Consider the following 56,119-nt stretch of genomic DNA (forward strand, 5'->3'; position numbering starts at 1 on the left):
CCTGGTCAAGCCAGCGCTGGCCGGCCGCGGTGATGCGCAAGGTGAGGTCGGGTTGATGGTTGAGGTCGGCGCGCAATTGGGGTTCGCGCCGGGCGAAGGCCTGCTGCGAGTCGACACCCTGCAACGTGTTGCGCAGCGTCACCAGCCGGCTGTTCAATTGCTGCTGGTCCAGCTCGATAAAGTGCGCCTCGCTGGCGTGGTTGAACAACACGCCGGCGAGCAGCGAAACCACCGCGGTGCACGCGGCAAACAGCAGTGCCAGGCGGCTGGCGAGGGACAGGCGCTGGATCACGTGAAGCGCTCCTCCAGTACATAGCCCATGCCGCGCACCGTGTGGATCAGCTTGTTGGGAAAGGCATCGTCGACTTTCAGGCGCAGGCGGCGGATCGCCACTTCGATGATGTTGGTGTCACTGTCGAAATTCATGTCCCACACCTGCGAGGCGATCAGCGACTTGGGCAGCACTTCGCCCTGGCGGCGCAGCAGCAGTTCCAGCAGGGAAAACTCCTTGGCGGTGAGGTCGATACGCTGGCCGCTGCGTTCGACGCGGCGGCGGATCAGGTCCAGGCGCAGGTCGGCCAGTTGCAGGTGGGTGTCCTGCGGCGTGCTGCCGCCACGCCGTAACAGGCTGCGCACGCGGGCGAGCAGCTCGGAGAAGGCGAAGGGCTTGACCAGGTAATCGTCGGCGCCCAGCTCCAGGCCGTGCACGCGATCCTCCACCGCGTCGCGTGCGGTAAGAAACAACACCGGCATCTCCAGGCCGGCGCTGCGCACCGCTTGCAGGATTTGCCAGCCATCACGACCGGGCAGCATCACGTCGAGGATCAGCAAGTCATAGTCGCCGGTCAGCGCCAGGTGCTGGCCGCTGGTGCCGTCGGCCACCAACTCGGTGGTAAACCCGGCTTCGGCCAGGCCCTGGCGCAGATAGTGGCCGGTTTTTGGTTGGTCTTCGACAATCAGCAGTTTCATGGGCGGCTCGTGGCAACGGTGGGCGCCGGGCTTTATACCTTGGGCTCAAGGGTAAGGGGGCAACCTGACAAAGTTGTAATCTAGCAGTCAGTTGGCTGGCAGCGTGGCCATCTTAAAGTGCTCCCTCAGCGAGTCACCCATTGTGGAGAGTGAAAGATGGCGTTGCGTACACCTTTATTTGTGGCGGGCTGCCTGTTGGCGCTGAGCGTCGATGCCATGGCCGATGCGGCCCACACCTATGCGTTCGGCCAGCCCGCTGCGGCTGACAAAGCCACACGCACAGTCGAAGTGACCTTGCAGGACATGGCTTTTTCACCCAAGTCCCTCGACGTCAAGGCCGGTGAGACGGTCCGTTTTGTGTTGGTCAATAAAGGCCGGTTGCTGCATGAGTTCAACCTTGGCGACGCGGCCATGCACGCCGAACATCAGAAGGAAATGTTGCAGATGCAGGCCAGCGGCATGCTCACGGCGACCGGTATGGGGGCCATGGACCACAGTAAAATGGAGCATGGCGCGATGAAGCACGATGACCCCAACAGTGTGCTGGTCGAGCCCGGCAAAACCGCCGAGCTGACCTGGACCTTTACCAGGGCCACAGGGCTTGAGTTCGCCTGCAATCTTCCCGGTCATTACCAGGCGGGCATGGTCGGCACGCTGACCGTTGAGTAAGGCGTTCCTTAAGGGCGGGAGCAAAGGCTGGTAGACTGGCGCGGTTTATTTAGCCAGGTTTCCGCCATGCATCCCGCAGCCGAACATTCGCCGCTGGGCAAGTCCAGTGAATACATCTCCACGTACACCCCTTCGTTGCTGTTCCCGATCCCTCGCGCGGCCAAGTGGGCCGAACTGGGCCTGAGCGCCGAGACCCTGCCCTACACGGGTGTGGATTTCTGGAACTGCTTCGAACTGTCCTGGTTGCTGCCGTCCGGTAAGCCGGTGGTGGCCATCGGTGAGTTCAGCATCCCGGCCGACTCGCCGAACATCATCGAGTCCAAGTCCTTCAAGCTGTACCTCAATTCGTTGAACCAGACCGCGTTCGCCGACACCCATGCTCTGGAAGAAACCCTGCGCAACGACCTCAGCGCCGCCGCCGGCAAGCCGGTCAGCGTGCGCATCCGCAGCCTGGCCGAGATCGAGGCGCAAGGCGTGATGGCGTTGCCGGGCGTATGCATCGATGATCTGGATATCAACGTCAGCAGCTACGAACATCCGCGCCCGGAACTGTTGCGCTGTGATGACTCGCGTGTGGTGGAAGAGAGCGTGCACAGCCACTTGCTCAAATCCAACTGCCCGGTCACCAGCCAGCCCGATTGGGGCAGTGTGGTGGTGGAGTACCGCGGTGCGGCGCTGGATCATGCCAGCCTGCTCGCGTACCTGGTGAGCTTCCGTCAGCACTCGGACTTCCACGAACAGTGCGTGGAGCGCATCTTCCTGGACCTGCAGCGCTTGCTCAAGCCGCAGAAACTGACCGTGTACGCACGGTATGTGCGCCGGGGCGGGCTGGACATCAACCCGTATCGCAGCACCGAGGATGTGGCGTTCCAGAACGTACGTCTGGCGCGCCAGTAAGCCTGCACACAAAACCCAATGTGGGAGGGGGCTTGCCCCCGATTGCAGGGGGTCAGACACAGGTGCTGTGACTGACACTCCGCTATCGGGGGCAAGCCCCCTCCCACATTTTGGATCTGCGCTAGGCTCGCGGGCAGGTTAGATGCCGATGTTGCCCAAGGTGATCATGATGTTGCGCAATGTCCCGGAAATGACCGGGTGTTCAGCGTCGAACTCTATGGCCGCTTGATTCACGTCGTCGGAAATGCTGGGCGACTGGGTAGCCGGCTCCAGTTCAAGTTGCACTTCAAACTTGGCGATCAAGGCTTCCAGCGCTTCGCGTTTTTCTTCCGGCAGCGGCGGTTCCTGTTCCAGCTGCCCGCGCAGGATCTCGACCTGTTCTTCCAGTTTTTTGCGATCAGGCATGACATTCTTTCCTTTTATCGATAGGCACTGGCATAGACCGCGGCACGCCGGGAAAGGTCTACGAACTGACGTGTAGATTAATCCACCGGCGCCCACTGTGCATGATCCTTGTCAGGGCTTCTCGCCTTTGAGGCGGCGCAGGCGGATATCGGCCAGGCAGGTGTCGAGCTCACCGAGGTGGTCGATCACCGAGTGCACGCCTAATCCATAGAGGGCCACGGTGGCCTTGCCGCGCTTGTGCTCGCGTTCCTTTTCGCTCAGCGCCTGCCATTGCTCCGGCGCCACGCCGCACAGCGAGCCGCAGGAGGCCAGGCCGATGGTCCACAGCCCGGCGTTCAGGCCCGATTGCAGCAGGCGCGGTTCGCCGCTGACCAGCACGCAGCCGTCCAGGCGATCGATGTTCAGTTCCATCAAGGCTTGCCAGCAGGCGTGGGGCGCCGGCCAGCGGATGGTGGAGGGTGAGGCGGCCTTGATCCACGCGGGCAGGGTCGCGGCCAGTGGCGTGGTGACAGACGGCGGCAGTTCATCCAGCCAGGCGCAGGGCACGCCTTGCTCTTTCAGGCTGCGCAGGATTTTCAGCGCGCCGGGTGTGGCCTGGGAGTCGGGGGAGGGTGAGTCGCGCCGGGCCTGGGAACCGAAATCCACCAGGCAGCCACTCAGGCCAAACAACACGGCGGTCAACGCGGGGGCAGTGGCGACGGCGATTTCGGCATGTGGCATCTGAACGTCCCTGAAATAGCTGCAACGCTATCGGGGCGGCATGACAGGTGGATGACATCGGCGCGTATTTGTAGGAATTTTGTGCAAATTATGAAAGTCGTTTCCTTGCAGCTGCCTAAATCCACACTTCCGTCATATACTGGCCGCCTTATTCAGGGCATAGCGCCCATGACAGACTATTCAAGGAGCAAAAGCTATGCGCTGGAGCCAGTACTTCGCTCAGTTGTCGGTGTGTGCCACCGTCCTAATGGCACCGTTCGCCGCCCAGGCCGCGACGGAAGATGATCCATGGGAAAGCGTCAACCGCCCGATCTTCACCTTCAACGACACCGTTGACACCTACGCCCTCAAGCCAATCGCCCAAGGCTATCAGTTCGTCACCCCGCAATTCGTGCAGGACGGCGTTCACAACTTCTTCCGCAACATCGGCGATGTCGGCAACCTGGCCAACAACGTGTTGCAGCTCAAGCCGCACAATGCTGGCGTCGACACGGCTCGCTTGCTGGTCAACACCACGTTCGGCGTGCTGGGCTTTATCGATGTCGGCACCAAAATGGGGCTGCAGCGCAGCGATGAAGACTTCGGCCAGACCCTCGGCTACTGGGGCGTCGGCAGCGGTCCCTACGTGATGATCCCGTTGATGGGCCCGAGCACCTTGCGTGATGCGCCGTCCAAATACGTGGACAGCTACACCCAACCGTACCGCTACATGAACGATATCGGCTGGCGCAACAGCACCTTTGGCCTGAATGTGGTCGACGCCCGTGCCAACCTGCTCGACAGCGAAAAGCTGATCAGCGGCGACAAGTACACCTTTATCCGTAACGCTTACCTGCAGAACCGTGAGTTCAAGGTCAAGGACGGCAAGGTTGTCGACGACTTTTAAGCTGTGACGTTTTGAAATGAAAAAGGCGACCTTTGAACAGTCGCCTTTTTTTGTGCGCGTGGATCAGCGCATTTTCAAAATCTTCAGGCCCAGCTGCTGCTCATCGCCTACGGCCTTGGCCCACACCACCTCGGTATCAGCCTCAAGACCCCTGAGTGCGGCGTGCTCCGAATCGATGCGCACGGTCAGCAAGTCACCGACGCTGAACTGGCGAGGTGCCTGCACCTGCATGCCGGAGCTGGAAAGGTCCAGGCAGACCCCTGCAATTTCCTGCCCGGCGTGGATCAAGGACACATCGGCATCCACCCGCATGCGGATGAAGTCGCGTTTTTCCGCGTAGTCGCGCTCATGTTCGCTCACAGCATCCATCCTTACTTTGGGTTGTGGTCATGAGCGTTCTTATAACTCCCGGTGATTTGCCGTGTAAAGACGTTCGGCGACCATCGGCATGAGCTTGAAACCCCTCACGGATGGGAGTACCGTCTGCGCCTTAGAAGGGCACCTCTGCTTTACGGTTGTGCATGGGGTAAATCCCAATGCTTTGTAGGACAGAGAGGCTAGAAAGCGAATCCAGTACGTGCGCCCGGCCATTGTCGAGCCGCCTACGCCAACCTAATTCTGGCGCCGTTTGCCCACATGCAAAAAACCAGTGCCACGCTGCTGATAATCGATGACGACGAAGTAGTGCGCGCGAGCCTCGCGGCCTATTTGGAAGACAGTGGCTTCAGCGTCCTGCAGGCCGGCAACGGCCAACAGGGTCTCCAGGTATTCGAGCGCGACCAGCCCGACCTCGTGATCTGCGACCTGCGCATGCCCCAGATGGGCGGCCTCGAACTGATTCGCCAAGTGACCGAGCGTGCTCCGCAGACACCGGTGATTGTCGTGTCCGGTGCCGGGGTCATGAATGACGCCGTTGAAGCCTTGCGCCTGGGCGCCGCCGATTACTTGATCAAGCCCCTGGAAGACCTGGCGGTGCTGGAACACTCGGTGCGTCGCGCCCTGGACCGTGCCCGCCTGCTCCAGGAAAACCAGCGCTACCGCGAAAAGCTCGAAACTGCCAACCGCGAGCTCGAAGCCAGCCTGAACCTGCTCCAGGAAGACCAGAACGCCGGTCGCCAGGTGCAGATGAACATGCTGCCGGTGAGCCCCTGGACCATCGACGATTTCCAGTTCGCGCACCAGATCATCCCGTCGTTGTACCTGTCGGGGGATTTTGTCGACTATTTCCGTGTGGATGAGCGGCGCGTGGCGTTCTACCTGGCCGACGTGTCCGGCCACGGTGCATCCTCTGCGTTTGTCACCGTGTTGTTGAAGTTCATGACCACGCGGTTGTTGTTTGAATCCAAGCGCAATGGCACCTTGCCGGAGTTCACCCCCTCCGAGGTGCTGGGCCACATCAACCGAGGCCTGATCAGCTGCAAGCTGGGCAAGCACGTGACGATGGTCGGCGGCGTGATCGATGAAGAAACCGGTCTTTTGACCTACAGCATTGGCGGTCACCTGCCGATGCCTGTTCTGTACACTCCTGACAGTGTGCGTTACCTGGAAGGGCGTGGCCTGCCGGTGGGCTTGTTCAATGAAGCCACCTATGAAGACCACATCCTGGAACTGCCGCCGACCTTCAGCCTGACGCTGATGTCCGACGGCATCCTGGACCTCCTTCCAGAGCCTACACTTAAAGAGAAAGAAGCCGCCTTGCCCCAAAAGGTCAAGTCGGCGGGCGGCAGCCTGGATGGTCTGCGGCAGGTTTTTGGATTGGCCACGCTAGGGGAGATGCCGGATGATATCGCCCTATTGGTGTTGAGCAGGAATCTTTGATGAGTACCGGAAGAATCCAATTCGCCGAGCAAGACGGGACCTTCGTCCTGAAGTTTGTCGGTGAAGTGCGCCTGACCCTGTGTTCGGCGCTGGATGCGACGATCGAGCGGATCTTCACAGCGCTGAACTTCTCGGCGATCGTGATCGATCTGACCGAAACCCGCAGCATCGACAGCACCACCCTGGGCCTGTTGGCCAAATTGTCCATTCTGTCGCGGCAGAAGGTCGGCCTGTTGCCGACGGTGGTCACCACCCACGAAGACATTACCCGTCTGCTGCAGTCCATGGGTTTTGACCAGGTGTTCAACATCGTTGACCGCCCGATCCCCTGCCCGGAATGCCTGACCGACCTGCCGTCGCAGGACCAGTCCGAGGAAATCGTGCGGATCAAGGTGCTTGAGGCACACAAGATCCTGATGGGCCTGAACGAGTCCAACCGCGAAGCCTTCCACGACCTCGTTAACGCTCTCGAGCGCCACTGATCCCCAATTGAAATGCGCTCAAATGTGGGAGGGGGCTTGCCCCCGATAGCGGTGTGTCAGTCAGTAAATACACAACTGACCCACCGCCATCGGGGGCAAGCCCCCTCCCACATTTAATCTGCGACTGGCTTGAGACTGGCTTTCACAAAAAAGGGCGGCACCCGCGAGAGTGCCGCCCTTTTTGTCGCCGTCCGTCTTACAACTTGGCAGTCAACAACGCTTCAAGCTTCTCCTGATCCCGAGCAAACTGACGAATCCCCTCTGCCAGCTTCTCAGTCGCCATCGCATCCTCGTTGGACTCCCAACGGAACTGCGCTTCAGTCATATGCACCCGCGCTTCACCGGCATGGCCCGGCGACAACTTGCGCTCCAGCTTGCCTTCATCCGCCGCCAGCTTCTCCAGCAGGTCCGGGCTGATGGTCAGGCGATCACACCCGGCCAGTTCTTCAATCTGGCTCAGGTTACGGAAGCTCGCACCCATCACCACCGTCTTGTAGCCGTTAGCCTTGTAGTAGTTGTAGATGCGCGTCACCGACTGCACGCCCGGGTCGTCGGAACCCGTGTAGTCGTTGCCGTTGGCCTTCTTGTACCAATCGTAGATGCGGCCCACGAACGGCGAAATCAGGAACACACCCGCTTCGGCACAGGCCACAGCCTGGGCGAAGGAGAACAGCAGGGTCAGGTTGGTCTGGATGCCTTCTTTTTCCAGCTTCTCGGCGGCGCGGATGCCTTCCCAGGTGGAAGCGATCTTGATCAGCACACGGTCACGGCCAACGCCGGCTTTGTCGTACAGATCAATCAGACGGTGCGCACGCTTGAGAATCGCGTCTTCGTCGAACGACAGACGTGCATCCACCTCAGTGGAAATACGGCCCGGTACGACTTTGAGAATCTCTTGACCTACCGCCACGGCAAACCGGTCGCTGGCCAGGCCAACATCGCCATTGCAGTCCTGCACACACTCATCCAGCAGCTTGGCATAGCCTGCGATCGACGCAGCCTTGAGCAGCAGGGAAGGGTTGGTGGTCGCATCTTGCGGCTTGAGCTTGGCGAGGGTGGAAAAATCGCCGGTATCGGCTACGACGGTGGTGAATTGCTTGAGTTGTTCCAGCTTGGAAGTCATGGGCGTGCTCTGTCCTGTGGGTCTGATGACATTACCCGAGCGCTGGCAGGCGCTCAAGGGCGCAAATGCGTTCGGTCGTTTGCGCGGGGCAACAACCTGAAAACAGCCGTTAAATACCGGCCGTACTGCTCAATAGGAGGCCAGAATCGATGGCAGGTTCAACCCAACTGCCCGATAGCGCCTCCACAGCCACCGATACCTCCCCTGACACACACGGCACCCAATGTGGGAGGGGGCTTGCCCCCGATAGCAATATATCCGTTAACCCAAAACTACCTGACCCCCTGCAAGCCAACCTGTCACCGCCCTTCCAACAATTCCCCCGCCTGATCCAACAACGCCAGCGGATCCGCCGCCTTATGAATATCCACCGACAACAACTGCCTGAACTTGCGCGCCCCCGGAAACCCGGTGCCCAACCCCAACACATGCCGAGTAATGTGATGCATCGTCCCACCACTGGCCAAATGCTCAGCGATATAAGGCCGCAACTGCGCCAACGCCTCCGATCGACTGATCACCGGCGCCTCACTGCCAAACAACCGCTGATCCACCTCCGCCAGCAGATACGGATTGTGATAAGCCTCCCGCCCCAGCATCACCCCATCAAACGTCTGCAAATGCTCCTCGCACTGCTCCAACGTCTTGATCCCACCGTTAAGATTGATCTCCAACGCCGGAAAGTCCCGCTTCAACTGCGCCGCCACGTCATAGCGCAACGGCGGAATGTCGCGGTTCTCCTTGGGCGACAACCCCTCCAGAATCGCAATCCGCGCATGTACGGTAAAACTGGTACAACCGGCGTCCTTCACCGTCCCGACGAAATCACACAACTCGGCATAACTGTCCCGCCCATTGATGCCGATACGGTGCTTCACCGTCACCGGAATCGACACCGCATCGCGCATCGCCTTCACACAGTCCGCCACCAAGGCAGGGTGCGCCATGAGGATCGCGCCAATCATGTTGTTCTGCACCCGGTCGCTGGGGCAGCCGACGTTCAGGTTCACTTCGTCGTAACCGGCGGCTTCGGCCATACGGGCGCAGGCGGCCAGATCAGCTGGAACACTGCCGCCCAATTGCAGCGCGAGCGGGTGCTCGGCTTCGTTGTGGCGCAGGAAGCGCTCGTGATCGCCATGGAGGATCGCACCGGTGGTGACCATCTCGGTGTAGAGCAGGGCGTGTTTGGAGAGAAGGCGTAGGAAGAACCGGCAGTGGCGGTCGGTCCAGTCCATCATGGGGGCGACGGAGAAGCGGCGGGAGAGTGGGGCGGTCTGTAGGGGCATTGGGGATCTGAGCTAGCGTGCGGAAAGGCGAGCAGTTTATCAGGGATGCTTGTCAGGTATTCGGCGGGTTCTCACGGCTAGTTACTTAATCTCCAGTGACACCTGGAGCACATGCCGGTTAGGGTTTTGACGTAAACCTTGTGTTGGCTATTTATTGTGGCTACGATAATTTATGCAGATTACCTATGATCCAGCCAAAGACGCTCGCAACGTTTCAGAGCGTAGTCTTCCATTTGCGTTGGTGCGAGACTTTGAGTGGTCCACGGCCTTGATCCTGCAGGATGATCGATTTGACTACGGCGAGTGTCGTTATCGGGCGATGGGGTACATAGGGGGTCGGCTGCATGTCGTAGTGTTTACCCCACGGGGTGACGCGGTCCACGTCATCAGCTTTCGTAAAGCCAACAAACGGGAGGTCAAAAATTATGACCAAGAAACCCAGTCCTGAAATGGTCGATACGGCAAACCCCGAATGGTCGGCCGAGGACTTTGCCAAGGCCAAACCAGCCAGCGAAGTGCTTGTTGGGTTGTTTGGCAACGCTCAGGCGAAGGAAATGCTTAAGCCAAAGCGTGGCCGACCAAAGTCGGAAGCGACTAAAGAACACGTGAATGTTCGTTTTGATGCTGAGGTGCTGGAGAAATTCAGGGCTTCTGGGCCGGGCTGGCAAACGCGAATGAACGCAGCCTTGGCTGATTGGCTCAAGACGCATACGCCAGATGAGCTGAAGGCGTAGTCGCCAGAGATCGTTCCCAAAACAATTAGCCGCCGGTAAGGCGGCTTTTTACTGCTTGGTGATTAGCTCTGTCTCGGCAATGGTATAAATAAATTCGTCCCTATTTTTATGTGCCCGCCATTTATATTAGGTGATGCTAATTTTTATAAATTTATTTTAGTATGAACTTTTCACTTCGTATGGTTCTGATTCCCTTCGTCCCTTTATTAACGATTCCATTGTTCTCTAATTTTGCAAAAGCATCGTTGATAAAGCCTTGCCATTGAGGGCGCGAAAAAATTTGAAGATCTTTATTCCAGTCGTACGTTTTTTTTGAAACTTCACCGACTTTGAATTCGATGCAATTATTCCTATATCCGATGGTGAGTTCTCTGATTACCAGTGCCATAGCCACTCTGGCTTCAAGGCTTAATTGAGTAAAAGCCGTTACTAGTTCGTTTTGAGTTGTATCATACCTACTTTTGTGAAGAGCGCCAATTGAATATATTTGGGACGGCAGGGATTTAATAGCATCTGCAGCGTATTTTTCTCTCATGGTAAATATATTTATTGTCTCGATTATTTGGTGTTCGAAATCTAAATCCCGTTCATCGTCAGCATGTATGCAGGCGTTGCATGTGCTAGTGGTTAAAACTCCAATTGTATGGGGTGTTAATTCTGAACATGTTTCACAGTGTTTTAACTCTAGATGTTGTGGGTAATTGTTTTTCTCTGCACCTATCAGGATGATTGTGTTTCTTGAGTCTGGTGCCCATGTGTAGATATTTGGCGTGTTTGAATGGATGAAAAAGGCTTCGAGCAATAGCCTTGTGGGTTCGCACGTTTGAACGGGCAATATATAAGCGTGCCAGATTTCTGACCAAGCTATGAAGAAAATATTATTTTGTGGTGTGATTTCAGTAGTCGGTTGGCTTTCAATTAATGTCTGTACTAGTGATTTAGATGCTTCTGATTCGATTTGGTCCTTTTTTTCTAAGTAAAGTGTTTTTCCTAGGTTTTCATATTTGCCTTTTTTTACATCGTACGCATCTAGAATTACGATGCAGCGTGATGTGGCACGTGAGTATGCGCAAAAGAACTCTGTGTTTGACATGTCAGTAGCTGCTAGTATGACGATAACTGGGCTCTCCAATCCTCTAAAACGCCCTATAGATTCTACTTTCACACCCTGAGGCACTATGCTTTGGTGAACAGCCATGTTAGATGGTGTCAGTACAATTATGTGTTGAGGTAATAATTCCTGAGATAGGATTTGATCAATTATTTGGCGTAATGTGGCTTTTTGGTTGCCAGTGATTATCTCTGTAAGAGTGTCTTCATCGCTTTGTCTTGAGTTTGTGATGGAGTGACTTGGTTGTTGGAAGGTCTTTAAGCGCTCACAGACGCGCTTTGGCATCCGAAGGCTTTCGGTAAGAAAAAATGCTTGTTGCTGAAGATAACCTTCTATCTCCATTAGGCTAACGGGTTTCTCATACGGGAACGCTTGAGCCGCGTCACACATTACAACGATCTTTTTAGAAGAAAAATGTTCAATCAATATTTCCCAAAACTCTTTGCGGATTACTTGGCCTTCGTCAACAATAAGAGTTGAGTACTTGCTTAAAAAACCTCGAGCACAAGCTTTTTTTAGGCTTGTTGCTGCTTGTTTTTCAAACCACTCTGATGTGAAGTCTGCTTTTTCGCCATTGTATGAAGATGCTTTTGAACACAGGGAGTATATTGTTGTTGCTTGAGTATTGGTATGCTGTATTAGCTCTTTTGACAGTTTTTGAGCAAGAAGTAAATTAAATGTTATGCATAGTACGGACTTTCCTGCAGTAGAAAGTCTGCGAGCGGTTTCTACTGCTATAACGGTTTTTCCCGTGCCTGGCCAACCACTAATTAAGAATCTATCATTTTTCAGTGTCCACTCTATGCACTCTTGTTGTTCGGGTGTCAGTCGAAGCCACAGTTTATTGTCGCTGTTTATTCTTGAGTGCCAGCAAGGAACGTAACTTGCACTTGGAATTAACATTTCAATGATGGTTTCAATAGCGGACTTGCTGATAGGGGTGGATTGTAGGTTTTTTTTAAAATAGCTCATGATTGAGCGTATTTTTTCGTTAACCCGATCTAAGTCATTAATATCTAGTATCAACTTGATGGGGGATAGATAGTAATTGTCCACCACGCTAGGAGGTAGCTCTGAAGCATTCATTTCTGAACCAGGAAAAAAATAAGCGCGTCCTATTTGAATTCGCACACCGTTGTTTCTTAACCATTCTTGAATGGCAAATATACCACGGTTTAACTGCGCTACTGGGTCGATGCTTGTATTGCTGTAATAAAAGCCCGATGAGTTATGTCCGAGTATTCCGCCTTTTACCTCAAGCGCAAGAACTCCGAGGTCAGGGTGCAATATGAGAAAGTCAATTTCTCCAACAGGGCTTTTGTTGTTGTGTAACTCATGTATGAATGAAGATAACCATGGAATGCTATGGATAATCTGGAAGTCGTTGTCTAACTGTTCTTTAAGTAGCCGGTAAACAATTGGTTCTGCCACGTGGCTGTCATTGTATTTTGGTCCGTGAGGGGGATGCATTATTGCCATGTGATTTTCCGTATCAATAAAATACAATGTTAAGTGCGTGCTTTCGACTATTGCATAGGCATTATGATTTCCCTAAGCCTTAGCGGTGTGTCAGGTGCTTTTTTTGAATCGTAATTGCCCGACTCTCATCATTGACCAATTCGCTTGAGGAGAGATTCTATGGGGCTAAGTTTTTATCGTCCAGTCAGAAGTTTTATTATTAGCAATTGTAAATCGTATAGCTACGCTGGATTTCTGAGCTTCCGCTTATGACCACTCCCCTCATTACATGGATGGGCGGCAAACGCCGCTTGGCGACCGCCTCATCCTGCTGCTCCGCCTCACGAATGCTACGGAGATATCGGGGTCAGACCCTGAGGAATTCCTTGATTGAATCGGCAGGTCGTCGTGAGACGTGCCTGGGAGTGAATCGTTTGCTTTCCTCTGCCAACTCAAAGCAGGGTATCGTGGTTTGACCCCGATATCCCTTGGGGAGCTGCGCCGCGAGTACAGCCCCGAGGCGTTCGCCAAGCTGCTGATGTGCGAGTTCGTTGACGACGGTGCGAGCATTTTCCCGCTGACGGTGCTGCAGCCGTGCATGGTCGACATGCTGGGTCGAGTGGGCCGAGGACTACAAGCCGTTTGCCATGCGCCCGTTTGGTGATCGCCAGGTGTGGGTGGGCTATGACCCTGCGGAAACCGGCGACTACTCCGGCCTGGTGGTGGTCGCGCCGCCGCTGGTACCGGGCGGCAAGTTCCGGGTGTTGGAACGTCACCAATTCCGTGTGATGGACTTCGCGGCGTAGGCCAGCGTGATTAAAGCCGTCTGCGACCGCTACTGGGTGACGTACATCGGGATCGACGTCACCGGCCTGGGCAGCGGCGTGGCGCAGTTGATGCGCCAATTCTTCCCCAACGTGACGACTTTCAGTTACTCGCCAGAAGTCAAGACTCGACTGGTGCTGAAGGCTTACAACGGGATTCACCGGGGCCGGCTGGACCGACATGGCGCAGTCGCTGATGGCGATCCGCAAAACCATCACCGCCGGCGGCCGCCAGTTTACTCACACCGCCGGCCGCAACGACAACACCGGCCACGCCGACCTGGCATGGGCGCTCTTTCACGCATTGCACAACGAACCGCTGGAGGGAAGACCTCTGCCAACACCGGGCGGATGGAGATTTTTGATGTCGAACCGCCGCAGAAATAACAAGCAACTGGCTCAGGCACCCGGCGTGGTAACGCAAGAGTTTATCCCGCGCAGTGACAGCAAGATGGAGGCGTTCAGCTTCGGCGAGCCGTCACCCGTGCTGAGTGGGCGGGAGGTGTTCGATTATCTGGAGTGCTGGTTTAACGGGCGTTGATACGAGCCGCCGCTGTCGTTGGATGGCCTCGCACGTTCCGTGGGTTCCAGCGTGCATCTGCATTCCGAGTTGATGTTCACGCGCAACTTGTTGAGCAAGACCTTTATCCCGCATCGGCTGCTATCGCGCGCGGCGTTCGAACAGTTTTCGCTGGACTTCCTTTGCCTGAGCAACGGCTATCTGGAAGGGCGGCGTTCGCTGCTTGGGCCGGTGCGCGAGCTGGTACCGCCATTGGCGAAGTACATGCGCCAAGGCAAGGATGGCCGGCAGTTTATGGTCCAGGGCTGGAAGCAAGAGCACGAATTCGAACCAGGCACCGTTTCCACCTAAGGGAGGCTGATCTGCACCAGGAGGTGTACGGCCTGCCCGAATGGATCAGCGCATTGCAATCAGCCCTACTGAACGAGTCAGCCACGCTATTTCGTCGCGAGTATTACGAGAACGGCAGTCATGCCGGTTTCATTCTTTACTTGACCGACGCCGCGCAGAACGAAGCTGACGTCGACTCCCTACGCAAGGCGCTGAAGGACTCCAAGGGGCCTGGCAACTTCAGCAACCTTTTGTGTATTCGCCCAACGGCAAAAAAGACGGGCTGCAGATCATCCCGGTCAGCGAAGTGACAGCCAAGCATGAATTCAACTCGATAAAAAATCAGACTCGCGACGACGTGCTGGCCAGCTTGCGTATTCCGCCGCAACTAATGGGCATTGTGCCGCAGAACGCGGGAGGGTTTGGATCGATCAGGGAGGCGGCGCAGATCTATGCAGCCAATGAACTGGAGCCGATTCAGGCGCGTATGGCGCAGGTGAATGATTGGCTTGGGGAGGAGGTCGTCCGGTTCAAACCCTATGAAATTCCCGTGGGGGCCTAACACCCTCTGCGCAGTAGGCAAGTCGATAGGGGGTACAAGACATTTTCTATGCGGATAAAGGGTTATGCCGGCGGTGTCCTCCATAGCTCCTCAAGATTGACATCATCGCTGCTCGGGCGGTGTCCCTGGAGCAGCGGATCAATTTTCAGAATCATAGGGAGGTCAAATGCTGTTCCGGTGACTACGCAACAGCCTTTCGCGAGGGTAGGTATTAAAGCCTTAGAGGAGGAGTCGAGTGTGCTTATAGTATTGTCTAGCAGCATAAGGTCACGATCGTTGACAAGTCGGTGTATAAAAAAATTGTGAATCTGAGAGACAATTGTGGGTGAAATATCGGCGGGACGTTGACTTGATAATGTTAGGTAAACTCCGTACTTTCTCCCCTCTTTAATGATTTCTTCAAAAAGTTCAAGACGATAGTCTTTCCATATTTCGTGCTCACGGGTGGACTGATCAGACAAGATGTTGTGGGCTTCATCAATAATTATATGAAGTGTCCGATTTGGAGGGCTTTGCAAGGTCTCTGAATCTTTATGGTTTATATAGTAGTTCTTGGCAATCAGCAGGGGCAGGATTTTTTTTATTTCATTTTTGCATTTTTTTAAAGAAATGACATGCAGAAGTGACGGGGCGGGTGGGGTGTCTACTATTTTCAATACGTTGCGAAGTGCCGAAATTGACGACTTTGCTCGTGAAAGTACAGGTTGAATATGTTCGTATTGTGCATAGCCCAAGACAACGTCCGAGCACAGCTGAAGATAACACCGCAGGATTAACTCACTGAACTGATCCATATTTTTTAGGTCGATATGATCAAGCAGCGGTTTCAGATGTTGTTCGAAGCCGTCGCTATCTGAGTTGTAGTAATTTCCATATGTATCCCTAAAATATTTTCTCTGTGCATTATAAATGATTCCTTTCAGGTGTTCTTGCAATGGCTCGCATTCAAGGATTCTTGCGATTTCCCGACTCAACTCAAGTGCGTCTGGTTTGGGTTCGCTAGCACTAAAGGCTTTTTCGAATGTTCTCTCAATGAAACGTTCGAGTGAGACGTTTTTGAACCGCTCTTTGCCACTGAGAACTCGCCTTAAAAAGGGTTGTTGAGTGTTTGTGGTTGCTTGGAATAGTAAACTAAGAGTTTCTGCGTCCCAGAAGTGTATGGCTTCAATCGGGAACTTGTGGCCGGCTTTCTTATTATTTAGTATGGTTATCTTTTTTTCTTTGGCGGGAATAATCTGGTCTTCTGTGTATTCACCGTTAAAGTCAATAATAACAAACTGGCTTCTGTTTTTTAAAACATCAATTTTTTCGTTGAATAGAGTTGTGTAGAGTTTTGCAAGTGTATTCGACTTGCCGCTACCGGTATTGCCGAAAATTCCAATGTGACTGTTGAATATCTTTGTCCACGGCAAATTGATAGGTACGTTCTCCTTCAGCATGCACCCTATGGAAAAAGAACTAACTCCTTCAGCTCCATAAATTTTGGCAACCATAAGTTCACTAAGGAGATATGCTTTGTCTCTGATCATCGGCATAAATTTTATGCCTTCAAAGAAAGTATCATCCATGATGTAGCCAATTGGACGAACATCTACCTTTCTTACGTACAGAGTTTTTTCTGCGTCGGTATCCAACTTTCGCTCATCGAGATATTCACCCTCAATTAGGCAAACAATATCGATGAAACCGCGTTGAATCGTGATGTGTTCTCTAAGTGAAACTCCCCTGTATCTAACTCCGTCAAAGAAAATTGTCTCGTGGTTTGAGTCCTCAAAAATGCGTAGAGATATGCGAACTCCCGAGACGGCTATAACCTCCCCTACAACGATGCTCATACAAACTCCTCTTCTTCAGGAGGGACGTATTTTTGCGGTTTTAGTGAGAAAATATATTTGTTGAAGTTTGTGAAGTCGAGTTTTTCTCCGTCAGGTGGAGAAATAATTGTAACGTTCCTCCAGAGTTTAAATTCTTCTATAAGGTTTTCTGCGCTTTTCTTGCTGTAACAGCAAATAAAAGTTTGGAGTTGTGGGTTTGCGAGCGAGCGCTGTATCAGTTTAAGTATATGTTCGTCCGCAAATGAGAAGCCGAAGGCGATGAGGATTGAGTTTGGTTTTTCAAGTTCGTAACTTAGAAGTCTCAGCATTTGATAGTAGTGTTCTTCAAATACGGTTTCGTGAAACTTCCATTTTGTGGGGTTTACGATGGGAAGTTTATTGTAAGAATTCCAGAAATTATTTCGCTGCTGTGAAGTAAATGCTACATGTGGGATTTTTGTCGTAATACTACCTTCAGTTGTCAGGTAGTCGGAGAATTTTTGGATCTTTGCTAATGTTCTAGGATGGATTAGGTTGTCGAAATCGTTTTTATATTCAACCTCGATTTTTTCGCCGCTTTTTGACCAGTAGACTGATCCGTGGAGATGAATAAGATTTATTTGTGGGATTCCATAATGGGATCGCTCAAATACTCCTGTCTGACATTGAAATGTACTGAAGTTTTTAGCATGCAAGAGTTTTTTATGAAAGCCAGATGTTCCGTCGTTTATAACGAAGTCATGCGATCCTTTGGCTAGTATGTTATCTGCACTGTGTGCCAGGCAGCCATCGTAGTTCGTCGTGAAGATGTTTATTTTTCTGTTGAGGTCTTTTCTTCTGTCAAGCAGGCCTAAGATAGTTGTTAAGAATTCCTCGTAATTTTTTAGATTTTTCCGACCTGCTATATTTTTAATTTTTTTGGGTGAAAAGTTTTGAACTGGATAAATGCATGTATTGTAATAATGCATAAATATAGCGGTATGCCTGTCAGCCCATCCAGAGTGTTCTGTGGCAAGCGTCTCTATAGTCTGCCATTTGCCCAGTGGGCTTTTGATCTTTAAGGCCAGTGTTGGAAATAAATCCGCAGAAGCACCGGAGCCTAATAGAATGTTGATATTTTTGTTATAGACATCTAATGGCTCAATCGCCGTAAACATATACGCCCCTATTATTGATTTCCATAAAAATAGAGCTTTAACAACGTAACCATCTACGACCCTCGACGGCTCAACTTTGAGTCGTATAGACGACGTCAGGGTTAAGCGACCTCGCGATGTTGTCGGAGAAGCGCACTGCACCTTTCTTTCAGCCCTTTCAGTGGGCCGCATAACCTTGTCCGAAGGTAACCCACGAGATGGCATTTTGTCATCCAAGCTTTGAAGTGGCTCAGTAGTCGCCCTGAGCAGGTCGTACTCTTCAAACATTGGTCGGGCTTACTATAGGTTTGCACCATGGTGGTGCGTTGCGATGATTTGTTGAGCATGTTCACCCGGCGCGCGCCGTCGTCCCCCCACCTCGCCTGCGGGCTAAATGGGGCGTTTTTTCTGCGTACCTGCGGACCACTCTCGGCGGCTCAGGCTGGGCGCTTGCTTGGCGTTTTAGAGGGGGCAGAAACCTGCGGAAGCCTGCGAAGGTGGATGTCTTTCGCAACGGTTCTAAGCACGCACACGCAGCTGAATTCAGTAGGTGTCTCGGGAAAAAGGTTAGTTTTTTTTGAGGGGTGTGTTTTGACTTGGAAGGTCTGTGGTTGTTGGGCTTGAGTCCTAACTTTGATGGGTTAGGTTGGGTTAGGTTAAAGGTTAGGTGTTCATAACTGACTGTTTTTAAAGAAATTAATATGTTGAATATTCAACACTAATAAAGGTTAGGAAATAACCTAACCAAAAAGCTAACCTTGCCATTACCTCGAAAAGCCATAACAGAAAAGGCTTTCAGGGCTCCCAGCAAAAAACTAACCCTCCTAACCTCTTTCCCGTGGGTCAACATGAAAACGCGAGATACGCCTACGGAGCTGCGCGCTGCATTGCGCAGTACTCACGACCTTTACCTTTACGTTCAGGAGCCCGCACTCTCTCCCACACAGCGTCAGATGTTGATGTTTGCAGGGCATAGGGATTGGAGCGACAGGCACTCGCCACATGGATGCTGTTGGCTTGGAATGGAGTTAGTAGCGACATGTAAAAAGGCTCATGCACCCAGCCGAGATGCTTGGAGCCTGTAACCTAGCGAAGTATGGGGTTTGGACGGCGCGTAGGAGCTCAGGGCGGCCATTGCAGATCTTCAGATGTAGGAAAGTTGTTGGTACGAAAGTGATACCAGACGAGCTGGGGAAGGTTTTTAACCCATGCGCCATCGGGCGTTTCGATTCAGTTGTTCCAATCCAACATGAGGGCGACGGAGAAGCGGCGGGAGAGGGCTTGCGGTGGAGCTATGACTGAGGGCATTTGGATCTAGGATGGAGAATGCGAAGGGTGACAGTTTATCAGGAATGGTTCAGAAACGAGCTGGATGTTGATATGCGACGCGAGAGCCTGTGCTAAGTGAAGCTGTAATCTTTGGGCCGTTGGGGTTATATCGTGGTCTGACCCTGATGTATTTGCTCTAAAAGGGTGTGCCGATTTTTAGTGCATATTTCATTGCGTTGGTCAGCAATGAGTCGTCAAGTTGTTCGGTGTGCTGACTCAGTGTTGCAGCGCAAACTTTAGAGAAGGAGGAGTACTTGTCGTCAGCATTCTTTAATGATTGTAATGAAATATGATTGCCATCAAACTCGGCGATGAAGAATCTATTGATCTTTGAGCCGTTTGCCAAAAGCATATCAAAAAGGATTTTGCCCTTAATCTTGCTTTTGCACAGTTGCTTCTCGATATTTTGTATTTCATCAAAAGGACTCTGTGGGCTAGTCGCGAAAATGACAGCCCTCAGGTCAGGAGATGGAGTGTTAGTCAAGGTGCATAGATAGTTTTTCATGGCTGCTCGCGAAGTAGGGCTCGTGAAGATGCTTCCACCAGATCGAACACATGCGTGACGACGTTCCTAGCCTCATTCGCATCCAAGCGCCGTGTTGTCTGAGTGTCAACGCTGTCCATATGGAAAAGCCGGTGTCGTTGGTCTGACCAGTAAAGATAGCATTGGTTCAGAACTTCTGCTTTTACAGCTCCGGCATGGTTGGCCTGGTCACGTCGCATTTTCCCGTCATCAAAATATTCTCCAAAGCCCAATTTAGGCTGTACTTTATAACCTGCAGCTCTCAGGACATCCTTTAGAAAGCCTTCCAAGCCTCGTAATGCAGGAAAAGTTATATAGGAGTGATCTTCGATATCTAGTTCGACTTTAGTAAGAGTCAGAGCTGCCGAGAGCTGGATTCTGACAGCTTCACTAATATATGAGCATGCTGCAGGAATTCTCTCTGCGAGTTCGTCCTTTACATCTGAAACCGTTAGGGCAACCGAGAAAATCTCTATTTGACTCCGTAGTACGTCATCTAAAGATAAAATGTTGCTCAAAAAGTCAGATAGCTTAGTTGAAAGATCTAAGCGCTTTCCTTGGAACTGAACTGTGTCGTTTCTATGTATTTTTATTGTGAGCGTGTCTCTCTGTGGCCCTCTCATGCGAAGTCGGCGGCCAGTTGCATCAACTATATCGTCTTCAATTAAAGCACCTTCGTGTAAGAGATAATCAATTATCTCTTGAGCGCGATCAGCAAGATTTGATTTCGAATAATTGAACGGTGTGTCGTCCCCCGCGCACTCACTGACTATTTTTTCTGCAAAAAAATTGAAGGTTTCTTTGCAGTAGCCAGTGCACTGTCCAATAGTGAAGGTTCCATTTCCCAGGATGAATAAACTGAATTTGTGGGGGGTTTCTTTGTGTAAGTATTCATAGATGTGGGGGCTGTTTTTCGATGTGTCTATGCCGACAACTGATGCACCGTTACGCGCTAAGCAATCTGGTATCTGCTGTGATTGCAAAGCAATTTTCTGAAACGGGTTTTTAGCCATCGAAGCCATCCATGAACAAGGTCGACCGACCGTTTATCGTCAACGGTTCGGCAAAAGGAGTGACTATACATGATGTGGCTTTTTGATTGCATCAGGGGGGTAGCCCTTCCATCTGATTTCGAGATTGTAAAGCGGCGTGAGCCGTCGTCCGCCCACCTCGCCTGCGGGCCAAATGGATTTTTTCCGTAGTGCTGCACCTGGACAAGCGCGGCAAGGCAGGGTGTTGGGTATCGAAAAAGGGTAACACCCGTTAGATGGACTCATCCGATCGCTTCGCCACTTACTCATGCAGGTGATGAAGAGGCACTCTCCCGCAGGTCTTTTTTACCCGTACGCCAACGCTTGTAGGAAGTGCTGGGATTGGAGCGACAGGTGCGTGTGCCGTCGAAGCGAGAGGAAAGTCGCTTGTCCCGGCTGGGTAAAAGGAGATGTGTGGTACGAAAGTGGTACGGGGATTTTTATGGTGCGCTACAAGGCACGTATTTCAAAGCCTGTGGAGTTAGCAGTTCCAATTCATCATCGGACGACGTACCGAGTGTGGAATGATTTCGGGAGCAGGTTAAATCGTCTAGGAAATTTCCCACGCTTTTCTCGGCTTGCCCCTAAGACCACCCCTAGCTAACCTCCTCAAGCCGCTGCCAATCCGGCGGCCGGATGTGGAAGTCCGTACCAAGCTAAGACGCAATCGTCACAAACACCTACCGGCGTTTTTTTACGTCTGTATCATGTGTTTCGGCGGCTGTGCGCGGGGCACTTCGGTGCGCCGGGTCCTTAGCCCTGGTCTTCCACACCTGCGTACAGCTGCCACCTCTCATGTGGAAGTGAGACTGGTAGTTCCTGAATAGTTAAGGAGCTTCGCCATGTACAAGGTCACACCTAATCCGCCTTATGCTTCAAACGCTGAATCTTCTGATCCCAAGCTTCAAGCCGCAGCCCTGCGAGCAATCAATCATCACTTGCCCCCATCCGACGACGCTGCGCCCGCCGAGCGCCCAAGCAATAACCTCTTTCTCGTCAACCCCACCCTCGACCCCGAAACCCTCCTGGCCAACGCCGCCGAAAACCTAGCATCCGCCAACGAAATGGCCGCCACCTTGGCGTTCGACCTCGACGACTCCCAACGCGCCATCGCTCTGGGCATTCAGCAGCTAATCGAGTTGAGCTCGCTGCTTGTTGACCGAGCCCAGGAGCAAGTTGCGCCTGTAACCGCCCCGGTCAAAGCCTGAAAACCAACCCTGCCGCCTTACCCGAGGCGGCAACCTGAACCCATCCTGTCCCCCAGCAAAGTTTCATAATTCCTCGCACCGTTGAGGTCTACGATTCCCTGCAAGCGAGGACCCACGCGCCTCCAGCTCACAGGGAACTGAAATCATGATCTCGAACCTCGTCAAAGTCGCAATGATCACCGGCACGTTGCTGTTGAGCGCCTGTTCATCTTCGCCCGCCGTGATCAGTGATCCGTGCTTTTCAGGTGGCTGCCAGGCGTTTGGGGACCACAGCCCCAGCAAAGCCGCCAAGATGAATTTTGGTGGCAGTGGGCTGGGGAGTAGTTATGGGGAGTATGGGGCGGGGTTGTTGCATGATGATTGATGGGGTGGTGGGTTAGTCAGTGGTGTGTTGACTGACCCATTGCTATCGGGGGCAAGCCCCCTCCCACATTGGAACTGTGATCGGCGCAAAATCGGCGGCGTTAGTTGCCGCCCTTCATGCGACGGGCGATGAGGTAGAGGCCCAGGCCGATGAGGGCCGTTACCGCGCCGATGTAGCCGGTGCTGGTCCAGCCCAGGCCTGCCGTAATCGCCATCCCTCCGAACCACGGGCCCAGCGCGTTCGCCAGGTTGAACGCCGCATGGTTGGACGCCGCCGCGAGGCTTGGGGCTTCGTGGGCGATGTCCATCAGGCGGATTTGCAGCGGCGCGGCCATGGCGATCATGGTGCCGACCAGGCCGATGCCCAGCAGTACGCTCCACAGTGAGGCGGCAGCGAAGGTAAAGAAAATCAGCACGGCCATCGACCACACCATGATCCAACCCACTGCCCGAAACTGCAGGCGATCAAACAGTTTGCCGCCGGCAATGTTGCCGATGATGCCGCCCACGCCAAATGCTGCCAGGCCGAACGGAATCCACTGCGGCGACACTTTGGTCACTTCGAGCATGGTCGGCGCCAGGTAGCTGAATACGCAGAACATCCCGGCAAAGCCGATCGCGCCGATAGACAGGGCCATCCAGACTTGGGGTTTGGTGAAGGCGCGCAGTTCTTTGCGTGGGTCGCTGCGTTGTTCGTCGTGGCGGTGGGGCACGAATTGCCAGACCAGGGCGATGGTGAGCAGGGCGATCACGCTGACCAGGGCGAACGCCGAGCGCCAGCCCAGGTGTTGGCCGAGGAAGGTGGCGATGGGGTTGCCCAGCAGCATGGCCAGGGTCAGGCCCATCATCACGCGGGCCACGGCGCCGGCGCGTTTGTCGGTGGGCACCATGCTGGAGGCGACCACGGCGGCGATGCCGAAGTAGGCGCCGTGGGGCAGGCCGCTGATAAAGCGGAAGGCCACCAGCGAGCCGAAGGTGGGGGTGAAGGCGGTGGCGAAGTTGCCCAGGGCGTAGAGGCCCATCAGCAACAGCAGCATGTGTTTGCGCAGCAGCTTGGCGCCGAGGATGGCCAGCAGTGGGGCGCCGACCATCACGCCGAGGGCGTAGGCGCTGATGGCGTGGCCGACTTGCGGTTCGCTCAAGCCCAGGTTCTGGGCGATGTCGGGCATCAGGCCCATGATGGCGAATTCGCCGGTGCCGATGGCGAACGCGCCCACGGCCATCGCGGCTTCCATTTTGGCGGCGCTGCGCGCGGGCAACAGGTGCCCGGTTGTTTGCTGGATAGACATGGATCGCTCTGTTTGGATGAGGTGCACGAAAGACAATCGCCGATGCTACGCAGGCGACTGTGAAGGTGTCTAGAACAGCCGCAAGCACGAGAGTTCCGGCCCTGTGACCCCAGGTCGCGGTTGGCAGTCTTGACACTGGCGCGATAAAAGCTGCGATTTAGCGGTGTCAATCGGCCAAACGGCGCATAAACGCTGTTTGGCGTGATATTCTGCGCGCCGTCCTGGTCTAGGCTTTCCTTGGTGCGTACACCCGTATACGTCCCAGCGGTTGGTTGTCGCCCAGGTAGCTGAAGCCAATAATGATAAGAAGTCAGCGCAGAAGGGACATAACAGTGAGGTCGATCCATCGGCCTTGTGTGCCCACCCTGCAGCCTTGAACAATCAGGGGCGGTGGGGCGGATGGCGTTTTATCATAGGTGCTACTGATGTTTAAAAAAGTAAACACTGCCCTGCTGGGGCTGGCTTTGTCGATGGGGATCACGTCCGTTCACGCGGAAGAGGCAAAGAAAGTCGATGTGCTGCTGATCGGCGGCGGCATCATGAGTGCGACCCTGGGTGTCTGGCTCAATGAGCTGGAACCGGACTGGTCGATGGAGATGGTCGAGCGCCTCGATGGCGTGGCCGAAGAAAGCTCCAACGGCTGGAACAACGCCGGTACCGGTCACTCGGCCTTGGCCGAGCTGAACTACACCCCGGAAGACAAGAACGGCAACGTTGAGATCCCTAAAGCGGTCGAGATCAACGAAGCGTTCCAGATCTCCCGTCAGTTCTGGTCCTGGCAGGTCCAGCAGGGCGTGTTGAAGAACCCGCGTTCGTTCATCAACTCCACACCGCACATGAGCTTTGTGTGGGGCGATGACAACATCAAGTTCCTGAAAAAACGTTACGAAGCGCTGAAGGCGAGCCCGCTGTTCGCCGGCATGCAGTACTCCGAAGACCCGGCGCAGATCGCCAAGTGGGTCCCGCTGATGATGGAAGGGCGTGACCCCAACCAGAAAATCGCGGCCACCTGGAGCCCGATCGGCACCGACGTGAACTTTGGCGAAATCACCCGCCAGTTCGTTGCCCACCTGCAAACCACCCCCAAGTTCGACCTGAAACTGTCGAGCGAAGTGCAGGACATCACCCGCAACGACGACGGTTCGTGGCGTGTGAGCTACAAAAACCTCAAAGACGGCACCAAGACTGAAACCGACGCCAAGTTCGTGTTCATCGGCGCCGGCGGCGGTGCCCTGCACCTGCTGCAAAAGTCGGGCATTCCTGAAGCCAAGGAATACGCCGGCTTCCCGGTTGGCGGCTCGTTCCTGGTGACCGATAACCCAACCGTCGCCGAGCAGCACCTGGCCAAGGCCTACGGCAAGGCTTCGGTGGGTTCGCCACCGATGTCGGTTCCGCACCTGGACACCCGCGTGCTGGATGGCAAGCGCGTGATTCTGTTTGGCCCATTCGCCACCTTCTCGACCAAGTTCCTCAAGGAAGGCTCGTACCTGGACCTGCTGACCAGCACCACCACCCACAACATCTGGCCGATGACCAAGGTCGGTATTCGTGAATACCCGCTGGTCGAGTACCTCGCCGGCCAACTGATGCTGTCCGATGACGACCGCTTCAAGGCGCTGCAGGAATACTTCCCGAACGCCAAGCAGTCCGACTGGCGCCTGTGGCAAGCCGGCCAGCGTGTGCAGATCATCAAGCGTGACGAAGAGCAGGGCGGCGTGCTGAAACTCGGTACCGAAGTGGTCAGCTCCGCCGACAACTCCATTGCCGGCCTGTTGGGTGCCTCGCCAGGCGCGTCGACCGCAGCGCCGATCATGCTGACCGTGCTGCAAAAAGTCTTCAAGGACAAGGTAGCAAGCCCGGCCTGGCAGGAAAAACTGCACCAGATCGTGCCAAGCTACGGCACCAAGCTGAACGAAAGCCCTGAAGCGGTCGCCAAGGAATGGGCCTACACGGCCGGTGTGCTGCAACTGACGCCACCGCCAGCGATCCCGCAACTGGCTGCTCCACAGGCCACCGAGGCTGCCAAGCCTGCGGCTGAGCCGAGCAAGCCGGCGTCTGATCTGGCGCTGTAAGTAAGGCTTAAGCAAAAGCCCGCTGAACCGGTGACGGTCAGCGGGCTTTTTTGTGTGCGGCGTTCAGACCCTGAAGTGCCTGACTTGCTCGTACAGATGCAGCGCCAGTGCATTAGCGGTGTCGCACAGCAGATACAGATGCTGGGCGGGGAGGGCCGGCAGTTGCGTGATGTGTCTCAGCCCTTCGCCCATGCGGCTTTCCTCCATCAGGCCCACGGCCACGCCGCTGCGCACGCAAGCCTCTACTGCCGATGAGTTGGGGCTTTCCAGCAGTACGCGATGGTAAACCCCGTGATCTTTCAGCGCCTGTAACGCCGCCGCTCGATACGGGCAACCAGCGATGGGCACGGTGATGGGCAGCGGCGCGTTTGGCGGAGAACTGAACCGCTCGGCTGCCACCCATAGCGGTTGCACCGAGCCCAGGCGCTCACCCTGTGCCAACGGCCGTGCGCTGACGGTGATTGCCAGGTCCAGTTGGTTTGCCGTGAACAGATTCAGGAGTTCGCCACTGGTGCGCGCTTCGATTTCCAGCTCCAGCAGCGGATTGTCGGCGATCAGTCGTGGCACAAATGCCTGGACGAAGGCGGGCGCGTAAGTGTCGGGCACGCCCAGGCGGATCTTGCCCTGCATGCGCTGGGGCATCAGGGCGATCAGAAGGCGGTCGTGGCTTTTGAGAAATTCGCTGGTTTCGTCCAGCAGTTTTCTGCCGTACAGCGTCAGCTCCACGCCCTGGTTGCTGCGGCTGAACAGGCGCTGGCCGACCTGGTCTTCCAGTTTCTGAATCTGCGTGGTTACGGTGGAAGCGCTACGGTGCACATGTTCGGCCGCTTCGTTGAAGCGACCAAAGCGCGCGACGGCATGGAAGGTACGCAGTAGATCGATATTCAGCTGTTTGGCCATGGTTCGACTTTTACGGATTGATGGTGCGAGTTATTCAAATATACAGAAGAGTCTCCTGCCCCTAGCCTCGAAGTCAATCGACTAAGGCTGGAGGGCCGCATGAAGCGATCAACTCTGGGACTGGTGCTGTTGCAAGGTGCGTTTGTCCTGTCATGGAGTTCGGGCTATATCGGCGCCAAGCTCGGCACCCAGGAAGGAGGTGCATTCAACCTGCTGTTCTGGCGATTCCTGTTGGTATCGCTGTGCCTGGGGCTGTTCCTGAACGTCAGGCTGTTGAAGGTTTCATGGGCGCAGATCCGCCACTACGCGGTGATCGGTTGCCTGTCGCAGTTTCTGTATCTGAGCTGCCTCTATGTGGCGATCCAGAACGGTTTGCCGCCAGGCATTGCGGCAATCATCGCGGCGATGCAGCCGTTGATGACCGCAGCATTGTCGACGGGCAGCGCCACCGAGCGCAGCGGTGGCTGGCAATGGGTGGGCCTCGTGATCAGCTTTGCCGGCGTGGCAATTGTGATCGCCGGGCAGTACAGCAATAGCGCAACCGAGGTAGGCCTGGCGATGTATGGGCTGCCGCTCGTCTCGGCGCTGGGGCTGACCCTGGCGACGCTGTACGAACGTCGTTCGGTGCAGAGCGAGAATGTCGGTTTGCTCATACCGCTGTTTATCCAATCGCTGCTGAGCCTGATCGGTTTCACCGGCGCTGTGCTGTACACCGATACCTTGAGCATTCCCCATGACACCGACGTACTGGTTTCGATTGTGTGGTTGACGGTGTTTTCCACCTTTGCCGCTTACTTGAGCCTGTGGCAGCTGCTGCGTGTGATGACGGCCACCCAAGTTGCCGCGTTGGTTTACCTGGAGCCTCCGGTCACCCTCGTATGGGCGGCGTTGATGTTCGGCGACAGGATTCATGCCTCGACCTACGCCGGCATCGTCGTGGTCATTGCCGGGCTGGTTTTATTGCGCCTGAAGCGACCGACCGTCGAGTGCACGTCTTGAGGCCGGTGGGTTCAGCAATCTGACAGACATCTCCTGTTAAAAATAAACCATGCCCAAGCAGGAGGCCTGGTTGCAACAAAGGGGGATTTCTTACTGATACAGATGCGGGGCGATTAGGCCCGAGGGTTTTGTATGTTGCTACGTTATGCGGCAATGGCGGCGGTAGTCGTCGCAGCATCCGGGTGTGTGCAAGAGCGTGTCGTGCATGAGCGCAGACCGGTACAACATGAGTATGTAGAAGTTGTTGCACCGCAGCCGCCGCCCGTACAGGTGATCGAAGTCGAACCACCCGTACGCGAAGGTTATATCTGGTCACGCGGTTACTGGCGCTGGCAAGGCGGGCGCTATGTGGCGGTGCACGGCCACTGGGAGCCGGTGCGCGAGGGTTATCGCTATGTACATCCGCATTGGGTACAGCGCAATGACGGGTATCACTGGCAGGTCGGTGGCTGGATTCGTTGACCGAGCGTCCTCTCCTGTCGTAGGAGCGAGCTTGCTCGCGAAAAAGCCACAGGCGCCGCGTGCTACCTGAATGTTCGCGTAATCGTTGGTGTTTTTCGCGAGCAAGCTCGCTCCTGCAAAAGACGGCCTAGCCGATACGTTTCATACCCGTCGCCTTGACCGCATTGAGGTCGAAGGTGGCGGTGTATTCGCAACCCGCCGCATGGGCGCAGCGTTCGATCAGGCAGTCGGCAAAGTCTGCCGTGTTCGCCACGAACTTGCGCAGGGCTTGCCAGATGATATCGGCGCGCTCAACCGTGAGCTCGCGAGTGTGCAGCAGGGTTTCCAGCACCATCACCACATCGCTTTTGGCCGACGCATAGCAGGACTGCAGGACCCACACCAACTCCACAACGGTCACCAGGCTGACAAAACCCGGTGATGTAGCGGTGAGTGATTCTATCAATCTGGACGCCTTGGCTGACTGCATGGGATCGTCCTGGGTGACGTAGCGCACCAGCACGTTGGTATCCAGGCCGATCATCCGGCGTTTGCTCCCCGGGCCGCGATGGCCTGGTTCATGTCCTCGATGGACACAGCAGTGGCAGGCTTGCTGATCAGTCCCTTGAGGTCGGTGACGGTTTTACTGGCGGCGATCATGGAAAACTTGCCGTCTTCCATTTCGACGAATTCCACCCGGTCGCCTGTTTCCAGGCCGAGGGCTGTCCTCACCTGGACGGGGATGGTGATTTGCCCTTTTGAAGTCAGTGTGGCGGTCGCCATAGTGAAGCTCTCCATCGTGATATTCCTTACCTTAGGGTAAGGAATGATGGAGGACAATATCCGTTGGTCCATAGGTGGCTCGCAGGTGTGGTGAGTCGTCCTCAAACCCTAGCTCGGACTCTCAATCCCCACACCTTTGGCCATGGGCCAAACCGATACAAACTATGACCGACCGCGCCCGCTCACTGCACCACGCGATAGCACGGCACATACGCCGCGCCGCCCGGCAGCTTCATGCGGTGCTGGGCGACAAACGCTTTAAGCAGCTCGTCCAGCGGTTTCATGATCGCCGGGTCACCGTGAATCTCGTACGGCCCGTTTTCTTCGATCAGGCGAATGCCCTTGTCCTTCACGTTACCTGCCACGATCCCCGAAAACGCGCGACGCAGGTTGGCCGCCAGTTCATGGGGCGGCAGCGCATGGCTCAGTTGCAGGCTGGCCATGTTTTCGTGGGTCGGGTCGAAGGGGCGCTGGAAACCTTCGTCGATCTTCAACAGCCAGTTGAAGTGGAACGCGTCGTTGCGCTCGCGTCGGAACTGCTTCACGGCCTTGAGGCCCAGCGTCATCTGGCGCGCGACTTCGGCCGGATCGTCGATGATGATCTGGTAATGTTTCTGCGCCGCTTCGCCGAGGGTAGCCCCGACGAACGCGTGCAGTTGTTCCAGGTAAGGGGCCGCATGCTTGGGCCCGGTCAGCACCACCGGGAACGGCAGGTCGCGGTTGTCCGGGTGCATCAGGATGCCCAGCAGGTAGAGGAATTCCTCAGCGGTGCCGGCGCCGCCGGGGAAGATGATGACGCCGTGGCCGACACGCACGAAGGCTTCCAGGCGTTTCTCGATGTCCGGCAGGATCACCAGCTCGTTGACGATCGGGTTGGGCGCTTCGGCAGCGATGATGCCCGGCTCGGTCAGGCCCAGGTAGCGGCCACCGGTGATGCGTTGTTTGGCGTGGGAAATGGTCGCGCCTTTCATCGGCCCTTTCATCACGCCGGGGCCGCAGCCGGTGCATACGTCAAGGCTGCGCAGGCCCAGCTCGTGCCCGACTTTCTTGGTGTATTTGTATTCTTCGGTGTTGATCGAGTGGCCACCCCAGCACACCACGATCTTGGGCTCGACACCCGCGCGCAGCGTACGGGCGTTGCGCAGCAGGTGGAACACGTAGTCAGTGATGCCCTGGGAGTTGCTCAGGTCGATGCGCTGGCTGTCCAGCTCATTCTCGGTGTAGACGATGTCACGCAAGGCGCTGAACAGCATTTCGCGCGTGCTGGCGATCATCTCGCCATCGACGAAGGCGTCGGCGGGCGCGTTAAGCAGTTCCAGGCGTACGCCGCGGTCTTGCTGGTGGATGCGCACTTCAAAGTCTTTGTAGGCATCAAGGATGGTCTTGGCGTTGTCGATATGCGCGCCGGTGTTGAGGATCGCCAGGGCGCACTGGCGAAACAGGGCGTAGACGCTGCCGCTGCCGGCTTCACTCAGTTGCTGGACTTCACGTTGTGACAGGGTTTCGAGGCTGCCCTTGGGGCTGACGGCGGCGTTGATGACTTGACGTTGGGGCATTCTGATTCCTTGAAAGCACAGCCACCGCATCCACGACAGGCGCGGTGGCTTGAGAATGATGGGCGCCGTATACGGTCGCACGAGACGGTTATTTACCTCAGGCGCAAGGCCGAGCGCAAACACCGTCCAGCACCATCATGCCGCAGAACTTACTGGATCAGCTTCCAGTTTTTGTAGAAAACTCGACGCAGGGTAAATACCAGGCCGGCAAAACCGGCGATCACGGCGTTAAGCACGGAGGGCACCCGGGTTGGCCGCACGATATCAATGAACAGGCAGTAACGTTTTGCATCGTTCTTGTTGAAAGACGCATGCATCAGCGTGTCATCGAAGATAAACAATGGGTCGTCGTGCCAATAGTGCTTGTGCTTGCCCACCTGGATATACACGCCTTCGTGGTGCGGCGCCGGCGCCATGTTGTAGAGCACGCGGAACATCATGCGCAGGGGGCCGAAGTGGAACGATGTCGAGCGGTTCTCGTTGAACACCGACACGCCGATGGTCTTCACGAATGGCAGTTTTTTGCGCAGTTGCGGGATGTCCAAGGCGGTTTCGATGGGGCGGCCGTACCACTGGAAAAACAGCATGCCGCGTTTCTTCTCGGCCATGCGTGCGTCCAGGTAACCGATGATTTCTTCCTTGCGGGCCATGGCGTCGTTAATGACCTGTTGCAGGTCTTCGCGCCAGGCCGGCGGCAGGTCTTGCATCGTGTAGACATGCCGGTTGCGTTTGCTCAACAGGTCGAGCAGGGTGTTGAACGGTGCCAGCACCCAGGTATTGCGGCCGTTTCCGACGAAATATTTCTTGATGGTGCCGCGGTCGTAGAGGCCGTTGCGCAAAAAATCATAAACACCGCAGAACAGCACCAGCAGCAGAAACACCAGGCAGATACGCGGGAAACAGTAGATCAGCAGCAGAACGCCGACGACCCAGGCGAGGGACACCAGCTTTTTGCCGACAGCATTTTTGCTCATGAAACCTGGCTCCAAACTTGAAACATAATGAAACAATATCGTCATGATAGGGGTTTCTGCCGTGCTTGGGCGTTTTAAATAGTTCGAAAAGTGTTAACGCGGTGCACAGTTTGTAACGGTCGTCAGGGTGGGTGGATTGAATTTTGAGAACGGAAGATTTGCGTCTATCGTGACGCTTCGGTTTTTCAGGCGTCATAGACCGGTACGATTGAAGTTGAATGGCCACCATTGGCCTTCGGCACCTTGGAAGAGGCAGAATTTTTATGATCATCAAACCGCGGGTTCGTGGCTTTATCTGTGTGACCGCTCACCCTGTTGGCTGTGAAGCGAACGTCAAGGAGCAGATTGAGTACGTCACCCAAAACGGCGTAATCGAAGGCGGCCCCAAGAAGGTGCTGGTCCTCGGTGCTTCCACCGGCTACGGCCTGGCCGCGCGCATCAGTGCTGCGTTTGGCTGCGGCGCCGACACCCTGGGCGTGTTTTTTGAGAAAGAAGGCGAAGAAGGCAAGCTGAGCTCCGCCGGCTGGTACAACAGCGCGGCGTTCGAGAAGTTTGCCGTGCAAAAGGGCCTGTACGCCAAGAGCATCAACGGCGACGCGTTCTCCGACGAGATCAAGCGCCTGACCATCGACACCATCAAGAAAGACCTGGGCAAGATCGACCTGGTGGTCTACAGCCTGGCCGCGCCACGCCGTACCGACCCGCAAGGCGTGGTGCACACCTCCACCCTCAAGCCGATCGGCAAGGCTGTGACCCTGCGTGGGATCAACACCGACAAGGGCGTGGTGGTCGACACGACGCTGGAACCGGCGACCCAGGAGGAAATCGACGGCACCGTGAAAGTGATGGGCGGCGAAGACTGGCAGCTGTGGATCGATGCCCTGCGCGACGCCGACGTACTGGCCGAAGGCGCCAAGACCACCGCGTTCACTTACCTCGGCGAAAAGCTGACCCAGGACATCTACTGGAACGGTTCCATCGGCGAAGCCAAGAAGGACCTGGACAAGAAAGTCCTGACCCTGCGCGAAAACCTCGCTGCACTCAAGGGCGACGCCCGTGTGTCGGTGCTCAAGGCCGTGGTCACCCAGGCAAGCTCGGCAATCCCGATCATGCCGCTGTACCTGTCGCTGCTGTTCAAGGTCATGAAAGAGCAGGGCACTCACGAAGGCTGCATCGAGCAGGTCTATGGCCTGTTCAAGGACAGCCTCTACGGCAGCGAGCCAAAGCTGGATGCCGACGGTCGCCTGCGTGCCGACCTGGCCGAGTTGGAGCCAAAGGTCCAGGACGCCGTGGCGGCGCTGTGGAACCAGGTCACCGACGACAACGTCAACGAGATCAGCGATTTTGCCGGCTACAAGGCTGAGTTCCTGCGCTTGTTCGGTTTTGAAGTCGATGGCGTGGACTACGACGCGGACGTGAACCCGACCGTCAAGATCAACGGTCTGGTCCAGGCGTAAATGATGTGATTGGCAGCGGCCTGGATCACAAAGTGATCAGGCTGCTGTTCGCCCGAGTTTGAGTTGAATAAGGTTTTGCGCGCGGATGAAGTCAGGCCGTCGCACCTCGACCACTTCTTTCTCCCAGAGTGGATTCAACGGCAAATGATAGCCGCTGTCCTTGGCGGTGTTAATGAATTCGGCCATTTCCCGAGCGTTACAGATGATGCTGATTTCATCGAATCTGCCCAGTTTCGCCGGCAGGAAAAAGGTCACCGGGTAATTTGCGCTCACGTCCGTGAACGGGTTGCCTGAATCCGCACTGTGGTGAACCACTGGCTCCGCATCACCCACCAGTTTGCGGTTGATGATGTTTATCATCTGCTGCAGTCGCGCAGTTGCATTGCCGAGATGGGGATCTTCTTTCTGATAGAAACTGTCCGCGCTTTTAAAGTCCGCGTGCAGTTCTTGCGGTACCTTTTTGTACCCACTGATTCGTTCCTTGAACACGCTGTGCGCGACACCCGATACGGGGAGCTTATCCTGGGCCCCGAAGTCACTCAGGTGCGGCGCGACCATATGCAGATCGTAGTCGGCGGTCAAAGGCTTGCCCTCTGCCTGCTTGGCCAGCACTTCAAGCGGCTTGTCCTGGTGGGTGATCAGATAGGTGTCGGCGGCGGGCGAAGCGCAACGGGCTTGAAACGTATAGCGTTGCCCGCTCGGCCCTTGGGCGCTGAGGTGCAGCGTACCGTTGGCGTCTTTTGCAGACAGCTCAGTGATAGCGCCCAGCTTCACCAATTCGTTAAGGCGGCCGCGCGAGAGTTTCAGCGGGATCGGGACTGCATGGCCTTGCGCGACACAATCCAGGATCTGCACGTTGGCGCCAGCGACTTTTTCCGGCGTGCCCTCCAGCTTGCTGAAGGCCTGGTCGATACAGATCAGACCGGCCTGCGGCCCCCAGTTGGCACTTTTGCCCTTGATGTGAAAATCCTTGGTGGGGTGTCCGGCTTCTATCAGTCCGGTAGCCACGGACTCGACTGGGCGTATGCCGATGATGGAGTTGGTGGTCGCCGCGATCTGTTGCAAGGGTTCAAGGTGGCTTGAAACTATTCCTGTTTGCTCTTTTACCCGCTCGATCAGGGGGGTGTGCAGGCTGTCGGATTCTCCGGCACCTGCGTTTTTCTGAAGGGACTGTTTGCGGTGCAAGGCTTCCATGCTGAGTGCGGAGGGTGATGTAACACTGAGAGTCCTGGTTTTCATCGGAATACCTCTACGTCACGTCTAGCGGCAGTGCGGGATGATTCCGTTCAGTCACTGTTCTCCTTGATAGGGCTGACAGTAAAAGAGATTGGCTCCTTACGCAGAGGTTTGGTGAATTTTCAGAACGATCCTACGCGTGCTTGCCTTCTGCTGCGGGTCCTGCGCATGCCAGACTGCCCCACTCATTGTGCAAACGAGAGCAAACCCATGACGATCCGTGCGGTAGTGTTTGATTTCGGTGGCGTGTTGTTTGACTGGAGCCCGCAGCATCTGTATCGCAAGCTGATTGCCGACGAGCAGGAACGGCGATGGTTTCTCGAGAATATCTGCACCCAGGCCTGGAACACCGAGCAGGATGCCGGCCGAAGCCTGGCTGAAGGCACCCGCAGCCTGATTGCCCAACATCCTGAACACCGGGCCTTGATCGAGGCTTATTACGCGCGCTGGCACGAAATGTTGCGTGGTGCGTTGCCGGAAGGGGTTGCGATTCTCACCGCGTTGCATCACGCCAATATGCCGTTGTTCGGGCTGACCAACTGGTCGGCGCAAACCTTTCCCTATGCCCTTGAACGCTACCCGCTCCTGCAATTGTTCCGCGATATCGTCGTCTCCGGCCAATTGAAACTGATCAAGCCGGACCCGGCGATCTACCAGGCCAGTCTTGCGCGGATCCGTGCCCATCTGCCGGACATCCAGCCCAATGAGGTGGTGTTCATTGATGATGTCGCCGGCAATGTCGACGCGGCCATCGCCCTTGGCTGGCAGGGCATCCACCATGTGTCGGCCGAGCGCACCGCCGCGCATCTGCGTGAACGGGGCGTGGCGTTCTAGCGCGCCCACTTCTCCATGACAAAATCGACGAAGGCCCGCAGCTTGGGCAGGCGATAACGGTCCTGGCGATACAGCAGGTGCATGGGCCGGCTGGGCAGTTTGTAGCCGGTCAGCAAGGCGACCAGATTGCCGCTCTCCAGGTCCGGTTGCACCAGGGCATCCGCCAGCATGATGATGCCCATGCTGTTTACCGCCGCCTGGCGCAAGCCCTGGGAGCTGTTGATGGTCAATGAGCCGGCCACCGGCACCTCTACCTCGCCCGCGTCCCCGGTCATGCGCCACAGTTTGTCGGTGTCGCGCCAGTTGTCGGTCGCAGGGTAGGCGAAGGCCAGGCAGTCGTGTTGCTGCAGGTCAGCCGGAGTCTGCGGCGTGCCACGCCGCGCCAGGTACGCAGGGGACGCGCAGAGGGTGAGGGTGTAGGCCTGCAGGGGCCTGGCGATCACGCTGGAGGTTTCCAGTTCGCCGAGACGGATCGCCACGTCGAAGCCGCTGTCGACCAGGTCCATCCGCTCATTGCTCAGCACCACGTACAGGTCGATCAGCGGGTAGCGCTGGGAAAACTCGCTCAAGGCCGGCACGAGACGTTCGGTGCCGAACACGGGCGGGGCGGTGATACGCAGGCTGCCTTTGGGGGCTTCGCTGTGAATCTGCTCCGCCAGCAGCTCGGAGTCGGCCACCAGCCCCAGCACTTCCAGACAGCGCTGATAATACTGCCCGCCAAATTCGGTAAGGTTCTGTTTGCGGGTGGTGCGTTTGAGCAAACTGACGCCCAGTCGTTGCTCCAGCGCCCGCAGATGGTTGCCGACCATGGTGGTCGACATCCCGCACTCGTGCGCGGCAGCGGTCATGCTGCCGGTCTCGACGACTTTCACGTACACCGACATGGCTTGGAACAGATCCATTATCAAGTCCTGGTTTAAAGTAATTGCAGTAATTCGCAGTTTATCCAGCTGTGGTGGCTAACGATACTTAAACACCGCAATGATGCACTGGAGCCCGCCCCATGACTGCCGCCTGCCTGATGAGCACCTATCAACCCCTGGCCCTGAGTTTCACCCGTGGTTTGGGCACCCGTCTGTGGGATCAGCATGGCCGCGAATACCTGGACGCGGTTGCGGGCGTGGCCGTGACCAATGTCGGCCATTCCCACCCACGGCTGGTGACGGCCATCAGCGAGCAGGCCGGCCTGCTGTTGCACACCTCCAACCTCTATAGCATTGACTGGCAACAGCGTCTGGCCAGGCGCCTGACCCAGCTGTCCGGGCTGGACCGCGCGTTCTTCAACAATTCAGGCGCTGAAGCCAATGAAGCAGCGCTGAAACTGGCACGACTGCATGGCTGGAAAAAAGGCATTGAGCAACCCCTGGTGGTGGTGATGGAGAACGCTTTCCACGGGCGCACGCTGGGCACCATGGCCGCCAGCGACGGGCCGTCGGTACGCCTTGGGTTTCAACGTTTGCCGGGGGATTTTCTGAAGGTGGGTTTTGGCGATCTGGACGCACTGGAACGTATCACCCAACACTGTGGCGCGCGTATCGCCGCCGTGCTGCTGGAGCCGATCCAGGGCGAAAGCGGTGTATTACCGGCACCGCCCGGCTATCTGAAAGCGCTGCGTGATCACTGCACGCGCCACGGCTGGCTGATGATGCTCGATGAAATACAGACCGGCATTGGCCGTACGGGGGCCTGGTTTGCCTTTCAGCACGAGGGCATTGTCCCCGACGTGATGACCCTGGCCAAAGGCCTCGGCAACGGCATACCGATCGGCGCCTGCCTGGCCCGCGCCGGCGTCGCCGAATTGTTCACGCCGGGCAGCCATGGCAGCACCTTTGGCGGCAACCCGCTGGCGTGCCGTGTCGCTTGCACCGTGCTGGATATTATTCATGAGCAAGGCTTGTTGCAGAACGCTGCTCGCCAGGGCGAACACTTGCTGGATCGCTTGCGCATTGAGTTGGATGGGCACCCGCAAGTGCGGGCGATTCGTGGCAAAGGCCTGATGATCGGGATTGAACTGGCCAGCCCTTATCGCGACCTTGCACACCGTGCCGCCCAGGAGCACGGGCTGTTGATCAACGTCACGCGGGGCAAGATCATTCGCCTGTTGCCGCCGCTGACGTTGCACAGCAAGGAAGTGGAGATGATCGTACGAGCCATCACCCGACTGCTGGATTGAAAGGCAATCAAAATGTGGGAGGGGGCAGCCTTAATACCGTCTGTAGGAGCGAGCTTGCTCGCGAAAAACGTCAACGATAACGCGTGCTTTCTGAATGAACGCGGTGCCGGTAAGTTTCTCGCGAGCAAGAGCTAGGCGCTCCCCTCCCTCAGAATTCTGTGCCGCTTTTCAGATTCCATTCAACCACTCCTGATTCAGGGTCTCGGTATCCCCCAGGTACTCCAGCAACCACGCCATGGCCGGCGACAGTTTGTTCTGCGCCCAGGCCACGCAGGATGGGCTGGCCGGGAAGGGGCGGTGCAGTTGCAGCGCCACCAGCTCGCCGCGCTCGACCCACGGCAGCACCTGATGCGCCGGGGCCATGCCGACGCACAAACCGTCGCGCAGGCAATCGAGCGCCGAGGACCAGTTGGGCACCACTAGGCGGCGCTGGTTATCCAGGGTCCAGGTGTCCCGCTTGGGCAGGTTGCGCGAGGTGTCGGTCATGCACAGTGAGGCAAAGGGGCGCAGTTGATCGTCACTGAGCAGGCCGCTGACCGCTGCCAGGGGATGTTTGGCGCTGACCACGCACAACCAGTTCAACAAGCCCATGTCACGAAAGCTGAAGTGGCTGGCCACCGGCACCGCGCTGGTGGCGCCGATCACAATGTCGGTGCGCTCGTCCGCCAGCGCATCCCACACGCCGTTGTACACCTCGTACTCCAGCAGTAATTCCACGTCGGGAAACTGTCGATAGAAGTCCAGCACCAGTTGCCGACAGCGGTGCGGCTTGACGATGGAATCCACCGCCACCTTCAATTGGCCGCTCCAGCCATTGGCCACTTGCTGGCACAGGCGGCGGGTGCCGAGCATTTTTTTCATCACCCCGCGGGCTTCGTCGATAAACAGGCGGCCGGCGGGCGTCAGTTCCACGTCACGGTGGCGCCGTACAAACAGCGGCACGGCCAGCCACTCTTCGAGCTGGCGCACCGTGTAACTGATGGCCGACGGCACGCGATGCAGTTCCTGGGCGGCGGCGCTGAAACTGCCGTGGCGTGCGACGGCATCGACCACATCCAGGGAGTATTCGGACCACATGGCAGTTGCCTTCAAAATTATTGATAAGACTATTCAATTATTATCACTTCACAGGAAAACTGCCAGCTTCATAATGGGCGCCAGTCAGCAAATAGTTTGATGGCAGGATCGACAAGGCTTCAATGAAAAATTCTTTTGGTTTCACGTGGTATCTGGCGGGGCTGAGCATGCTCGGTTATCTCGCCATGGACATGTATTTGCCGGCGTTTGGCGCCATGGGCGAGCAGTTGCAGATTGGCGCGGGGGCCGTGGGCGCCAGCTTGAGCATTTTCCTTGCCGGTTTTGCGCTGGGGCAGTTGCTGTGGGGGCCACTGTCCGACCGGCTCGGGCGCAAGCCGGTCCTGCTCATGGGGTTGAGCCTGTTTGTGATTGGGTGCCTGGGTATGTTCTGGGTGCAGACGGCGCCGCAGCTCTGGGCATTGCGCTTTATGCAGGCGATCGGTGTGTGCTCTGCCGCCGTGAGTTGGCAAGCGCTGGTGATTGATCGTTACCCGGCGGACAAGGCTCACCGCGTGTTCGCCAGCATCATGCCGCTGATGTCGCTGTCGCCGGCGTTGGCGCCGTTGTTGGGCGCGATGGTGTTGAATCACTTTGGCTGGCAGGCGATTTTTGGCGTGTTGCTGGGTGTGTCGCTGCTTCTGCTGTTGCCGACAGTGTTCCTGCGCGCCGCACCGAAGCGTCAAACGCGCCACCCCGTGCGCCTGGGCTATGCACAGCTGCTCACTTCACGGGTATTTACCGGCAACGTCATGATATTTGCCGCCTGCTCCGCCAGTTTCTTTGCCTGGCTGACCGCTTCGCCCTTCATCCTCGGTGGCATGGGCTACACCCCGAGTGACATCGGCCTCAGTTACGTGCTGCCCACCCTGGCCTTTCTCGTCGGCGGCTACAGTTGCCGCAGCGCCTTGCAGCGCTTGCCGGGCAAAACCTTGCTACCGTGGTTGCTCGCTTTCTATTGCCTGAGCATGGTGGCGTTGTACCTGGTTGCAACGTTGACAGTGCCGACCCTCACCACCTTGCTGATTCCTTTCTGCCTGATGGCGCTGTGCAACGGGGCCAGCTACCCGATCGTGGTGGCGAATGCGCTGATGCCGTTTTCGGAAAATTCCGGTAAAGCAGCCGCTCTGCAAAACACCCTGCAATTGGGCTTGTGTTTTCTCGCCAGTCTGTTGGTGTCATCAATGATCGAGCAGGCGCTGTTGATCACGGTGATTGTGATGCTGGCGACCGCACCGTTGGCGGTGCTGGGTTACTGGCTGGCGCGGCCGAAGGCGCAGTGCTCTGAGCTGGCAACTGATCTGAAGTAAAAATGTGGGAGGGGGCTTGCCCCCGATTGCGGTATATCAGCGCCAAATGTGCTGGCTGATCCACTGCTATCGGGGGCAAGCCCCCTCCCACATTTGGATTGAGTTTCTTCAGCTTGAACGCGTTCTGGCTCATGACGGCCGGATTGTTTTTGTAACGCCTCGGCAGACTATCTTGTCCGAATGATTGTATACAACTCTATGGACATACAGTCTCAACATTGCATACAGTGAGCGCACAACAAAAACAGAGATGCGCTCACCATGACTATCCCGAAGGCGTCACCGCAGCGGCCCGAAGATGAAAATCTGGGGGTCGCCGCCAACATGGCCTACGGCCTGCAGCATGTGCTCACCATGTATGGTGGCATCGTTGCCGTACCATTGATCGTCGGCCAGGCGGCCGGGTTGTCGCCGGCGGATATCGGCCTGTTGATCGCCGCGTCGTTGTTTGCCGGTGGCTTGGCCACGTTGCTGCAAACCCTTGGCTTGCCGTTCTTCGGCTGCCAGTTGCCGCTGGTGCAGGGCGTGTCGTTCGCCGGTGTGGCGACCATGGTGGCGATCGTTGGCAGCGACGGGGCAGGGGGCGTGCCGGCGATTCTCGGCGCGGTGATGGCCGCGTCGTTGATTGGGTTGTTGATCACCCCGGTGTTCTCGCGCATTACCCGGTTTTTCCCGCCGCTGGTGACCGGTATCGTCATTACCACCATCGGCCTGACCCTGATGCCCGTGGCGGCGCGCTGGGCCATGGGCGGCAACAGCCGCGCGGCGGATTTCGGCAGCATGTCGAATATCGGCCTGGCTGCGTTGACATTGGTGCTGGTGTTGCTGCTGAGCAAAATCGGCAGCGCGACCATCTCGCGCCTGTCGATTCTGCTGGCGATGGTGATCGGCACGGTGATCGCGGTGTTCCTGGGCATGGCCGACTTCTCCGGCGTGACCCAGGGGCCCATGTTCGGCTTTCCCACGCCGTTCCATTTCGGCATGCCGACCTTTCATGTGGCGGCGATCATTTCCATGTGCATTGTGGTGATGGTGACGCTGGTGGAAACCTCGGCGGACATTTTAGCGGTGGGCGAGATCATCGACACCAAGGTCGACTCCAAACGCCTGGGCAACGGCCTGCGCGCCGACATGCTGTCGAGCCTGTTCGCGCCGATCTTCGGTTCATTCACGCAGAGTGCGTTCGCCCAGAACGTCGGCCTGGTGGCGGTGACCGGGGTGAAAAGCCGGTTTGTGGTGGCAACCGGCGGCGTGTTCCTGGTGGTGCTTGGCCTGCTGCCGTTCATGGGCCGGGTGATTGCCGCAGTGCCTACCTCGGTACTTGGCGGTGCCGGCATTGTGTTGTTCGGCACGGTGGCGGCCAGCGGTATTCGCACATTGTCCAAGGTGGATTACCGCAACAACATGAACCTGATCATCGTCGCCACGAGTATCGGTTTCGGCATGATTCCTATCGCCGCGCCCAGCTTCTACGACCAGTTTCCCAGCTGGTTCGCGACCATTTTCCATTCGGGCATCAGCTCGTCGGCGATCATGGCGATCTTGCTCAACCTGACGTTCAACCACTTCACCGCCGGTAACTCCGACCAGCAGTCGGTATTCGTGGCGGGGACTGAGCGCAGTTTGTGCTTTCGCGACGTGGCGGCATTGCGCGATGGTGATTACTACCGGGGCGGCAAGCTGTTCGATGCCGAAGGCAAGGAGATTCCACTGGTGGCGGATATGCCGAAGAGAACAGTGAAGGCTGAAACCAGCAAGGTCTAAATGTGGGAGGGGGGCTTGCCCCCGATGGCGGTGTATCAGTCAAAACTCCAGTGGCTGACACACCGCTATCGGGGGCAAGCCCCCTCCCACATTGGAATTAGCCAGCCTTGAGGGCTTGGTGCGGCATTGAACATACTTCATCCAAGAACTTCACCACCGTCCCCATGCACGCCTGGCGTTCTTCCACGTGGGGCATGTGGCTGGAGTCTTCGAACAGCGCCCAGCGCACGTCCGGGATTTCGTCCAGGAACGGCTTGACCACCAGCGGCGTGGCCTCGTCGTGCCGGCCGGAGATCACCAGGGTCGGCACGTTGATCGCAGACAAGCGACCGATCACGTTCCAGTCCTTCAAGCTGCCGATCACATGGAACTCCGTCGGGCCGCTCATGGCGTGATACACCGTCGGGTCGGCATCGACCTGGGCGAAGGTGCGCGCGACTTCTTCCGGCCACGGGTTGACCCGGCACACGTGCTGGTCGTAGAAAATCCGCGAGGCGGCCTGGTATTCCGGGTCCTGGTAGGTACCGGCGGCTTCATGCTTGAGCAGGGTTTCATGTACACCTTCGGGCAACAGCTTGCGCAGTCGATTGGCCTCGCTGACCCAGGTGCGCATGCACGTCGGTGAGTTGGCCGGGATAAAGGCGCGCAGGCCCTTGGGCTGCAGAATCGCATGTTCGCTGCCGAGCATGCCGCCCCAGGATTGCCCGAGGATCGCGTAGTTGTCGCTGATGTGCAGGTGGTCGAGCAGGTTGTTCAATTCGTCGAGGAATAGCTCGACGGTCCAGAACGAAGCCGGTTTTTCCGGCAAGTGCGTCGAGCGCCCATTGCCCAACTGGTCGTAGTGAATCACCGCGTGGCCGCTGGCGGCGACATCCGTGAACGCGTCGACGTAATCGTGGGTGCAGCCGGGGCCGCCATGGATGATCACCAGTGGTGTGCGGCCGGTGGACAGCTCGCCCGTGATGCGATACCACGTCTGATAGGCGCCGAAGGGGGCGTAGCCTTCGCGGACTTTGTCGATGAATTCCATTTCGTACCCTGCTCTGAAAAAAGGATCATGGCTACGATAGTCTGCACGCGACGTTTAGGTAACTAGCAAAACAGCTAGGTTTTAGATAAGGATCAATCGTCCAGCAACCGGTAGTGCGTGGCGCGCACCACCGCCTGCACGCGGTTCTTGGCGCCCAACTTGTGCATGGCCGATGCCAGGTGCAGGGTCACCACCGCCAGCGAACGGGTCAATTGCGTGGCGATCTCGGCCGCAGTCAAGCCTTCGGCCGCCCATTTCAGGCACTCGCGCTCGCGCTTGGTCAGATGGATATGCGGGTAGGTGCGCACTGCTTTGTTGAACAAAGGATAAGCCGCCTCCTGTAACGCGTGGCCGATCACGCTGAAGTCCGACAAGGTTTGCTGCGCATCTTTCAATACCGTGCTCGCCTTACCGGTGCGCAGCCCGGTCAGTGAAGCGAAGCCACCACGGGGCAGGTGGATCGGCACGCTGACGCCGCAGGTCAACTGTTGTTCGTGTAGGTAGGAGCAAACGGGTGCATGGCAGGGGTCGATGATCGTTTGCAGTGCAGTCTCGGCCTTTGCCTCATACGACCAGACAAACGGCGATACGCTGCGCAAGGCCAAGTGTTGCACCGGATCGATCTGGTAGAACCCTTCGCTGCACCACAAGGCGTGCCAGTCGGTCGGCGTGTTGCGCAGTTGCAGCACCGAGGGCGTGATCAGCACCCCGTTGAGGTCGATGGGCACCGGCGTGTAGTCGTACACCAGCGCATCGAAACCCAGCTGTTGGGCGAGGATAAACGTATTGTCTATCTGCTCGTCCAGGCTCCTGCCCGGCATCAGGCGATTATTGAAGGCAGTTAGCCTGGCCAGCATCCGTTCTGCTCCCGAATTCATTTGAATCTCGACTTGCTGCAAGTAGAATGCCACGCCCCGGCGAAGGACTGCCAGGCCAAACCTATAAGAAACGCTAGGTTATGGACGCGCGGCATCCTCGGTAGTGTTGACGTACAAACGGCCACTACCTGCCAGGCCGATACAACACAAGGAATGTATGCATGTGGCGTGAAATTGCCCCCGACCAGCAGTACAACGTGCAAGTCGACGGCCATAATCTCGTGGTCTACAGCTTTGGCGAAGGCGATGAGGTGCTGCTGTGCCTCAACGGCGGGCCGGGCCTGCCGTGTGACTATTTGCGCGACGCCCATGGCTGGCTCAAAGACCATAACCTGCGAGTGGTTGCATTCGACCAGCTTGGCACAGGCGCATCAGCCAGACCGACCGACGTTTCCCTGTGGGAAATCCGCCGTTATGTCGAAGAAGTCGAGACCGTGCGCCAGGCACTGGGCCTGGGGCCCGTGCATCTGCTCGGGCATTCCTGGGGCGGTTGGCTGGGTATCGAGTACGCCATCCATTACCCCGATGCGCTGAAAAGCCTGATCCTCGAAAACACGGTCGGCGATATTCCCCACCTGTCCCGGGAACTCGAACGCCTGCGCGGCGCCCTTGGCAGCGAAACCGTGGCCATGATGCAGCGCCATGAAGCCATGGGCACGCTCGATCACCCGCAGTATCAAGCCGCCATCACCTTGCTCAACTATCGTCACGTGTGCCGCCTGGACGAATGGCCGGAGCCGGTAAAACGCTCCCTCGGCGACTGGAACATGGGGCCTTACGAAACCATGCAGGGGCCCAACGAATTCCTGTATATCGGCAACCTCAAGGACTGGAACCGCATTCCTGAAATGGCCACGTTCAAGATGCCGATCCTGATCACCACCGGCCAGCACGACGAACTCACGCCGGCCTGTGCCCTGCGCATGAAGATGGCGGCCCGGCACGCCGAACTGCACGTATTTCCCAACAGCAGCCATATGCCGTTCTACGAAGAACCCGAGGCGTATTTTCCGGTGCTGCTGGACTTTCTCGCCCGCCACCGAGGCTGACGAATGAACCTCGCGCGTTACCGCTTTGTACTGTCCCGGCCCCTGCAATTGTTGCCAGTGCTATTGGGCATCAGCCTGATCACCTTTGTGCTGGTGCGTTCGATCCCGGGCGATCCGGCGCGCGCGCTGCTGGGTTCGCGCAGCACGCCCGACGCGTTGCTGAAAATCCGCGCCCAGTACGGCCTCGATGAACCGTTGTGGCTGCAATATTTCTACTTCCTGAAGAACCTGCTCAAGGGCGATCTCGGCCAATCGCTGCTGTACAAGGTCGACGCCCTGAAGCTGATCGTCACGCGTATCGAACCGACGCTGGTGCTGGTGCTCGGCAGTGTGCTGCTGGCGCTGTTGATCGCTGTCCCGCTGGCGACACTGGCGGCGCGCAATAAAGGCGGTTGGCCAGACAACCTGATCCGCGTATTCACCACAGTCGGCCTGGGCATGCCGGCGTTCTGGCTGGGCCTGATGCTGATCCTGTTGCTGAGTGTGCAGTGGGGCTTGTTTCCGGTGTCCGGTTACGGTCGCACCTGGCTGGACAAGGCCCATCATATGGTCCTGCCGTGTCTGACCATTGCCCTGGCGCTGTCGGCAGTGCTGGTGCGCAATTTGCGCGCGAGCATGTTGGTGGAACTGCAGGCCGATCATGTCACCGCAGCGCGGGCGCGGGGGCTGTCGGAAGCCGCCGTGTTCCGCCGCCATGTCGTGCCCAACTCCCTGGTGCCGGCCGTCAACCTGCTGGCTGTGAATATCGGCTGGCTGATCAGCGGCACGGTGGTCATCGAAAGCCTGTTCGCCATTCCCGGCATCGGCCAGTTGCTGGTGCGCGGTATTTTTACCCGCGACTACATGGTGGTACAGGGCGTGGCGATGGTGCTGGCCTGTGCGACGGTGGTGGTCAACTTCATCGCCGACGTGGTCACGGTGGCCCTCGACCCACGGGTGAAAATGCAATGAACAGCCGCCCATTGATAGCGCCCTGGCGTTTGCGCCTGCGCCTGGGTTTTCGCAACGGCCGGCTGACCGCCGCGTGGGGCCTGTTGATACTGCTCACGTGGCTGACCCTGGCGCTGTTCGCGCCGTGGATCGCGCCCTACGACCCGATTGCGCAGAACACCGATATGAGCCTGCTGGCGCCCGGTGCTGCGCACCTGTTCGGCACCGATAACTACGGCCGCGACGTGCTGTCGCGGGTGATCTGGGGCGCGCGCATCGACTTGCAACTGGCGATTGTCGGGGTGATCTTTCCGTTCATGATCGGCACCTTCATCGGTGCAATCTCCGGGTATATCGGCGGACGCCTGGACAGTGTGTGCATGCGCGTGATCGATGTGGTCCTGGCGTTCCCGTTTCTGGTGTTGATGCTGGCGATCATGGCCATTCTCGGGCCTGGACTGCAGAGCTTTTACATCGCTATGGCGCTGGTGGGCTGGGTCTCGTATGCGCGGTTGATCCGCTCGCAGATTCTGGTACTCAAGGAGAGCGACTTTGCCCTGGCCGCCAGGAGCCTGGGGTTTGGTCATGGGCGTATTCTGTTCCGGCATTTGCTGCCCAATGCGATGTTTGGCTCGATCGTGTTTTCCATGTCCGACGCGGTGCTGGTGCTGCTCAACGGCGCTGCGGTGAGCTACCTGGGCCTGGGCGTGCAGCCACCGACGGCCGAATGGGGCACGATGGTCGCCGAGGGCCAGGCCTTTATCACCACCGCCTGGTGGATCTGCACCTTCCCGGGCGTGGCCATCGTGACCCTGGCCATGGGCTTCAGCCTGCTGGCCGATGGTGTGGCGCAAGTCCTGGGGGATCGTTCATGAGCCTGCTGCAAGTGCGCGACCTCAGCGTGATCGCCGATAACGCCGGGCATGCGCTGACCCTGGTCGACCGCGTGTCCTTTGACCTGGCCGAGGGTGAAATCCTCGGGTTGGTCGGTGAAAGCGGTTCGGGCAAGACCCTGGCCTGTCGCGGCCTGATGCGCCTGCTGCCATCGCCCAACCTGCGCGTGCAGGGCGGCACGGTACACCTGGCCGGCCAGGACCTGCTGCGCCTGGATGAAGCCGGCATGCGCGCCGTCCGTGGCGGGCAGTTGGGCATGATCTTCCAGAACCCCAGCAGCCATCTGGACCCGTTGATGCGTATCGGCGAGCAGATCGCCGAAGGCATCCGCCTGCATCAAGGCGCCTCGAAGAAAGACGCGCGCCGGCAGGCCATCGACGTGCTGCGCCAAGTGGGCATTCCGGACCCGCAGGCCCGTGTCGACAACTATCCCCATGAGTTTTCCGGCGGCATGCGCCAGCGCGCGATGATTGCGGTAGCGCTGGGGTGCAACCCGAAGGTGCTGATCGCCGACGAACCCACCACGGCCCTGGATGTGACGGTGCAGGCGCAAATCCTGCGGTTGTTGCTCGACCTTCGCGACAGGCGTGGCCTGTCGATCATCATGATCACCCACGACCTCGGCGTGGTCGCGCAAAGCTGCGACTCCATCGCGGTGATGTACGCCGGGCGCCTGTGCGAACACGGCAGCAAATACGAACTGCTGGCCCAGCCACGGCACCCGTACACCGCCGGCCTGATCGATTGCCAGCCGGCCCACAGCAGCGGCCATGCGTTGTTGCGCACCATCCCTGGCCAGCCGCCGCTGCTCGACGCATTGCCGGGCGGTTGCCGCTTCAACCCGCGCTGCCCGCAGGTCGGCGCCCTGTGTACCGAACTGTTGCCGGAAGGCGCGCGAGTTGCCTGTCACTATCCCCTCGGAGGGCGCCCATGAGCCTGTTGCAGATCAAGGACCTGGAGGTCCGCTTTGCCGCATCCGGCGGTGGCCTGTTCGGGTTGAGCAAGCAGTGGGTGAGGGCGGTGAACGGGGTGTCGCTGAATCTGGCCGCCGGTGAAACCCTCGGGCTGGTGGGCGAGTCCGGCAGCGGTAAAAGCACGTTGGGCCGGGCAGTTTTGCACCTCAACCCGATCAGCGCCGGGCAAGTGCTGTTCGACGGTGTCGACATGGCCCGGGGCAGCGCCATCGATATTGCGCGCTTGCGCCGGGAAACCGCGATGATCTTCCAGGACCCCTACGCCGCCCTGAACCCGCGTCACAGCATCGGTGAAACCCTCGCCGAAGTGTTGCGGGTGCAGCGCAAGGTCGCGCCGCAAAACATCCGCGCCCGTGTCGATGAACTGCTCGAGCTGGTTGGCCTGCGTCCTGAACTGGCCTCGCGCAAACCCGGCTCCCTCAGTGGCGGCCAGTGCCAGCGCGTGGGCATCGCCCGAGCGCTGGCGGTGGAACCGCGCTTGATCGTCGCCGACGAATGCGTGGCGGCGCTGGATGTGTCGATTCAGGGCCAGATCATCAATCTGCTGTTGGAACTGCAACAGCGCATGAACCTGGCGATCCTGTTTATCGCCCATGACCTGGCCATCGTGCGGCGCCTGTGCGACCGCGTGGCGGTGATGTACCTGGGCAAGATCGTCGAGGAGGGGCCGGTGGAAGCGGTGTTCACTGCGCCGCGCCATCCCTATACGGCGGCGTTGATCGAGGCGATTCCGCAGATTGACCCCCATCGTCCGTTGCCTGCGCAGCCATTGCCCGGCGAACCACCCAGCCCGCTGAATTTGCCCACAGGTTGCGCGTTTCACCCGCGCTGCCGCTATGCCCAGGCCATGTGTTCCGTGGTGTTGCCGCCCACCCATTCAGTGCATGAGCATCGGTACAGTTGCGTGCTTGAACACCCTTTGCCCCTTCCTGCCCATCATGAACAAGGAGTTATGACATGCAATCGCGCCATTTGAAATTACTCGCCGCCGCCACGCTGACCGCCTGGTCCCTCACTGCCGGCCTGGCCCAGGCTGCTGGCGTACTGACCATCGGTTGCCGTGAAGACAGCACCACCTTTGACCCGATCAAAAGCGCGCAGAACCGCGATACCTGGGTATTTGCCAACGTCTACGACACCCTGGTGCGAGTGGACAACCTGGGCACCAAAATGGAACCGGGCCTGGCGCAAAGCTGGGAGATTTCCAAGGACGGCCTGACCTACACCTTCACACTGCGCGACGCGAAGTTCTCCGACGGCTCGCCGATCACCGCCGGCGACGCAGCGTTCAGCCTGTTGCGTATCCGCGATAACAAGGCCTCGCTGTGGAGCGACCCGTTCAGCCTGATCGACACCGCCAAGGCCCGCGATGGGAAAACCCTGGTCGTGACCCTGAAAACGCCGGCGGTGGCGTTTCTCTCGCAATTGGCGTCGCCAACGGTGTCGATCCTGTCGGAAAAAGCCATGACGACAATGGGCGAAGACGCCTACTCGGAAAACCCGGTGACCTCCGGCGCCTTCACCGTGGACGAATGGCGCAAGGGCGACCGCGTGATCCTGAAGAAGAACCCGAACTTCTGGCAGGCCGGCAACGTCAGCCTGGACGGGGTGGAGTGGGTGTCGGTCACGGACGACAACACACGCATGCGCATGGTGCAGAACAACGAGCTGGACACGGCGATCTTCGTACCCTTCTCCCGTGTTGAAGAGCTGAAGAAAGACCCGAACGTGGTGATCCATGCCGACCCGTCCACCCGCGAAGATCACCTGCTGATCAACCACGCGCATGGCCTGCTGGCCAAGCCAGAAGTGCGTGAAGCGCTGGACATGGCCATCGATAAACAATCGCTGGTGAAGACCGCCACTTACGGACAAGGCACCGTGGCCTATTCCTACATCCCGAAAGGCTCGCTCTTTCACTACGCCAATAACCTGCAACGCCCGTATGACCCGACTGCGGCGAAAAAGCTGCTGGCCGATGCAGGCGCCAAGGACCTGAAGCTCAACTACGTGGTCAACGCCGGCAACGAAGCGGACGAGCAGATTGCGGTGATCATCAAGGATCAACTGGCCAAGGTCGGCGTCACCGCCAACCTGCAAAAGGTCGACCCGACCCAGAGCTGGCAGATGCTGGTGGACGGTGAGTACGATATTTCGGTGATGTACTGGACCAACGACATCCTCGACCCGGACCAGAAGACCACTTTCGTGCTGGGTCATGACACCAACCAGAACTACATGACCCGTTACCAGAACGACAAGGTCAAGGCCCTGGTGGCGCAGGCGCGCATCGAGGCCGACCCGGCCAAGCGTGAACAGATGTACGTGGAGTTGCAGAAACTGGCGAAACAGGACGTGAACTGGATCGATCTGTACTACAGCCCTTACATCAATATCTCACGCAAGAATGTGAGCAACTTCCTGCAGAACCCGCTGGGCCGCTTCACGCTTGAGGAAGTGGTGAAAAACTGACGAGCGCTGCAATACCAATGTGGGAGGGGGCTTGCCCCCGATAGCGGTCTGTCAGCCAACAGATTCATGGGCTGATCCACCGCAATCGGGGGCAAGCCCCCTCCCACATTTTGCTTCAGGTTGTGTCAGGGGTTATTGCGCATCAAATGCCTGCCCATTGATCCCTGCACTGTCCGGCCCCATCAGGTACAGGTACACCGGCATGATTTCTTCCGGCGCCGGCCGTTCCATCGGGTTTTCCCCTGGGTAGGCCTGGGCTCGCATGCTGGTGCGCGTACCGCCCGGGTTGATGCTGTTGGCGCGCACGGCGGCGACGTCTTCCAGCTCGTCGGCCAGGGTCTGCATCAAGCCTTCAGTGGCAAACTTCGACACTCCGTAAGCGCCCCAATACGCGCGGCCCTTGCGCCCGACGCTGCTGGAAGTGAACACCACCGACGCATCCGTGGACAGCTTGAGCAACGGCAGCAGGGTGCTGGTCAGCATGAACATCGCGTTGACGTTGACGTGCATCACTCGCATGAAGTGCTCGCCGGACAATTGTTCGATGGGCGTGCGCGGTCCGATGATCGAGGCGTTGTGCAGCAGGCCGTCGAGGCGGCCGAATGCCTTTTCGATCATTGCTGCCAGCTCATCGTATTGATGGGGCAGGGCGGTCTCCAGGTTGAACGGGATCACCACCGGTTGCGGCTGGCCGGCGGCTTCGATTTCGTCATACACCTGGGCCAGGTTGGCCTCGGTCTTGCCCAGCAGCAGCACGGTAGCACCGTGGGCGGCGTAGGTTTTCGCCGCAGCCGCGCCGATCCCGCGGCCGGCACCGGTGACCAGGATCACCCGGCCTTTGAGCAGTTCTGGAGGGGCGGAATAATCAAACATACATAACCTCACATTCGAAAACGCCGAAGATCAACTGTGGGAGGGGGCTTGCCCCGATAGCGGTGGATCAGTCAACAAATGCAGTGACTGACACACTGCAATCGGGAGCAAGCCCCCTCCCATATTGGATCTTCATCGATCAGTTAAATCAGCAACTGCACACCGCGCTATCCAGCACCTTGCGCAGCTCCAATGGGTGGTCCACCACCACATCCGCCCCCCAGTGACGCGGATTGTCGTCCGGATGGATATAGCCGTAGGTAACTGCCGCCGTCCGGGTGCCGGCATCGCGACCGGATTCGATATCACGCAAATCATCGCCCACGAACAACACGCTGGCCGGGTCGAGGTCGAGCATCTTGCACGCCAGGATCATCGGCTCCGGGTCGGGCTTGCTGTTCTTCACGTGGTCCGGACAGATCAGCACGGCCGAGCGTTCGGCCAGGCCCAGTTGCTGCATGATCGGCTCGGCAAAGCGCAGCGGCTTGTTGGTGACCACGCCCCAGACCAGCTTGGCCTTCTCGATGTCTTCCAGCAGCTCGGCCATACCGTCGAACAATTTGCTGTGCACCGCGCAGTCCTTGAGGTAGCGCTCAAGGAATTCCTGGCGCAGCGCTTCGAAACCTGGCGACTCCGGGTCCATCGAGAACGTCACGGCGACCATCGCCTTCGCGCCACCGGAGATTTCATCGCGGATGTGCTGGTCGTTGACCGGCGGCAGGCCACGGTCGGCGCGCATGGCCTGGCAGATGGCGATAAAGTCCGGCGCGGTGTCCAGCAGGGTACCGTCCATGTCGAAGAGAACCGCTCGCAACTTCACAGGCTTACTCCTCGCGCAGGGTCTGGATCATGTAGTTGACGTCAACGTCGTTGGCCAGCTTGTAGTGCTTGGTCAGCGGGTTGTAGGTCAGGCCGATGATGTCCTTGACGGTCAGCCCGGCCTGGCGGCTCCACGCGCCCAGCTCGGAGGGGCGGATGAATTTCTTGAAGTCATGGGTGCCGCGCGGCAGCAGCTTCATGATGTATTCGGCGCCGATGATCGCGAACAGATAAGCCTTGGGGTTGCGGTTGATGGTGGAGAAGAACACCTGGCCGCCGGGCTTGACCATGCGGAAACAGGCGCGGATCACCGAAGACGGGTCCGGCACGTGTTCGAGCATTTCAAGGCAGGTGACCACGTCGAACTGTTCGGGCATTTCCTCGGCCAGGGCTTCGGCGGTGATCTGGCGGTATTCCACGCTTACGCCGGATTCCAACTGGTGCAGCTGGGCCACGGCCAGCGGTGCCTCGCCCATGTCGATGCCCATGACGGTGGCGCCGCGCTGGGCCATGGCTTCACTGAGGATGCCACCGCCGCAACCGACGTCCAGCACCTTTTTGCCGGCCAGGTTGACGCGTTCGTCAATCCAGTTGACCCGCAGTGGGTTGATGTCATGCAGCGGCTTGAACTCGCTCTCACGGTCCCACCAGCGGTGGGCCAGGGCTTCGAATTTGGCGATTTCGGCGTGGTCGACGTTGCTCATGGTGAATCCTCTGAATCTGATAAATCGGTTTATTCGCTGTGCCCGCTGATGCGTTGGCCCCAGGCAATGGCCGTGGCGGTCAACTGTGCTTCATCCATGCGGGTCAATCGTCGGTCGTCGAGCAACTGCTTGCCGGCGACCCAAAGGTGTTTCACACAATCGCGACCGGTGGCGTAGATAAGCTGTGAGACCGGGTCGTAGATCGGTTGTTGCGCCAGCCCCGAAAGGTCGAAGGCGACGATATCCGCAGCCTTGCCGACTTCCAGCGAGCCGATCTGGCTGTCCAGGCCCATCGCCCGCGCGCCATTGAGGGTGGCCATGCGCAGCGCGCGATGGGCGTCCAGCGCAGTGGCCGAACCGGCGACGGCCTTGGCCAGCATCGCGGCGGTGCGGGTTTCGCCCAACAGGTCAAGGTCGTTGTTGCTGGCGGCGCCGTCAGTGCCTATAGCCACATTGACGCCAGCCTGCCACAGGCGTTCAACCGGACAGAAGCCGCTGGCCAGTTTCAGGTTCGATTCCGGGCAATGGATCACGCTGGTGTTGCTTTCTACCAGCAAAGCCAGGTCATCCTCGCTGATTTGGGTCATGTGAACGGCCTGGAAGCGCGGGCCCAGCAAGCCAAGGCGACCCAGGCGGGCCAGTGGCCGCTCGCCCGTCTGTTCCACGGCCTGCTGCACCTCGAAGGCGGTTTCGTGCACGTGCATATGGATTGCGGCGTCCAGCTCTTCAGCGATGATCCGGATCTTTTCCAGGTTGTCATCGTTGACGGTATAAGGCGCGTGGGGGCCGAACGTGATCTTGATGCGTGGATGATGCTTGAGGTCGCCGAACAGCTCGATGCCTTGGCGAATCGCCTCATCGGCGGTGATGGCGCCCGGGATCGGGAAGTCCAGGATCGGAATGGCGATCTGCGCGCGCATGCCGCTGTTGTGCACGCAATCGCTGGCGACCTTGGGGTAGAAATACATATCGGAGAAGCAGGTGATGCCGCCCTTGAGCTGCTCGGCGATGGCCAGATCGGTGCCATCGCGCACGAAGGCTTCATCGACCCACTTGGCCTCGGCGGGCCAGATGTGTTTTTCCAGCCAGGTCATCAATGGCAGGTCATCGGCCAGGCCGCGGAACAGGCTCATCGCCGCATGCCCGTGGGCGTTGATCAGGCCGGGGCTGAGCAGCATGCCCGGCAGTTCGCGCACTTCGCTCGCCTCAAGCTTCAATGCCGCCGCCCGCGGCCCGATAAACACGATGCAACCGTCGCGGATACCCAGGCCATGCTCCTTGAGCACTACGCCGGCGGGTTCGACGGGTACCAGCCAGGTCGGCAGCAGTAATAAGTCGAGCGGGGCGGCAGTGGGCGTCATCGCAGGCTTCTTCCTGGGCAGCTATAAAAGAAGGGCGAAGTATACCCGAGCGTCCCGGCGGGCGGATCGCTATAATCGGCGGCTTTTGTTCATGAGTACGGGGTTAAGGGATGCGCGACCGACTGTTGGCGGCGGAGAAGGTGAAGGCCATCGAGTGGCGTGATGGCGTGCTGCACCTGCTCGATCAGCGTGCATTGCCGGCCCGGGAAAGCTGGGTGACGTGCTCGACCGTCGACGAGGTGGCCGCCGCCATTCGCGCAAGGGTGGTGCGCGGCGCGTCGGCCATCGGTATCAGTGCAGCCTACGGCCTGGTCCTGGCTGCGCGCCAACGCATTGCCGAGGGCGACGACTGGCAGGCGGCATGGGAAGAAGACTACGCATTGCTGGCCGATACCCGTCCCACCGCATCCAACCTGTTCTGGGCGTTGAAGTCCATGCGCGAGCGCCTTGACCGTCTCAAGCAACACGCCGACCCGTTGGCGGTGCTGGAAGCCGAAGCCATTGCGATTCATGAGAGCGATCGCGAAGCCAATGTGGTCATGGCCCAATTGGGCCTCGAGCGTATTCGCAAGCATCAGGGCAATGCCCAGGCGATTCTGACCCATGGCAACGCCGGCGCCTTGGCCTCCGGCGGTGTCGGCACGGCCCTCGGGGTGATCCGCGCGGCATTCCTGGAAGGCCTGGTCGAGCAGGTTTATGCCAATGAAACCCGGCCGTGGCTGCAAGGCTCGCGATTGACCGCCTGGGAGTTGGCCGGCGCCGGCGTTCCGGTCACGGTAAATGCCGACGCTGCCGGGGCGCATATCCTCAAGACCAAAGGCGTCACCTGGGTGGTGGTCGGCGCGGACTGCATCGCGGCCAATGGCGATGTGATCAGCACGATCGGTACCTATCAACTGGCCGTTTGCGCCATGCACCACGGCGTACGCTTCATGGTGGTGGCGCCGAGCTCGACCGTCGATCTGATGATGGCTACCGGCGATGATGTGACCCTGGAAGAGCGTGACGGCGCTGAGTTGCTGGAGGTGAATGGCCAGCGGTTGGAGGCGCAGGCATTTAATCCGGCATTCGATGTGACGCCGGCGGATCTGATTGATGTGATCGTGACCGAAAAAGGTGTGGTGGAGCGGCCGGATACTGCCAAGCTGGCCAGGTTGATGTGTCGTAAGCGGCTGCATTGAGGGCTGTGGTGTCTGTGCCATTGCTATCGGGGGCAAGCCCCCTCCCACAGGTTTGACTGTGTTCACAATTCAAGTGTGGGAGGGGGCTTGCCCCCGATTGGCCCTCAAAGTCAATAAAAGGCCCGGATCCGCCCTCAAAAAACAGCACCACCCCACCTCTGAGCCTCTCTCGTCCCCCTCAAGCCTGTCATTCATCAAATTACTAGCCTCCATGCGCATCAGGGGGATAGGTGCGTGGCGGCGATTGTGATAACATCCGGCGGTTTCCAGGGCTGCCCCGAGGGGTGGTCCATAACGTGCAGATCCGTGTCATAACTCGTTGATTTGTCGTAAGTCGTTGTCAGGCACCGTGCCGGCAGCGGCGAGCTTTGTTCGTCCCGAATGGATGTAACGAAGTTTCACCCGAAAAAGGAATCAGGCTTCTCATGGGCGAACTGGCCAAAGAAATCCTCCCGGTCAATATCGAAGACGAGCTGAAACAGTCCTACCTCGACTACGCGATGAGCGTCATTGTCGGTCGGGCACTGCCTGATGCGCGCGACGGCTTGAAGCCCGTGCACCGGCGTGTGCTGTTCGCGATGAGCGAGCTGGGTAACGACTGGAACAAGCCGTACAAGAAATCTGCCCGTGTTGTCGGTGACGTGATCGGTAAGTATCACCCCCACGGCGACACTGCGGTGTACGACACCATCGTTCGGATGGCCCAGCCGTTTTCCCTGCGCTACCTGCTGGTAGACGGCCAGGGCAACTTCGGTTCGGTCGACGGCGACAACGCCGCGGCCATGCGATACACCGAAGTGCGCATGACCAAGCTGGCGCACGAACTGCTGGCCGATCTGCATAAAGAAACCGTGGACTGGGTGCCGAACTACGACGGCACCGAAATGATCCCGGCCGTCATGCCCACCCGTATTCCCAACCTGCTGGTCAACGGTTCCAGCGGTATCGCCGTGGGCATGGCCACCAACATCCCGCCGCACAACCTCGGTGAAGTCATCGACGGTTGCCTGGCCCTCATCGACAACCCCGAGCTGACCGTCGATGAGCTGATGCAATACATCCCCGGCCCGGACTTCCCGACCGCCGCGATCATCAACGGTCGCGCCGGCATCATCGAAGCCTACCGCACCGGTCGCGGGCGCATTTACATGCGCGCCCGCTCGATCATCGAGGACATCGACAAGGTCGGTGGCCGCCAGCAGATCGTCATCACCGAACTGCCGTACCAGCTGAACAAAGCGCGCCTGATCGAAAAGATCGCCGAGCTGGTTAAAGAGAAGAAGCTCGAAGGCATCACCGAACTGCGCGACGAGTCCGACAAGGACGGTATGCGCGTAGTCATCGAGCTGCGTCGTGGCGAAGTGCCCGAGGTGATCCTCAACAACCTCTACGCCCAGACCCAGCTGCAAAGCGTGTTTGGTATCAACGTGGTTGCCCTGATCGATGGCCGCCCACGCATCCTGAACCTCAAGGATCTGCTGGAAGCGTTCGTCCGTCACCGCCGTGAAGTGGTCACCCGTCGTACCGTGTTCGAATTGCGCAAGGCCCGCGAGCGCGGCCACATCCTGGAAGGCCAGGCGGTTGCGCTGTCGAACATCGACCCGGTAATCGCCCTGATCAAGGCATCGCCGACGCCGTCGGAAGCCAAGGAAGCCCTGATCAAGATGCCGTGGGAATCCAGTGCCGTGGTGGCCATGGTTGAACGCGCCGGCGCTGATTCCTGCCGCCCTGAGACCCTGGACCCGCAATACGGCCTGCGTGACGGCAAGTATTTCCTGTCGCCGGAACAGGCCCAGGCCATCCTGGAACTGCGCCTGCACCGCCTTACCGGGCTGGAGCACGAGAAGCTGCTGGCCGAGTACCAGGAGATTCTCAACCAGATCGGCGAGCTGAT

General features: G+C 57.8%; 51 protein-coding genes and 3 pseudogenes (1 of these 54 cut by a window edge). 27 read left to right on the forward strand and 27 right to left on the reverse strand.

What is annotated here, in order from left to right; genetic code table 11:
* Positions 1 to 292: pseudogene (locus BFP96_RS12040) on the reverse strand (two-component sensor histidine kinase); the annotation flags it as partial.
* Entirely contained in the window at positions 289 to 969 is a 681-nt protein-coding gene (locus tag BFP96_RS12045; protein WP_065893543.1) for a heavy metal response regulator transcription factor, read from the reverse strand. The gene BFP96_RS12045 and the pseudogene BFP96_RS12040, both read right to left, overlap by 4 nt.
* A gap of 156 nt (positions 970 to 1,125) precedes the next feature.
* On the opposite strand from BFP96_RS12045, the gene BFP96_RS12050 reads away from it, so the two are divergent.
* Positions 1,126 to 1,638 carry a copper-resistant cuproprotein CopI gene (locus BFP96_RS12050; RefSeq protein ID WP_065893544.1) on the forward strand — a complete coding sequence of 171 codons (513 nt, stop codon included), beginning with the start codon at positions 1,126 to 1,128 and terminating at the stop codon, positions 1,636 to 1,638.
* Between the two features lie 66 nt (positions 1,639 to 1,704).
* The gene (gene queF, locus BFP96_RS12055; protein WP_065936266.1) at positions 1,705 to 2,535 is read left to right on the forward strand and encodes an NADPH-dependent 7-cyano-7-deazaguanine reductase QueF; all 831 of its coding nucleotides are present in this window, start codon (positions 1,705 to 1,707) and stop codon (positions 2,533 to 2,535) included.
* A 138-nt stretch (positions 2,536 to 2,673) separates the two neighbouring features.
* Here the strand turns inward: queF and BFP96_RS12060 are convergent, their stop codons facing one another.
* The gene (locus tag BFP96_RS12060) at positions 2,674 to 2,940 is read right to left on the reverse strand and encodes a DUF4404 family protein (RefSeq protein ID WP_065886358.1); all 267 of its coding nucleotides are present in this window, start codon (positions 2,938 to 2,940) and stop codon (positions 2,674 to 2,676) included.
* A 111-nt stretch (positions 2,941 to 3,051) separates the two neighbouring features.
* Entirely contained in the window at positions 3,052 to 3,660 is a 609-nt protein-coding gene (locus tag BFP96_RS12065) for a phosphatase (protein WP_065936267.1), read from the reverse strand.
* Between the two features lie 247 nt (positions 3,661 to 3,907).
* Here BFP96_RS12065 and BFP96_RS12070 point away from each other — a divergent pair, with 247 nt between their 5' ends.
* Positions 3,908 to 4,546 carry an MlaA family lipoprotein gene (locus tag BFP96_RS12070; RefSeq protein WP_370737799.1) on the forward strand — a complete coding sequence of 213 codons (639 nt, stop codon included), beginning with the start codon at positions 3,908 to 3,910 and terminating at the stop codon, positions 4,544 to 4,546.
* A gap of 63 nt (positions 4,547 to 4,609) precedes the next feature.
* Here the strand turns inward: BFP96_RS12070 and BFP96_RS12075 are convergent, their stop codons facing one another.
* Entirely contained in the window at positions 4,610 to 4,906 is a 297-nt protein-coding gene (locus BFP96_RS12075; RefSeq protein WP_065886361.1) for a PilZ domain-containing protein, read from the reverse strand.
* Between the two features lie 276 nt (positions 4,907 to 5,182).
* On the opposite strand from BFP96_RS12075, the gene rssB reads away from it, so the two are divergent.
* Together rssB and rssC are read left to right on the forward strand one after the other, a co-directional pair.
* Positions 5,183 to 6,364 (forward strand): two-component system response regulator RssB, encoded by a 1,182-nt coding sequence (gene rssB / locus BFP96_RS12080; RefSeq protein ID WP_057722957.1) that lies wholly within the window; start codon positions 5,183 to 5,185, stop codon positions 6,362 to 6,364.
* Positions 6,364 to 6,846, forward strand: coding sequence for an anti-sigma factor antagonist RssC (gene rssC / locus BFP96_RS12085; RefSeq protein ID WP_017848891.1), 483 nt, complete (start codon positions 6,364 to 6,366; stop codon positions 6,844 to 6,846). The genes rssB and rssC overlap by 1 nt, the downstream gene beginning before the upstream one ends.
* A gap of 196 nt (positions 6,847 to 7,042) precedes the next feature.
* Here rssC and tal read toward each other — a convergent pair whose 3' ends face one another.
* Positions 7,043 to 7,969 (reverse strand): transaldolase, encoded by a 927-nt coding sequence (gene tal / locus BFP96_RS12090; protein ID WP_065893548.1) that lies wholly within the window; start codon positions 7,967 to 7,969, stop codon positions 7,043 to 7,045.
* Between the two features lie 299 nt (positions 7,970 to 8,268).
* A complete protein-coding gene (gene dusA / locus BFP96_RS12095) occupies positions 8,269 to 9,255 on the reverse strand; it encodes a tRNA dihydrouridine(20/20a) synthase DusA (RefSeq protein ID WP_065936268.1) in 987 nt (328 codons plus the stop codon).
* Between the two features lie 172 nt (positions 9,256 to 9,427).
* Here dusA and BFP96_RS31785 point away from each other — a divergent pair, with 172 nt between their 5' ends.
* Both BFP96_RS31785 and BFP96_RS12105 read left to right on the forward strand, forming a co-directional pair.
* Positions 9,428 to 9,703 carry a BrnT family toxin gene (locus tag BFP96_RS31785; protein WP_065893550.1) on the forward strand — a complete coding sequence of 92 codons (276 nt, stop codon included), beginning with the start codon at positions 9,428 to 9,430 and terminating at the stop codon, positions 9,701 to 9,703.
* Positions 9,681 to 9,989, forward strand: coding sequence for a BrnA antitoxin family protein (locus tag BFP96_RS12105; RefSeq protein ID WP_065893551.1), 309 nt, complete (start codon positions 9,681 to 9,683; stop codon positions 9,987 to 9,989). Before BFP96_RS31785 ends, BFP96_RS12105 begins: the two co-directional genes overlap by 23 nt.
* A 151-nt stretch (positions 9,990 to 10,140) precedes the next feature.
* Here BFP96_RS12105 and BFP96_RS29100 read toward each other — a convergent pair whose 3' ends face one another.
* Entirely contained in the window at positions 10,141 to 12,579 is a 2,439-nt protein-coding gene (locus tag BFP96_RS29100) for a nuclease-related domain-containing DEAD/DEAH box helicase (RefSeq protein WP_083216626.1), read from the reverse strand.
* A 430-nt stretch (positions 12,580 to 13,009) separates the two neighbouring features.
* On the opposite strand from BFP96_RS29100, the pseudogene BFP96_RS12115 reads away from it, so the two are divergent.
* Positions 13,010 to 13,769: pseudogene (locus BFP96_RS12115) on the forward strand (terminase large subunit domain-containing protein); the annotation flags it as partial.
* Positions 13,747 to 14,794, forward strand: a pseudogene (locus tag BFP96_RS12120) (phage portal protein). The pseudogenes BFP96_RS12115 and BFP96_RS12120, both read left to right, overlap by 23 nt.
* Positions 14,795 to 14,856: 62 nt before the next feature.
* On the opposite strand, the gene BFP96_RS12125 reads toward BFP96_RS12120, so the two are convergent.
* The 4 genes from BFP96_RS12125 to BFP96_RS12140 all read right to left on the reverse strand — a co-directional run bounded on the left by BFP96_RS12125 (position 14,857) and on the right by BFP96_RS12140 (position 20,609).
* Positions 14,857 to 16,629, reverse strand: coding sequence for an ATP-binding protein (locus BFP96_RS12125; protein WP_065936270.1), 1,773 nt, complete (start codon positions 16,627 to 16,629; stop codon positions 14,857 to 14,859).
* Positions 16,626 to 18,032, reverse strand: a complete 1,407-nt coding sequence (locus BFP96_RS12130; RefSeq protein WP_256548960.1) for an SIR2 family protein — start codon at positions 18,030 to 18,032, stop codon at positions 16,626 to 16,628. The genes BFP96_RS12125 and BFP96_RS12130 overlap by 4 nt, the downstream gene beginning before the upstream one ends.
* A gap of 1,177 nt (positions 18,033 to 19,209) precedes the next feature.
* On the reverse strand, positions 19,210 to 19,578 hold the full coding sequence (locus BFP96_RS12135) for a type II toxin-antitoxin system RnlB family antitoxin (RefSeq protein WP_065936272.1): 369 nt from the start codon (positions 19,576 to 19,578) through the stop codon (positions 19,210 to 19,212).
* Positions 19,575 to 20,609: an RNase LS family HEPN domain-containing protein gene (locus BFP96_RS12140; protein ID WP_065936273.1), complete on the reverse strand. Its 1,035-nt coding sequence runs from the start codon at positions 20,607 to 20,609 to the stop codon at positions 19,575 to 19,577. Before BFP96_RS12140 ends, BFP96_RS12135 begins: the two co-directional genes overlap by 4 nt.
* An 860-nt stretch (positions 20,610 to 21,469) precedes the next feature.
* Between BFP96_RS12140 and BFP96_RS12145 the strand changes: the two genes are divergently transcribed.
* Both BFP96_RS12145 and BFP96_RS12150 read left to right on the forward strand, forming a co-directional pair.
* Complete coding sequence (locus BFP96_RS12145) at positions 21,470 to 21,835, forward strand: DUF6124 family protein (protein WP_065936274.1); 366 nt, start codon at positions 21,470 to 21,472, stop codon at positions 21,833 to 21,835.
* Positions 21,836 to 21,980: 145 nt separating this feature from the next.
* Positions 21,981 to 22,199: a hypothetical protein gene (locus tag BFP96_RS12150; protein WP_065936275.1), complete on the forward strand. Its 219-nt coding sequence runs from the start codon at positions 21,981 to 21,983 to the stop codon at positions 22,197 to 22,199.
* Between the two features lie 100 nt (positions 22,200 to 22,299).
* On the opposite strand, the gene BFP96_RS12155 is transcribed toward BFP96_RS12150, so the two are convergent.
* On the reverse strand, positions 22,300 to 23,487 hold the full coding sequence (locus tag BFP96_RS12155; RefSeq protein ID WP_065936276.1) for an MFS transporter: 1,188 nt from the start codon (positions 23,485 to 23,487) through the stop codon (positions 22,300 to 22,302).
* Positions 23,488 to 23,912: 425 nt separating this feature from the next.
* Here BFP96_RS12155 and mqo point away from each other — a divergent pair, with 425 nt between their 5' ends.
* Positions 23,913 to 25,559 (forward strand): malate dehydrogenase (quinone), encoded by a 1,647-nt coding sequence (mqo, locus tag BFP96_RS12160; RefSeq protein WP_065886373.1) that lies wholly within the window; start codon positions 23,913 to 23,915, stop codon positions 25,557 to 25,559.
* 63 nt (positions 25,560 to 25,622) lie between these two features.
* Here the strand turns inward: mqo and BFP96_RS12165 are convergent, their stop codons facing one another.
* Positions 25,623 to 26,459 carry a LysR family transcriptional regulator gene (locus BFP96_RS12165; protein WP_065936277.1) on the reverse strand — a complete coding sequence of 279 codons (837 nt, stop codon included), beginning with the start codon at positions 26,457 to 26,459 and terminating at the stop codon, positions 25,623 to 25,625.
* Between the two features lie 99 nt (positions 26,460 to 26,558).
* Here BFP96_RS12165 and BFP96_RS12170 point away from each other — a divergent pair, with 99 nt between their 5' ends.
* Together BFP96_RS12170 and BFP96_RS12175 are read left to right on the forward strand one after the other, a co-directional pair.
* The gene (locus BFP96_RS12170) at positions 26,559 to 27,458 is read left to right on the forward strand and encodes a DMT family transporter (protein WP_065936278.1); all 900 of its coding nucleotides are present in this window, start codon (positions 26,559 to 26,561) and stop codon (positions 27,456 to 27,458) included.
* Between the two features lie 132 nt (positions 27,459 to 27,590).
* Positions 27,591 to 27,920: a YXWGXW repeat-containing protein gene (locus BFP96_RS12175; RefSeq protein WP_065886379.1), complete on the forward strand. Its 330-nt coding sequence runs from the start codon at positions 27,591 to 27,593 to the stop codon at positions 27,918 to 27,920.
* Between the two features lie 127 nt (positions 27,921 to 28,047).
* On the opposite strand, the gene BFP96_RS12180 is transcribed toward BFP96_RS12175, so the two are convergent.
* From BFP96_RS12180 to BFP96_RS12195, 4 genes are all read right to left on the reverse strand, one after another.
* Positions 28,048 to 28,443 carry a PIN domain-containing protein gene (locus BFP96_RS12180; protein WP_065893557.1) on the reverse strand — a complete coding sequence of 132 codons (396 nt, stop codon included), beginning with the start codon at positions 28,441 to 28,443 and terminating at the stop codon, positions 28,048 to 28,050.
* Entirely contained in the window at positions 28,440 to 28,697 is a 258-nt protein-coding gene (locus BFP96_RS12185; protein WP_065893558.1) for an AbrB/MazE/SpoVT family DNA-binding domain-containing protein, read from the reverse strand. Before BFP96_RS12185 ends, BFP96_RS12180 begins: the two co-directional genes overlap by 4 nt.
* 167 nt (positions 28,698 to 28,864) lie before the next feature.
* Positions 28,865 to 30,238: a nucleotide 5'-monophosphate nucleosidase PpnN gene (gene ppnN, locus BFP96_RS12190; protein WP_065893559.1), complete on the reverse strand. Its 1,374-nt coding sequence runs from the start codon at positions 30,236 to 30,238 to the stop codon at positions 28,865 to 28,867.
* A gap of 149 nt (positions 30,239 to 30,387) precedes the next feature.
* Entirely contained in the window at positions 30,388 to 31,212 is an 825-nt protein-coding gene (locus BFP96_RS12195; RefSeq protein ID WP_065886388.1) for an aspartyl/asparaginyl beta-hydroxylase domain-containing protein, read from the reverse strand.
* 263 nt (positions 31,213 to 31,475) lie between these two features.
* Here BFP96_RS12195 and fabV point away from each other — a divergent pair, with 263 nt between their 5' ends.
* Positions 31,476 to 32,669 (forward strand): enoyl-ACP reductase FabV, encoded by a 1,194-nt coding sequence (gene fabV, locus BFP96_RS12200; protein ID WP_065886389.1) that lies wholly within the window; start codon positions 31,476 to 31,478, stop codon positions 32,667 to 32,669.
* Positions 32,670 to 32,705: 36 nt separating this feature from the next.
* Here fabV and BFP96_RS12205 read toward each other — a convergent pair whose 3' ends face one another.
* A complete protein-coding gene (locus BFP96_RS12205; RefSeq protein ID WP_083216628.1) occupies positions 32,706 to 33,908 on the reverse strand; it encodes an anthrax toxin-like adenylyl cyclase domain-containing protein in 1,203 nt (400 codons plus the stop codon).
* 207 nt (positions 33,909 to 34,115) lie between these two features.
* On the opposite strand from BFP96_RS12205, the gene BFP96_RS12210 reads away from it, so the two are divergent.
* Positions 34,116 to 34,739, forward strand: a complete 624-nt coding sequence (locus BFP96_RS12210; RefSeq protein WP_065936279.1) for an HAD family hydrolase — start codon at positions 34,116 to 34,118, stop codon at positions 34,737 to 34,739.
* On the opposite strand, the gene BFP96_RS12215 is transcribed toward BFP96_RS12210, so the two are convergent.
* Positions 34,736 to 35,641, reverse strand: coding sequence for a LysR family transcriptional regulator (locus BFP96_RS12215; RefSeq protein WP_065936280.1), 906 nt, complete (start codon positions 35,639 to 35,641; stop codon positions 34,736 to 34,738). The two genes, BFP96_RS12210 and BFP96_RS12215, sit on opposite strands and share 4 nt — an antisense overlap.
* A gap of 101 nt (positions 35,642 to 35,742) precedes the next feature.
* Between BFP96_RS12215 and BFP96_RS12220 the strand changes: the two genes are divergently transcribed.
* On the forward strand, positions 35,743 to 36,912 hold the full coding sequence (locus BFP96_RS12220) for an aspartate aminotransferase family protein (protein ID WP_065936281.1): 1,170 nt from the start codon (positions 35,743 to 35,745) through the stop codon (positions 36,910 to 36,912).
* A gap of 168 nt (positions 36,913 to 37,080) precedes the next feature.
* Here the strand turns inward: BFP96_RS12220 and punR are convergent, their stop codons facing one another.
* The gene (gene punR / locus BFP96_RS12225) at positions 37,081 to 37,989 is read right to left on the reverse strand and encodes a DNA-binding transcriptional activator PunR (protein WP_065896636.1); all 909 of its coding nucleotides are present in this window, start codon (positions 37,987 to 37,989) and stop codon (positions 37,081 to 37,083) included.
* Between the two features lie 122 nt (positions 37,990 to 38,111).
* On the opposite strand from punR, the gene punC reads away from it, so the two are divergent.
* Entirely contained in the window at positions 38,112 to 39,296 is a 1,185-nt protein-coding gene (gene punC, locus BFP96_RS12230) for a purine nucleoside transporter PunC (RefSeq protein ID WP_065936282.1), read from the forward strand.
* A gap of 261 nt (positions 39,297 to 39,557) precedes the next feature.
* Positions 39,558 to 41,060, forward strand: coding sequence for a nucleobase:cation symporter-2 family protein (locus BFP96_RS12235; protein WP_065936283.1), 1,503 nt, complete (start codon positions 39,558 to 39,560; stop codon positions 41,058 to 41,060).
* Between the two features lie 97 nt (positions 41,061 to 41,157).
* Here the strand turns inward: BFP96_RS12235 and BFP96_RS12240 are convergent, their stop codons facing one another.
* Both BFP96_RS12240 and BFP96_RS12245 read right to left on the reverse strand, forming a co-directional pair.
* Entirely contained in the window at positions 41,158 to 42,090 is a 933-nt protein-coding gene (locus tag BFP96_RS12240; RefSeq protein ID WP_065936284.1) for a proline iminopeptidase-family hydrolase, read from the reverse strand.
* Positions 42,091 to 42,182: 92 nt separating this feature from the next.
* Complete coding sequence (locus BFP96_RS12245; protein ID WP_065893569.1) at positions 42,183 to 42,947, reverse strand: LuxR family transcriptional regulator; 765 nt, start codon at positions 42,945 to 42,947, stop codon at positions 42,183 to 42,185.
* A 182-nt stretch (positions 42,948 to 43,129) separates the two neighbouring features.
* Between BFP96_RS12245 and BFP96_RS12250 the strand changes: the two genes are divergently transcribed.
* The 6 genes from BFP96_RS12250 to BFP96_RS12275 are packed head-to-tail and all read left to right on the forward strand — an operon-like array spanning position 43,130 to position 49,287.
* A complete protein-coding gene (locus BFP96_RS12250; protein WP_065886398.1) occupies positions 43,130 to 44,017 on the forward strand; it encodes a proline iminopeptidase-family hydrolase in 888 nt (295 codons plus the stop codon).
* Positions 44,018 to 44,020: 3 nt separating this feature from the next.
* Complete coding sequence (locus tag BFP96_RS12255; protein ID WP_065893571.1) at positions 44,021 to 44,968, forward strand: ABC transporter permease; 948 nt, start codon at positions 44,021 to 44,023, stop codon at positions 44,966 to 44,968.
* Entirely contained in the window at positions 44,965 to 45,822 is an 858-nt protein-coding gene (locus BFP96_RS12260; protein ID WP_065896632.1) for an ABC transporter permease, read from the forward strand. The genes BFP96_RS12255 and BFP96_RS12260 overlap by 4 nt, the downstream gene beginning before the upstream one ends.
* On the forward strand, positions 45,819 to 46,775 hold the full coding sequence (locus tag BFP96_RS12265; RefSeq protein WP_065886401.1) for an ABC transporter ATP-binding protein: 957 nt from the start codon (positions 45,819 to 45,821) through the stop codon (positions 46,773 to 46,775). The genes BFP96_RS12260 and BFP96_RS12265 overlap by 4 nt, the downstream gene beginning before the upstream one ends.
* Positions 46,772 to 47,791 (forward strand): ABC transporter ATP-binding protein, encoded by a 1,020-nt coding sequence (locus BFP96_RS12270; RefSeq protein ID WP_065896630.1) that lies wholly within the window; start codon positions 46,772 to 46,774, stop codon positions 47,789 to 47,791. The genes BFP96_RS12265 and BFP96_RS12270 overlap by 4 nt, the downstream gene beginning before the upstream one ends.
* Entirely contained in the window at positions 47,773 to 49,287 is a 1,515-nt protein-coding gene (locus tag BFP96_RS12275; protein WP_065936285.1) for an ABC transporter substrate-binding protein, read from the forward strand. Before BFP96_RS12270 ends, BFP96_RS12275 begins: the two co-directional genes overlap by 19 nt.
* 132 nt (positions 49,288 to 49,419) lie before the next feature.
* On the opposite strand, the gene BFP96_RS12280 is transcribed toward BFP96_RS12275, so the two are convergent.
* The 4 genes from BFP96_RS12280 to BFP96_RS12295 form a co-directional block, all read right to left on the reverse strand.
* The gene (locus BFP96_RS12280) at positions 49,420 to 50,160 is read right to left on the reverse strand and encodes a YciK family oxidoreductase (RefSeq protein ID WP_065886404.1); all 741 of its coding nucleotides are present in this window, start codon (positions 50,158 to 50,160) and stop codon (positions 49,420 to 49,422) included.
* Positions 50,161 to 50,308: 148 nt separating this feature from the next.
* On the reverse strand, positions 50,309 to 50,980 hold the full coding sequence (gene mupP / locus BFP96_RS12285) for an N-acetylmuramic acid 6-phosphate phosphatase MupP (RefSeq protein WP_065886405.1): 672 nt from the start codon (positions 50,978 to 50,980) through the stop codon (positions 50,309 to 50,311).
* 4 nt (positions 50,981 to 50,984) lie between these two features.
* The gene (gene ubiG / locus BFP96_RS12290; RefSeq protein WP_003189760.1) at positions 50,985 to 51,683 is read right to left on the reverse strand and encodes a bifunctional 2-polyprenyl-6-hydroxyphenol methylase/3-demethylubiquinol 3-O-methyltransferase UbiG; all 699 of its coding nucleotides are present in this window, start codon (positions 51,681 to 51,683) and stop codon (positions 50,985 to 50,987) included.
* Positions 51,684 to 51,712: 29 nt separating this feature from the next.
* Positions 51,713 to 53,044: a TRZ/ATZ family hydrolase gene (locus tag BFP96_RS12295; protein ID WP_065896628.1), complete on the reverse strand. Its 1,332-nt coding sequence runs from the start codon at positions 53,042 to 53,044 to the stop codon at positions 51,713 to 51,715.
* Positions 53,045 to 53,154: 110 nt separating this feature from the next.
* Here BFP96_RS12295 and mtnA point away from each other — a divergent pair, with 110 nt between their 5' ends.
* Entirely contained in the window at positions 53,155 to 54,225 is a 1,071-nt protein-coding gene (mtnA, locus tag BFP96_RS12300; RefSeq protein ID WP_065936286.1) for an S-methyl-5-thioribose-1-phosphate isomerase, read from the forward strand.
* A gap of 425 nt (positions 54,226 to 54,650) precedes the next feature.
* Positions 54,651 to 56,119, forward strand: partial view of a DNA gyrase subunit A gene (gene gyrA / locus BFP96_RS12305; protein ID WP_065886408.1) — the 5' portion only. Its footprint extends 1,186 nt past the window's final position; only the first 1,469 of its 2,655 coding nucleotides appear in the window; its start codon is at positions 54,651 to 54,653; its stop codon lies off the right edge, out of view.

This window comes from Pseudomonas sp. 34 E 7 (genome assembly GCF_900005715.1).
Taxonomy (GTDB): domain Bacteria; phylum Pseudomonadota; class Gammaproteobacteria; order Pseudomonadales; family Pseudomonadaceae; genus Aquipseudomonas; species Aquipseudomonas orientalis_A.

Excerpts from the sequence above, each read along its gene's own strand:
- BFP96_RS12045 (WP_065893543.1), bottom strand. The coding sequence starts at position 969 with ATGAAACTGCTGATTGTCGAAGACCAACCAAAAACCGGCCACTATCTG.
- BFP96_RS12050 (WP_065893544.1), top strand. The coding sequence starts at position 1,126 with ATGGCGTTGCGTACACCTTTATTTGTGGCGGGCTGCCTGTTGGCGCTG.
- queF (WP_065936266.1), top strand. The coding sequence starts at position 1,705 with ATGCATCCCGCAGCCGAACATTCGCCGCTGGGCAAGTCCAGTGAATAC.
- BFP96_RS12060 (WP_065886358.1), bottom strand. The coding sequence starts at position 2,940 with ATGCCTGATCGCAAAAAACTGGAAGAACAGGTCGAGATCCTGCGCGGG.
- BFP96_RS12065 (WP_065936267.1), bottom strand. The coding sequence starts at position 3,660 with ATGCCACATGCCGAAATCGCCGTCGCCACTGCCCCCGCGTTGACCGCC.
- BFP96_RS12070 (WP_370737799.1), top strand. The coding sequence starts at position 3,908 with ATGGCACCGTTCGCCGCCCAGGCCGCGACGGAAGATGATCCATGGGAA.
- rssB (WP_057722957.1), top strand. The coding sequence starts at position 5,183 with ATGCAAAAAACCAGTGCCACGCTGCTGATAATCGATGACGACGAAGTA.
- rssC (WP_017848891.1), top strand. The coding sequence starts at position 6,364 with ATGAGTACCGGAAGAATCCAATTCGCCGAGCAAGACGGGACCTTCGTC.
- tal (WP_065893548.1), bottom strand. The coding sequence starts at position 7,969 with ATGACTTCCAAGCTGGAACAACTCAAGCAATTCACCACCGTCGTAGCC.
- dusA (WP_065936268.1), bottom strand. The coding sequence starts at position 9,255 with ATGCCCCTACAGACCGCCCCACTCTCCCGCCGCTTCTCCGTCGCCCCC.
- BFP96_RS31785 (WP_065893550.1), top strand. The coding sequence starts at position 9,428 with ATGCAGATTACCTATGATCCAGCCAAAGACGCTCGCAACGTTTCAGAG.
- BFP96_RS12105 (WP_065893551.1), top strand. The coding sequence starts at position 9,681 with ATGACCAAGAAACCCAGTCCTGAAATGGTCGATACGGCAAACCCCGAA.
- BFP96_RS29100 (WP_083216626.1), bottom strand. The coding sequence starts at position 12,579 with ATGGCAATAATGCATCCCCCTCACGGACCAAAATACAATGACAGCCAC.
- BFP96_RS12125 (WP_065936270.1), bottom strand. The coding sequence starts at position 16,629 with ATGAGCATCGTTGTAGGGGAGGTTATAGCCGTCTCGGGAGTTCGCATA.
- BFP96_RS12130 (WP_256548960.1), bottom strand. The coding sequence starts at position 18,032 with ATGTTTGAAGAGTACGACCTGCTCAGGGCGACTACTGAGCCACTTCAA.
- BFP96_RS12135 (WP_065936272.1), bottom strand. The coding sequence starts at position 19,578 with ATGAAAAACTATCTATGCACCTTGACTAACACTCCATCTCCTGACCTG.
- BFP96_RS12140 (WP_065936273.1), bottom strand. The coding sequence starts at position 20,609 with ATGGCTAAAAACCCGTTTCAGAAAATTGCTTTGCAATCACAGCAGATA.
- BFP96_RS12145 (WP_065936274.1), top strand. The coding sequence starts at position 21,470 with ATGTACAAGGTCACACCTAATCCGCCTTATGCTTCAAACGCTGAATCT.
- BFP96_RS12150 (WP_065936275.1), top strand. The coding sequence starts at position 21,981 with ATGATCTCGAACCTCGTCAAAGTCGCAATGATCACCGGCACGTTGCTG.
- BFP96_RS12155 (WP_065936276.1), bottom strand. The coding sequence starts at position 23,487 with ATGTCTATCCAGCAAACAACCGGGCACCTGTTGCCCGCGCGCAGCGCC.
- mqo (WP_065886373.1), top strand. The coding sequence starts at position 23,913 with ATGTTTAAAAAAGTAAACACTGCCCTGCTGGGGCTGGCTTTGTCGATG.
- BFP96_RS12165 (WP_065936277.1), bottom strand. The coding sequence starts at position 26,459 with ATGGCCAAACAGCTGAATATCGATCTACTGCGTACCTTCCATGCCGTC.
- BFP96_RS12170 (WP_065936278.1), top strand. The coding sequence starts at position 26,559 with ATGAAGCGATCAACTCTGGGACTGGTGCTGTTGCAAGGTGCGTTTGTC.
- BFP96_RS12175 (WP_065886379.1), top strand. The coding sequence starts at position 27,591 with ATGTTGCTACGTTATGCGGCAATGGCGGCGGTAGTCGTCGCAGCATCC.
- BFP96_RS12180 (WP_065893557.1), bottom strand. The coding sequence starts at position 28,443 with ATGATCGGCCTGGATACCAACGTGCTGGTGCGCTACGTCACCCAGGAC.
- BFP96_RS12185 (WP_065893558.1), bottom strand. The coding sequence starts at position 28,697 with ATGGAGAGCTTCACTATGGCGACCGCCACACTGACTTCAAAAGGGCAA.
- ppnN (WP_065893559.1), bottom strand. The coding sequence starts at position 30,238 with ATGCCCCAACGTCAAGTCATCAACGCCGCCGTCAGCCCCAAGGGCAGC.
- BFP96_RS12195 (WP_065886388.1), bottom strand. The coding sequence starts at position 31,212 with ATGAGCAAAAATGCTGTCGGCAAAAAGCTGGTGTCCCTCGCCTGGGTC.
- fabV (WP_065886389.1), top strand. The coding sequence starts at position 31,476 with ATGATCATCAAACCGCGGGTTCGTGGCTTTATCTGTGTGACCGCTCAC.
- BFP96_RS12205 (WP_083216628.1), bottom strand. The coding sequence starts at position 33,908 with ATGAAAACCAGGACTCTCAGTGTTACATCACCCTCCGCACTCAGCATG.
- BFP96_RS12210 (WP_065936279.1), top strand. The coding sequence starts at position 34,116 with ATGACGATCCGTGCGGTAGTGTTTGATTTCGGTGGCGTGTTGTTTGAC.
- BFP96_RS12215 (WP_065936280.1), bottom strand. The coding sequence starts at position 35,641 with ATGGATCTGTTCCAAGCCATGTCGGTGTACGTGAAAGTCGTCGAGACC.
- BFP96_RS12220 (WP_065936281.1), top strand. The coding sequence starts at position 35,743 with ATGACTGCCGCCTGCCTGATGAGCACCTATCAACCCCTGGCCCTGAGT.
- punR (WP_065896636.1), bottom strand. The coding sequence starts at position 37,989 with ATGTGGTCCGAATACTCCCTGGATGTGGTCGATGCCGTCGCACGCCAC.
- punC (WP_065936282.1), top strand. The coding sequence starts at position 38,112 with ATGAAAAATTCTTTTGGTTTCACGTGGTATCTGGCGGGGCTGAGCATG.
- BFP96_RS12235 (WP_065936283.1), top strand. The coding sequence starts at position 39,558 with ATGACTATCCCGAAGGCGTCACCGCAGCGGCCCGAAGATGAAAATCTG.
- BFP96_RS12240 (WP_065936284.1), bottom strand. The coding sequence starts at position 42,090 with ATGGAATTCATCGACAAAGTCCGCGAAGGCTACGCCCCCTTCGGCGCC.
- BFP96_RS12245 (WP_065893569.1), bottom strand. The coding sequence starts at position 42,947 with ATGCTGGCCAGGCTAACTGCCTTCAATAATCGCCTGATGCCGGGCAGG.
- BFP96_RS12250 (WP_065886398.1), top strand. The coding sequence starts at position 43,130 with ATGTGGCGTGAAATTGCCCCCGACCAGCAGTACAACGTGCAAGTCGAC.
- BFP96_RS12255 (WP_065893571.1), top strand. The coding sequence starts at position 44,021 with ATGAACCTCGCGCGTTACCGCTTTGTACTGTCCCGGCCCCTGCAATTG.
- BFP96_RS12260 (WP_065896632.1), top strand. The coding sequence starts at position 44,965 with ATGAACAGCCGCCCATTGATAGCGCCCTGGCGTTTGCGCCTGCGCCTG.
- BFP96_RS12265 (WP_065886401.1), top strand. The coding sequence starts at position 45,819 with ATGAGCCTGCTGCAAGTGCGCGACCTCAGCGTGATCGCCGATAACGCC.
- BFP96_RS12270 (WP_065896630.1), top strand. The coding sequence starts at position 46,772 with ATGAGCCTGTTGCAGATCAAGGACCTGGAGGTCCGCTTTGCCGCATCC.
- BFP96_RS12275 (WP_065936285.1), top strand. The coding sequence starts at position 47,773 with ATGCAATCGCGCCATTTGAAATTACTCGCCGCCGCCACGCTGACCGCC.
- BFP96_RS12280 (WP_065886404.1), bottom strand. The coding sequence starts at position 50,160 with ATGTTTGATTATTCCGCCCCTCCAGAACTGCTCAAAGGCCGGGTGATC.
- ubiG (WP_003189760.1), bottom strand. The coding sequence starts at position 51,683 with ATGAGCAACGTCGACCACGCCGAAATCGCCAAATTCGAAGCCCTGGCC.
- BFP96_RS12295 (WP_065896628.1), bottom strand. The coding sequence starts at position 53,044 with ATGACGCCCACTGCCGCCCCGCTCGACTTATTACTGCTGCCGACCTGG.
- mtnA (WP_065936286.1), top strand. The coding sequence starts at position 53,155 with ATGCGCGACCGACTGTTGGCGGCGGAGAAGGTGAAGGCCATCGAGTGG.